Annotated in this window: 38 protein-coding genes, 2 tRNA genes and 1 riboswitch; of the genes, 28 read left to right on the plus strand and 12 right to left on the minus strand. The window is 51.8% G+C overall.

The features are described from left to right. The 7 genes from KOO63_09645 to KOO63_09675 all read left to right on the plus strand — a co-directional run. A partial coding sequence (locus KOO63_09645) for a tail fiber domain-containing protein (protein ID MBU8922068.1) occupies positions 1 to 1,641 on the plus strand: 1,641 nt, incomplete at its 5' end. Between the two features lie 172 nt (positions 1,642 to 1,813). Then, positions 1,814 to 2,080, plus strand: a complete 267-nt coding sequence (locus KOO63_09650) for a hypothetical protein (protein ID MBU8922069.1) — start codon at positions 1,814 to 1,816, stop codon at positions 2,078 to 2,080. 31 nt (positions 2,081 to 2,111) lie between these two features. Then, entirely contained in the window at positions 2,112 to 2,411 is a 300-nt protein-coding gene (locus KOO63_09655; GenBank protein ID MBU8922070.1) for a hypothetical protein, read from the plus strand. Next, the gene (locus tag KOO63_09660; protein MBU8922071.1) at positions 2,412 to 2,783 is read left to right on the plus strand and encodes a cupin domain-containing protein; all 372 of its coding nucleotides are present in this window, start codon (positions 2,412 to 2,414) and stop codon (positions 2,781 to 2,783) included. 210 nt (positions 2,784 to 2,993) lie between these two features. After that, complete coding sequence (locus KOO63_09665; GenBank protein ID MBU8922072.1) at positions 2,994 to 4,286, plus strand: DUF2079 domain-containing protein; 1,293 nt, start codon at positions 2,994 to 2,996, stop codon at positions 4,284 to 4,286. Positions 4,287 to 4,448: 162 nt separating this feature from the next. After that, on the plus strand, positions 4,449 to 4,817 hold the full coding sequence (locus KOO63_09670) for a hypothetical protein (GenBank protein ID MBU8922073.1): 369 nt from the start codon (positions 4,449 to 4,451) through the stop codon (positions 4,815 to 4,817). Position 4,818: 1 nt separating this feature from the next. Next, complete coding sequence (locus tag KOO63_09675; protein MBU8922074.1) at positions 4,819 to 7,974, plus strand: PAS domain S-box protein; 3,156 nt, start codon at positions 4,819 to 4,821, stop codon at positions 7,972 to 7,974. Positions 7,975 to 8,047: 73 nt separating this feature from the next. Here the strand turns inward: KOO63_09675 and KOO63_09680 are convergent, their stop codons facing one another. Genes KOO63_09680 through KOO63_09690 form a run of 3 tightly spaced genes read right to left on the minus strand, consistent with a single transcriptional unit; the run spans position 8,048 to position 13,692 of the window. Further along, positions 8,048 to 9,217 (minus strand): DegT/DnrJ/EryC1/StrS aminotransferase family protein, encoded by a 1,170-nt coding sequence (locus KOO63_09680; GenBank protein MBU8922075.1) that lies wholly within the window; start codon positions 9,215 to 9,217, stop codon positions 8,048 to 8,050. Between the two features lie 16 nt (positions 9,218 to 9,233). Continuing rightward, positions 9,234 to 10,196 (minus strand): cation diffusion facilitator family transporter, encoded by a 963-nt coding sequence (locus tag KOO63_09685; protein MBU8922076.1) that lies wholly within the window; start codon positions 10,194 to 10,196, stop codon positions 9,234 to 9,236. Position 10,197: 1 nt separating this feature from the next. After that, the gene (locus KOO63_09690; GenBank protein MBU8922077.1) at positions 10,198 to 13,692 is read right to left on the minus strand and encodes a T9SS type A sorting domain-containing protein; all 3,495 of its coding nucleotides are present in this window, start codon (positions 13,690 to 13,692) and stop codon (positions 10,198 to 10,200) included. 294 nt (positions 13,693 to 13,986) lie between these two features. Here KOO63_09690 and KOO63_09695 point away from each other — a divergent pair, with 294 nt between their 5' ends. The 3 genes from KOO63_09695 (at position 13,987) to KOO63_09705 (ending at position 16,116) form a co-directional block, all read left to right on the plus strand. Continuing rightward, the gene (locus KOO63_09695) at positions 13,987 to 14,316 is read left to right on the plus strand and encodes a NifU family protein (GenBank protein ID MBU8922078.1); all 330 of its coding nucleotides are present in this window, start codon (positions 13,987 to 13,989) and stop codon (positions 14,314 to 14,316) included. Positions 14,317 to 14,352: 36 nt separating this feature from the next. After that, positions 14,353 to 14,862, plus strand: coding sequence for a hypothetical protein (locus KOO63_09700; protein MBU8922079.1), 510 nt, complete (start codon positions 14,353 to 14,355; stop codon positions 14,860 to 14,862). 156 nt (positions 14,863 to 15,018) lie between these two features. Further along, the gene (locus tag KOO63_09705) at positions 15,019 to 16,116 is read left to right on the plus strand and encodes a dipeptidase (protein ID MBU8922080.1); all 1,098 of its coding nucleotides are present in this window, start codon (positions 15,019 to 15,021) and stop codon (positions 16,114 to 16,116) included. 108 nt (positions 16,117 to 16,224) lie between these two features. Here KOO63_09705 and KOO63_09710 read toward each other — a convergent pair whose 3' ends face one another. Next, positions 16,225 to 18,609 (minus strand): hypothetical protein, encoded by a 2,385-nt coding sequence (locus KOO63_09710; protein ID MBU8922081.1) that lies wholly within the window; start codon positions 18,607 to 18,609, stop codon positions 16,225 to 16,227. Between the two features lie 279 nt (positions 18,610 to 18,888). Between KOO63_09710 and KOO63_09715 the strand changes: the two genes are divergently transcribed. Further along, entirely contained in the window at positions 18,889 to 19,710 is an 822-nt protein-coding gene (locus KOO63_09715) for an arylamine N-acetyltransferase (protein MBU8922082.1), read from the plus strand. 16 nt (positions 19,711 to 19,726) lie between these two features. Here KOO63_09715 and KOO63_09720 read toward each other — a convergent pair whose 3' ends face one another. Continuing rightward, positions 19,727 to 20,605: an HDOD domain-containing protein gene (locus KOO63_09720; GenBank protein MBU8922083.1), complete on the minus strand. Its 879-nt coding sequence runs from the start codon at positions 20,603 to 20,605 to the stop codon at positions 19,727 to 19,729. Between the two features lie 293 nt (positions 20,606 to 20,898). On the opposite strand from KOO63_09720, the gene KOO63_09725 reads away from it, so the two are divergent. Next, a complete protein-coding gene (locus tag KOO63_09725; protein MBU8922084.1) occupies positions 20,899 to 24,060 on the plus strand; it encodes a hypothetical protein in 3,162 nt (1,053 codons plus the stop codon). Then, entirely contained in the window at positions 23,955 to 25,229 is a 1,275-nt protein-coding gene (locus tag KOO63_09730; protein MBU8922085.1) for a hypothetical protein, read from the plus strand. The genes KOO63_09725 and KOO63_09730 overlap by 106 nt, the downstream gene beginning before the upstream one ends. 18 nt (positions 25,230 to 25,247) lie before the next feature. Here KOO63_09730 and KOO63_09735 read toward each other — a convergent pair whose 3' ends face one another. The 3 genes from KOO63_09735 to KOO63_09745 all read right to left on the minus strand — a co-directional run bounded on the left by KOO63_09735 (position 25,248) and on the right by KOO63_09745 (position 27,765). Then, positions 25,248 to 27,095 (minus strand): methyl-accepting chemotaxis protein, encoded by a 1,848-nt coding sequence (locus KOO63_09735; GenBank protein MBU8922086.1) that lies wholly within the window; start codon positions 27,093 to 27,095, stop codon positions 25,248 to 25,250. A 142-nt stretch (positions 27,096 to 27,237) separates the two neighbouring features. Beyond that, entirely contained in the window at positions 27,238 to 27,639 is a 402-nt protein-coding gene (locus tag KOO63_09740; protein ID MBU8922087.1) for an OsmC family protein, read from the minus strand. Between the two features lie 42 nt (positions 27,640 to 27,681). Then, a tRNA-Leu gene (locus tag KOO63_09745) sits at positions 27,682 to 27,765 on the minus strand. Positions 27,766 to 28,018: 253 nt separating this feature from the next. Here KOO63_09745 and KOO63_09750 point away from each other — a divergent pair. The 13 genes from KOO63_09750 to prmC all read left to right on the plus strand — a co-directional run bounded on the left by KOO63_09750 (position 28,019) and on the right by prmC (position 40,466). Then, entirely contained in the window at positions 28,019 to 28,621 is a 603-nt protein-coding gene (locus KOO63_09750) for a penicillin-binding protein activator LpoB (protein ID MBU8922088.1), read from the plus strand. Between the two features lie 74 nt (positions 28,622 to 28,695). Further along, positions 28,696 to 29,964, plus strand: coding sequence for a hypothetical protein (locus tag KOO63_09755; protein ID MBU8922089.1), 1,269 nt, complete (start codon positions 28,696 to 28,698; stop codon positions 29,962 to 29,964). A 249-nt stretch (positions 29,965 to 30,213) separates the two neighbouring features. Next, positions 30,214 to 30,672, plus strand: a complete 459-nt coding sequence (gene smpB, locus KOO63_09760; GenBank protein MBU8922090.1) for an SsrA-binding protein SmpB — start codon at positions 30,214 to 30,216, stop codon at positions 30,670 to 30,672. Continuing rightward, positions 30,662 to 32,284 (plus strand): N-acetylmuramoyl-L-alanine amidase, encoded by a 1,623-nt coding sequence (locus KOO63_09765; GenBank protein ID MBU8922091.1) that lies wholly within the window; start codon positions 30,662 to 30,664, stop codon positions 32,282 to 32,284. The genes smpB and KOO63_09765 overlap by 11 nt, the downstream gene beginning before the upstream one ends. Beyond that, on the plus strand, positions 32,281 to 32,841 hold the full coding sequence (locus KOO63_09770) for a GerMN domain-containing protein (protein ID MBU8922092.1): 561 nt from the start codon (positions 32,281 to 32,283) through the stop codon (positions 32,839 to 32,841). Before KOO63_09765 ends, KOO63_09770 begins: the two co-directional genes overlap by 4 nt. A gap of 16 nt (positions 32,842 to 32,857) precedes the next feature. Further along, positions 32,858 to 33,667: a glutamate racemase gene (gene murI / locus KOO63_09775; GenBank protein ID MBU8922093.1), complete on the plus strand. Its 810-nt coding sequence runs from the start codon at positions 32,858 to 32,860 to the stop codon at positions 33,665 to 33,667. A gap of 62 nt (positions 33,668 to 33,729) precedes the next feature. Continuing rightward, positions 33,730 to 34,437: a ribonuclease PH gene (gene rph / locus KOO63_09780; protein MBU8922094.1), complete on the plus strand. Its 708-nt coding sequence runs from the start codon at positions 33,730 to 33,732 to the stop codon at positions 34,435 to 34,437. Next, positions 34,428 to 35,060: an RdgB/HAM1 family non-canonical purine NTP pyrophosphatase gene (rdgB, locus tag KOO63_09785; GenBank protein ID MBU8922095.1), complete on the plus strand. Its 633-nt coding sequence runs from the start codon at positions 34,428 to 34,430 to the stop codon at positions 35,058 to 35,060. The genes rph and rdgB overlap by 10 nt, the downstream gene beginning before the upstream one ends. Before the next feature lie 112 nt (positions 35,061 to 35,172). After that, positions 35,173 to 36,090 carry an ATP-binding cassette domain-containing protein gene (locus tag KOO63_09790; GenBank protein ID MBU8922096.1) on the plus strand — a complete coding sequence of 306 codons (918 nt, stop codon included), beginning with the start codon at positions 35,173 to 35,175 and terminating at the stop codon, positions 36,088 to 36,090. After that, the gene (locus KOO63_09795) at positions 36,074 to 37,345 is read left to right on the plus strand and encodes an ABC transporter permease (protein MBU8922097.1); all 1,272 of its coding nucleotides are present in this window, start codon (positions 36,074 to 36,076) and stop codon (positions 37,343 to 37,345) included. The genes KOO63_09790 and KOO63_09795 overlap by 17 nt, the downstream gene beginning before the upstream one ends. Before the next feature lie 145 nt (positions 37,346 to 37,490). Further along, the gene (locus KOO63_09800; protein ID MBU8922098.1) at positions 37,491 to 38,498 is read left to right on the plus strand and encodes a radical SAM protein; all 1,008 of its coding nucleotides are present in this window, start codon (positions 37,491 to 37,493) and stop codon (positions 38,496 to 38,498) included. A 4-nt stretch (positions 38,499 to 38,502) separates the two neighbouring features. Continuing rightward, positions 38,503 to 39,603: a glycosyltransferase family 4 protein gene (locus KOO63_09805; protein ID MBU8922099.1), complete on the plus strand. Its 1,101-nt coding sequence runs from the start codon at positions 38,503 to 38,505 to the stop codon at positions 39,601 to 39,603. Between the two features lie 20 nt (positions 39,604 to 39,623). Next, entirely contained in the window at positions 39,624 to 40,466 is an 843-nt protein-coding gene (gene prmC, locus KOO63_09810; GenBank protein ID MBU8922100.1) for a peptide chain release factor N(5)-glutamine methyltransferase, read from the plus strand. An 18-nt stretch (positions 40,467 to 40,484) separates the two neighbouring features. Here the strand turns inward: prmC and KOO63_09815 are convergent, their stop codons facing one another. Continuing rightward, positions 40,485 to 41,096, minus strand: coding sequence for a porin family protein (locus KOO63_09815; protein ID MBU8922101.1), 612 nt, complete (start codon positions 41,094 to 41,096; stop codon positions 40,485 to 40,487). A 202-nt stretch (positions 41,097 to 41,298) separates the two neighbouring features. On the opposite strand from KOO63_09815, the gene KOO63_09820 reads away from it, so the two are divergent. After that, a complete protein-coding gene (locus KOO63_09820) occupies positions 41,299 to 42,522 on the plus strand; it encodes a glycosyltransferase family 4 protein (protein ID MBU8922102.1) in 1,224 nt (407 codons plus the stop codon). Between the two features lie 79 nt (positions 42,523 to 42,601). Continuing rightward, positions 42,602 to 42,679: transfer RNA gene (locus KOO63_09825), tRNA-Pro, on the plus strand. 23 nt (positions 42,680 to 42,702) lie between these two features. Here KOO63_09825 and KOO63_09830 read toward each other — a convergent pair. From KOO63_09830 to KOO63_09840, 3 genes are all read right to left on the minus strand, one after another. After that, entirely contained in the window at positions 42,703 to 44,112 is a 1,410-nt protein-coding gene (locus KOO63_09830; protein ID MBU8922103.1) for a T9SS type A sorting domain-containing protein, read from the minus strand. A gap of 39 nt (positions 44,113 to 44,151) precedes the next feature. Then, positions 44,152 to 46,245 (minus strand): TonB-dependent receptor, encoded by a 2,094-nt coding sequence (locus KOO63_09835; GenBank protein ID MBU8922104.1) that lies wholly within the window; start codon positions 46,243 to 46,245, stop codon positions 44,152 to 44,154. Between the two features lie 184 nt (positions 46,246 to 46,429). Continuing rightward, positions 46,430 to 46,612: riboswitch (cobalamin riboswitch) on the minus strand. A 64-nt stretch (positions 46,613 to 46,676) separates the two neighbouring features. Continuing rightward, the coding region (locus KOO63_09840) for a hypothetical protein (GenBank protein MBU8922105.1) at positions 46,677 to 47,583 on the minus strand (907 nt) is incomplete at its 5' end.

Genomic DNA, 47,583 nt, shown 5'->3' on the forward strand with positions numbered 1-47,583 from the left:
GGAACAGCTGAGATGACGGGATTCAAATTGCCGACAGGTGCAAGTAACGGTTACGTACTTACTTCCGATGCCAGTGGTATCGGTACTTGGCAAGCAGGGGGTAGCGGCAGTGGAGACATCACAGCGGTCAACGCCGGAAACGGACTGGTAGGAGGAGGAACTTCGGGGGAAGTATCATTGAATATACTTGTTGGAACAGGCATCGCTGCCTCAGCGGATATGCTAAGTCTTACCTCTGATTACAGCTCCGGCAGTGCATATGATAGCCGATTTGTGAATGATAGTGATCTCGATCACCTGGATTCAGCTGACGGCAGCGTGCCCAACGCTTTATATGTAAACAACAACGGAAAAGTGGGAATTGGTACTACCAGCCAAACGCACACACTGGAAATATATTCTCCGACCAATGCAGACATATATTTAAAAAGTGGTTCCGCACCGACATTACTTCTGGATAACTCAACCTATGCAAATCCGTGGCGAGTGTTGGTTGAAGATACCAGTGGTAAGTTTATCATCTCAGATGGCCTGACAGCGCAGAGGTTTTTCATAGATTCTGCGGGCAATATAGGAATCGGCGAAAACAACCCGGCTTCTCGCCTGGATGTGGCAGGAACAGCTGAGATGACGGGATTCAAATTGCCGACAGGTGCAAGTAACGGTTACGTACTTACTTCCGATGCCAGTGGTATCGGTACTTGGCAAGCAGGGGGTAGCGGCAGTGGAGACATCACAGCGGTCAACGCCGGAAACGGACTGGTAGGAGGAGGAACTTCGGGGGAAGTATCATTGAATATACTTGTTGGAACAGGCATCGCTGCCTCAGCGGATATGCTAAGTCTTACCTCTGATTACAGCTCCGGCAGTGCATATGATAGCCGATTTGTGAATGATAGTGATCTTGATCACCTGGATTCAGCTGACGGCAGCGTTGCAGGTGCCGTGTTTGTGGATAATGACGGTAAAGTCGGTATCGGCACCACCAGCCCGGACTGCCTGCTTCATGTCATGAAAGCTGGTGATACCGAGATCTGTGTAGAGCATCCCGGCCCTACGTATGATAAGAATGTCGGGTTTCGAATAAAAGCGAACACAGTTAGCGGGAGTCCATACGCGAACTGGTTCCTTCAATCAGACTGGAGTGGTAATTTTGCTTTAAGAGATGAGACTGCCGGCACCAGACCATTCTTTGTCGAGGCAGCCGCGCCGAATTATTCATTGTGCATCAAGCAATCCGGCAGCATCGGATTGGGTACGAATACTCCCTCCTATAAGCTGGATGTTACCGGTGATATCCAATGCGTCGCGCTCCACGAGACATCCGACGAACGGTTGAAGACCAACATCAAGCCGCTCGAAAATGCTCTGGAAGCGGTAATGAATCTGCAGGGTATATCATTCGAGTGGAACGAAGCAGCTGAATCAAAAGGGGCTCAAGCGGGTAAGGAGCAAATCGGTTTGATCGCACAGGAAGTAGAGCGGGTCCTTCCAGAGCTGGTAGCCACGGCTGAAGATGGGTATAAATCAGTCGATTACAGCAAATTGACAGCTGTCCTTATCGAGGCTGTAAAGGACCTAAAATCAGAAAACGAAATATTGATGAAAAAAATCAAAGCACTCGAAAAAGCCATGGAGTAGATCCTGTTGGGAATCACTTATAACTTTAGTCTTTAGATTCCATCGATTGACGCTGTGCGGGGACAAATAATTGAAATAAAATCTATTTTGATGTGTAATGGCAATGTCACCGGAATTAACATAAATCTGCTTGTCACCTGTATGGCTCGCAATATTGATCAAGGATGTCTGAATGTCAAAATTAATAGAATCGATCAAATCCCCTCATATCCAGATTGCGCTGGTAACGGGGCTCAGCATATTATTCCTGGCGTATGCATCCAAGCGAGTGTCGGCGGAACCGATAGGATACCTGCAGATGGCGATACCGCCATTTCTGGCGACGATCTATAGTGCTGTATTAAAGAAGCATAAAGGCAAAAAGATCTGCACGACCTGGTATTGGATCGTGGCAATAATAATAGCCACTGCTCTGGTTATCGTGTTAAATATGATCTGATTCCTCCCTTCCTTCATGAAAGGAAACTGACATGAGCCTCGCCTGTCCACAATGCGGCAAACGGCTTGGCCGTGGGGAAGTGATCAAGTTCATCCGTCTGGCAACTATCTACTGCGTTCAATGCAATTCTCCACTGTCAATTGATAAAACCGGGCGGCTGGCGATATGGCATCCGGTGATCCTGGCATTTCTTCTCAGCATATTATTCATGAAAGTGACTCCCTACCAACCCATTATGTTAATTCTGCTGCTTGCAGGTTTTGTGGTTGGTGCGTTCAACGGGGATAAATACGGCACATTGCACCTGTCTTCAGAAGATAAAGAGGAATAAATGGCAAAAGCAGTAAATATTGAAGAATGTTTTGAGATGTTTAATGATACATTTTCCCCCAAGATCGTTGGAAAGTTAAATGGACAGCATGTCATGCTTGTCCGTTGTGAAGGCGACAAGGTTCCCTGGCACACGCACGATGATGAAGATGAAATGTTTCTGGTGGTAGAAGGAACACTTGAGGTAATGTTAAAAGATGAAAACATAACTTTACAGGCTGGCGAATTCTATATAGTCCCAAAAGGTGTTGAGCATCGTGTTGTTCCGCGAGGCCACGTCAAGCTTGTATTGTTTGAACCCGAAGGTATTGCTCATACTGGAAAAGTGGAGACGGAGATCACTAAAAAGGTCTTTGATCGACTCGAATTATAGAAATTGTTGATGAATACAAAAAACACGAGACTTGGTATCCTCTTTATTTTTTTTGTTGGGGTTATTGTATCATCAACATTTTCTTTTTATAAAATTCAGTCATTGAGTTTTCATACGAGAGATTATGCCCTGTATATGCAATTTTCCTCAAAACTGCTGGATCCGGACCTTGCGGACCGATATTCCCTGAATCCAAATGGTTATAATATTTTGAGATTTTCCGGAACAGAGGGCGAGGATAGCTTTCATAAAGCAATTCACCTGGAGCCGGTGAAATATGTATACGCGATCATATATAGATTCTTCAAGAGTCCGTTATTACTCTTTTTGTTTATCGCAATAATCTATTTCTCTCCACTTTTATACCTTGCACGATTTCATCCAATGGACACCGGGCTGGACAGGTATTTCATGGTGATACTTTCTGGCTTATACGTTGTTTTTCCTTCCACGGTCGAGGTGGTAGCATATGACCTGAGACCCTATGTCTTGTTGGCGCCATTGTTCCTGCTTTCAATGCTGTCCGTATACCTGAGACGTCCATTATGGGAAAAGCTGGTATTTTTTAATCTCATGTTCATTGCGCGGGAAGAAGGACTGGTCTTTGGACTCATCGTGATATTGTTTGCTATCGCTGGCTGCAAGGATAGACAAAGCAGGAGATCCCATGCTACAGGGTTGATATCATCGTGGTTTATATGGCTTGTTCTCTCGCTTATGTATTTTATCTGGACAGGATATTCGTTTAATGCAGTTCTGAACCTGCGAGTTACTCTATTTGTCCTGGCTGTTGCTGCTTTTTCTCTCCTCGCGTTGCTCCTGTTATGGCGAAAAGCCATAGAAGAGAAAGTCTCTCGAGGTTTTCTTCAGCTCATCACTTATGTCCTGGTATTTGCCCCACTAGGGTTTCAATACTTTAAGCCCAATTTACATAGATTTACAGGCAACCCTCTGGACGGCATAAAATATGCGACCTTATCACTTGTCACCTACCCAAAATATAACCTTTATTTTATCTGTGCCTTATTGCTCACATTTCTGGTATGGGAGCTGATGAGGAAGCGAAGAATTAAACAAATTATAATTGGCTGTCTGGTCATCGCTACAATTATGTTCGTATCTGTAAACGCGATATTTCTTCGGCGTGACATAACTATTGAAAAATATACTGCAAGCGAAGTCATTCATGATTTGCGAGAGTCGACTGATAAATACAGTACTTTTATTCTCACTGATTATGCTACACACCAGGCGTTCTATGATTATGAAAATGTCTATGTCTATAATCGGCTGCCCTGGTATTTAGTGGCAGGTCAAGAGCGATATTACCCGGACCCTGAAAACATATCAGCATTAAAGAAGCTCTTAAAAAGCGATATCGAATATATTGTCGTATCCCGGGAAAGCACAGAAGAAATCGAGAGGTTATTAAGATCCTCTTCGATCGAAGTGCCACAAGCCGACGCAGGAAATGGGACATATAAGATAATCAGGTTGCGATAAAGCAGTGTCGCAGGAATCCGGAACACAGATTATTCATTCTGCTGTCATCCGCGTCCGGCATGAATTAAAGTAAGTATTTGTAACAAAGCACTTTTTTGTATTACAATTGTGACTCATGCTGACGTGTGCTGAGGCTGATCATTCGGCTCAAGAGGGCTTGCTATGGCAGAGAAAGTCACGATTCGTGAAGACCTCCAGATCATTCAGGTTGACTCGTATGGTGATGTGAACGCCGAGGACCTGAAAAAATCACTTGAGACGGTATTCAAGATTCGACAGGAACAGGGTCTGACCAGGGTGCTTGTCGATGCTACCAGAGAAACTTCACTCCCTTCTACCCCTCGCGTCTTCGAATTTGGATCACAACTGGCCGAATTGCTTCGAGGGATGAAGTTTGCACTTGCCACTTCACCTGAGACGGATCGAGACCTGAGATTTCTTGTGACCGTGGCAATCAATCGGGGAGCTCAAGTCAGTGTTTTCGATTCGGTGGATGACGCGCTTGTGTGGTTGATGGAAGATCCAGGGTAATATGAAAGACCAGAAAAAAACAAAAGATCAGCTTAGTGTAGAATTAAAGGAGATGCATCAGCGCGTTGCTGAGTTGGAAGAGAATGAGACCAGAGGTATAAAGGTACAGGAGGCGCTGAGGGAAAGCGAAGAGCGGTTTCGGGCAACCTTTGAGCAGGCAGCAGTCGGAATCACTCATGTGTCACCTGAAGGGCGATTTTTGCGCATCAACCAGAAATTCTGCGATATTGTGGGATACTCACGAGATGAGATACTCCAACTGAAATATCAGAATATTACCCATCCGGACGATCTCGATGTCGACGTCGACCGGGCGGGTGATCTGTTGTCCGGAAAAAGCAAAACAGATGTTTTGGAAAAACGATACATCCACAAAAACGGTGAACCAGTGTGGGTTCATCTGACAGTCTCTCTGGTGCGAGACGAAGCAGGCCAGCCAAAATGGTTTATCGCAGTCATTCAGGATATCACTGAGCGCAAAGAAGCAGAGGAAAAGCTTCGAGAGAGTAAAGAGCGTTTCGAGAAAATCACTTCACAATCCCCTATTCCTATGGTTATCACTGATTCCATAGGCAATGTTGAATATTTCAACGATAAATTTATCAAGACCTATGGCCACACTATGGATGATATATCGACCGCCGAGCAATGGTGGATCGCTGCCTACCCCGACGAAGATTATCGTCTGCTTGTACGACGATCATGGGAAAAAGCAATCGCTGAGGCAGCTGAAAAAGGGACTCAGATCGAAACTCAGGAATGGGATATCACATGCAAAGATAGTTCGGTGCGCCATGTTGAGTTTAATATGATGCCCCTGGGTGAGATCTCTGTCATTGCGATGAACGATATTACCGAGCGCAAACAGGTAGCGGACGCGTTGCGGGAGAGCGAGATGAAATATCGACTCCTGTCCACCAACACGCTGGATACGATCTGGACCACAGACCTTGAATTCAATATAACCTTTATCAGCAATGCTGTATTCGACTTCCTGGGATACACACCCCAGGAATTCTTAGGCAGGAATCCCACGGATTTTACAGTGTCGGAGGATATGCCAGCGCTTGAGAGAGCGGCTAATGAATTAATTGTCATATATAAAGAAGGAGAGATCCGACAAAGCATGGTCGAGGTCCGGCAGATCCGAAAGGATGGCACAATAATAGATGTCGAGCTTACCGCTAACTTGCTGCAGGATAGAACGGGACAGGTCATAGGTTTTCAGGGCAGAAGCATTAACATCACAGAGCGAAAACAGAAAGAAAAGGCGTTACGACTCACGCAGGCCTCCGTTGATAATTTAATGGATGCAGTTTACTGGATGGGAGCAGATGCAAAATTCATCTATGTGAATTCTGCGGCGGTCGAGGCTTTGGGGTACTCAAAAGAAGAATTGCTCACAATGACCGTACATGATATAGGTCCCGAATTTCCGAAAGAAGTATGGCCGGAACATTGGGCTGATCTGAAAGAACGCAAATCGTTCGTTCTCCACACCAATCATCGAAGAAAAGATGGGAGCATCTTCCCGGTCGATATATCGGTTAACTTAATCGAATTCGGGGGGACGGAGATCAATTGCGCGATTGCCAGGGATGTCAGTGAGCGCAAGAAGGCTGAAGCAGAATTGTCCGAGGCGTACAATATAATAAATCGTAGTCCGGTGGTTGCGTTTCTATGGAAGAATGTGTCAGGCTGGCCAGTTGTGTTTGCGTCGGAAAATGTGGATAAATTGACTGGCTATTCAGCGCGGGAGTTCACGGAAGGAAAAGCTTCTTACGGGGAAATGATCCATATGGATGATCGTGAAAGAGTTGCCAGCGAAGTCATGAGCAACGAGGCAAATGTGGAGGTGCAGACATTCGTTCATGAACCGTACAGGATCATTACGAAAAATGGAGAAACTAAATGGGTTTCGGATGCGACATATATCCGCAGAGATTCCGGAGGAGTGATCACACATTTCGAGGGAATCGTTATCGATCTCACCGAAAGATTGAAGTTGGAAGATCAATTGCGCCAGGCTCAGAAAATGGAATCCGTCGGACGGCTGGCTGGTGGTGTAGCCCATGACTTCAACAACATGCTGAGTGTGATTCTCGGCCATGTGGAGTTGGTCCTGGAACAGATGGACTCACAACAGCCGCTCTTTGAGGACATGCAGGCAATACGTTCGGCTGCCCGGCGCTCCGCGGACCTTACCCGAAAACTGCTGGCCTTTGCCCGCAAGGAGACTATCACTCCAAGTGTCCTGGATATTAACGAGACTGTGGAAGGGATGCTCAAGATGTTGAGGCGGTTGATCGGTGAGGATATCGATCTTGCCTGGCTGCCGGGGAAGGATGTGTGGCCGGTCAAAGTGGATCCATCGCAGATCGATCATCTACTTGCCAACCTGTGCGTCAACGCGAGAGATGCCATCGAAGGTGTGGGCAAGGTCACCATCGAAACAAATAATAGTACAATAGATAAGTCCTATTGCGCCGAGCATCCGGGTTTTGTTCCAGGCGAGTATGTCATGCTTGCAGTAAGCGATAATGGGTGCGGCATAGACAAGGAAATAATGGACAATATTTTCGAGCCATTTTTCACCTTAAAAGATATGGAAAAAGGCACCGGACTGGGGCTGGCGATGGTCTACGGCATCGTCAAGCAGAACAACGGGTTCATTAATGTGTACAGCGAGCCTGACCTGGGCGCGGTTTTCAAGATCTACTTGCCCCGGAACAGGGTCGAGGACGTAAAGATAGAGGATGAAATTCTTTCGGACCAGGTTGCCCTGGGTAACGAGACCATCCTGCTGGTCGAGGATGAGGCGGCGATACTGAAAATGACCACAGGAATGCTGGAGCGATACGGGTACTCCGTACTGGCCACCTCCGTCCCGAGCGAGGCCATCCGCCTGGCCGGAAAGCGTGCCGACAAAGTCCATCTGCTCTTAACCGACGTGATTATGCCCGAGATGAACGGGCAGGACCTTGCCAGGACCCTACTGTCCCTTAACCCTGGATTAAAGTGTCTGTTCATGTCCGGCTATACGGCCAATGTGATCGCTCGCCACGGAGTCCTGGATGATGGGGTACATTTCCTGCAGAAGCCGTATACACCGCAGGATCTGGCCAGGAAGGTTCGGGAGACACTTGATGGCGAATAGGGGAAAAATAAGTTGGGATGACCGGTTCTGCGAGTATTGAGACTGATGGCATCTCCCCCCCCGCGAGACCTGTTTATCGACCGTTGATCACATCGTCCAGTGTCTCGATGACATACCCGATCTCGTCGTCAGTCAGCTTCGGGTAGAATGGGATAGTGATCGTGCGCGACCCGATGCTCTCTGCAACGGGGAACATTCCCTCCCGGTAACCGAATCGTTCGCGATAGTATGTCATAAGGTGAAGGGGGTGGAAGTTTATCGACATCCCGACGCCCCGTTTCTGCATCTCTGTCATGATCTCGCCGCGCCTTGTCGCATCGACAAGGAGGGTGATAATGTGGCATGCATGTGTCGCTTCGGGCCTGATCGAGTGAAGTTCGACTCCGTCCATCTTTGTAAAAGCTTCCTCATATATCCGGTAGATCTCCCTGCGGCGTTCGAGAAATGATTCTACCTTTTTCATCTGCTCGACGAGTATGGCCGCGTGGATATTGTCCATGTTGTATTTCCAGCCGAGCATCTTCACATCGTATTGTTCGAAATGGTCGGTATAACGTTCCATCGCCGTACGGTCGAATCCGTGGAGCCTCAATTGACGGAGATGTTCGTTCCTTTCGGGGTCTTTCACCGAAATGGCGCCACCTTCTCCTGATGTGATGTTTTTTGTGGCGTAGAAACTGAAGCAGGCGTAATCGCTGTAATGGCCAGGTTTCTTTTCCATCCATTCCGCTTCGAGAGAGTGTGCCGCGTCCTCGACGATGACCAGGCCGTGCATGTCCGCTATATCGCGCAGGGAGGACATGTCGCACATCTGGCCATAGAGGTGAACTGGCAATATACCGCGGGTCTTCGCGGTGACCGCTTCTTCAACGGTATCAGGGGCGATATTGCCGGTTGCCGGGTCAACATCGACAAGCACCGGTGTGCCGCCGGCCATCAGGATTGCGTTTGCCGAGCCTATGAATGTCAGTGGGGTCGTGATCACTTCGTCGCCGGGGCCGATCCCACCGGCAAGAAGGGCAAGCTGCATCGCTCCAGTGCAACTCGTGACAGCTACCGTAAATGGAAGATCCAGGTATGAAGCGAGAGATTCCTCGAACTCGGCGACTTCCGACCCCGTAGTTATGAACAGGGTCCTCAGCACCGAGCCGACTCTCTCTATCTCTTCTTCGCCAATACTGTGTCTGAAGAATTCGACCTTACGCACATTTTCCTTTCGTCTATCGAGGCTCAGCCTGTCCATCAGCACAGTCGGAATACTAATCTATTTTGTCCTGGATTTCAATATCATCACCGGGAAAATCGTTCTTACCCGAATTCTCTCCAGGCCTGTGCGGGTCGACATGCACGAGGATCTTTTCAACCTTCGGGTATTGAGAAGTGATCCGGGCAACGACGTTGTCGATGATGAGATGTGAACGGCTGACAGTCATTTCCGGATCTACCTCGATATGAATCTCCATCCTTATCTTGTCAGCGTAATATCTTGCCATGACATCATGGCACTCCTCGACACCTTCCACGGCGGAAGTGGTTTCGACCACTCCGTCGATGAATTCCCTCGATGGTGAGGTGTCGACGATCTTCCTGACGCTGCCTTTCAAAATGTCGAAGGCTACTTTTGCAATGAAGAACGATACGAGAAGAGCCGCGAAAGAATCAAGTATGGCAAATTTTGGCACGTAGACAGCCAGGGAGATACCCACGAGAGTCACGATGGATGAAAGTGCGTCGGATCGGTGATGCCATGCATTGGCAATCATCGTTTCGCTACCTATCTTCCGGCCCGTTCTGATGGTCGCCTGATAGAGGATCTCCTTGGAGATGACAGAGAGCGCGGCGATGATGATTGTGAATCCACCGGGGATGTTCGTTTCATGGCGATATATCGATATGGTCGCTCCATATCCGATTTTGTAAGCGGCGAAAAGAAGAAGAAGCCCGACACCGATCGAGGTAAGTGTCTCGATCTTTCCATGGCCGTAGGGATGGGACTCGTCTTTTTCCTTTCCGAAGAAGTGAAGTCCGATAAGCACTACTATGTCGGAAATAAAATCTGATATCGAATGGACGCCGTCGGCGAGGAGCGCTCGACTTCGACCGATAGTTCCTCCGCCGAGCTTCAGGATGATGAGTGCCGCGTTCACACCCATCCCGTACCAGGTGATCTTCCTTGCTTCACCCAGGTCGTGGCTGTGATTATTATGGGACTGTCCGCTCATATTATCTCAGATAGATGATCTTCCTCGTCTGCCTGAATTTACCAGCCTTTATCCTGCAAAAGTACACGCCGGAGGTGACAGGCCTGCCGGCATCGTCCTTTCCGTTCCATGTAACGATGTGTCTGCCGGGAGCGCGATCCCTGTTTTCGAGCGTGCGGATCTGTCTTCCTGCCGTATCGAAGATCCGCATTTCCACAGCGCATTTCTCGGCGACTGTATATGCGAGCGTCGTATGTCCGTTGAACGGGTTCGGATAGTTCTGTTCGAGCGAGGTTGCCAATACCGGGATATCCGGCTGATCTTCGTCGTCCTCGACATCGGTCAGATCCTTGACGCTGAATAAGTCGTTACTCGAGTCTTCACCTTCGTTCAGCGCCGCGTCGTAAGCAACGATCTTTATAAGGCAGGAATCAGAGGTCGCCACCGGGGCTATCCACATAAAGGTCGAATCGTTCGCCTCTCCACCGGATAACAGAGAATAATCGGTGCCGGCGTTTACCGAGAACCAGATACTCAGCGAATCTATACCGACATTGTCAGTCGCGATCCATGAGACGTACACGGTATCGCCTGTTTCGATGAATTCTCCGCCGTTCGGATAGACGACGGTCACCTCGGGAGAGATACCGTCGGCGCCGATACAGGCCCCTGCCTGGTTCGAAAAACCACCAGAGTAACCGGAGCTGTTGACTGCCGCTACGCGGAAGAAGTGACAGCCGGAGTAAGGCATGTATATATAAGACTCTGTCGTCGGGTTCGGTAAGTAGCTGCAGGAATCTGCCGGGAGGAATCCATCATGCCACGAAGCGTATATCACGTACTGGTCAAATTCTGAAGTACATGCATCCCAGTCCAGCCTGATAGAATCGGGCGTTGTGGTTGATGGGATCACGGTAGCCGTCAGCCCCGTGATGTAGTCCGGAGCGGTGAAATGTGCCGTTGCGCCGCCGAAGGCTCCCTGGTCGGCTCGCGAACCGTCCGGGTCCGCAGGTCCGGTCGGGTCTCCCGTGTCGATCGCTCCTGAATGCATGCCAGGATGGTAGTCCAAAGTCACCGCGTCGGCATAATGCGGGGCACGGCTGCTATTGGTCGAGTCCGGAGTTACGATCAGGTACTCGGCAGGTGTGTTCCCGTAAACATTATTATATGAAAAACTGATGTTATCGAGGCTGCTTGCCTGGAATCCGTATCCCTGTCCGAATGTCACGAGGTTGTTGATAAATTCTGTAGCTTCCATCGAATTGAGGAACACATTCCCGCCGGCGAATGTCGCCGAGTTGTCGTCGACCGTGTTGTTAACGATACTGCCCCAGCAACTGTCCGCGTAGATGCCGCCGCCGATAGAGCTCGATTCGTTGAGTGCTATGATCGTGTTCTGGATATCCAGATGCCCCCACCTGACAAAGAGTCCGCCGGCCTGGCTTGTCGAAATGTTTTCGACTATCACACCGTGCGCGATGTCCAGTCCCGATCGTTCCGTGTATATCCCGGCGCCGCCGAAAGATGCCGTGTTTGCGGAGACCGTGTCTCCTGACATTACGATCGTGCTGAACCTGCCGTAGATCCCTCCGCCGGACCTGAAGCCGGTATTGGTCCCGATCATATTGTCGGAAAGGGTAGCGGTCGAATAGAGAACATAGATCCCCCCACCGTCCTTTGTGCCTGTATATTCGGCGTGACAGGTAGAGCCGGTGATCGTGTTTCCAGTGATCGTGGCGGTAACGTCGTAGAGGTAGATGCCTCCGCCACACTGTGCGCGGTTGTCCTCGATGATGTTGTTTTCTATGGTCACCGTTCCATCGTGGCAGGCTATTGCTCCTCCGCCACTGAATGCGGACACGCTCGTGTAGCCACAGTTCCGGATTATGTTATTCCTGATAACGGGAGAGGCCCTGTAGGAGAATATCCCTCCGCCGTAAGCTCCAGTTTCCGGCAGCTGAGCCGAGCGCCCTGTGCCGTTTATGAGGATGAATCCGTCGACTCCGCAGTTGACGAACAGGGTGTTCATGAACGAGATGGGAGAACCTACAGATGAGATCGTAGTAGAGTTTGTCTCCGGGTCCCTGACGGAATAATCGGAATCCCATCCTCCGAGAAGCCATAGAGGTGTCGTTACCGTCACTCCGGCAGTGTAGGTATGATTGCCCTCTACCATGATCGTGTCGCCCGGGTCCGCCACATCGGCTGCTACCTGTATAGAGGTGGCGGCCCATCTGGGAAGAGTGTATGGATAGACATTTCCGCCAGTCGGAGAGACGTATCTGTATGGAGGGCCGATAATTCTGAAGTCGGCGTCACTGAAGTCGTAGCCGCCTGTGGTATTCTCGTAGTAGGCGATCACCTTTATCCTGGCGGTCGTTACTGGAAGCTCGGGAACCGTCCAGAGGTAATTCTCGGAAGTTCCGGAAAGTCCATTTACGATTATGGAGTCGTAGCTCATGCCGCTGTTCAGGCTGAGAAGGACCGATATGGAATCTGGAGTCTGCCGGGATATCGACCATGTAATATCGAATTCTTCACCGATCGAAAGCTCTTCTCCACCATCGGGTGTGTCGACGTGGACCAGGACAGTGCTTTCATGATAGTCGATGTAGTAAGGAAAAACACCGATGCTGCAGACATTGTACTGGATGTACCCGATGCCGTCGTAGCCCCAGCCCTCGCCCCAGCTGTTTTTCATTATCCAGGCGCCATCGCCGCCACAGGCGCTGTCATCCCAGCCTATGAGAAGCACTCCGTGGTTGGGACCGTCAGGATAATCCGCGCTGTAGCAACCTGAGATATAGTTGCTGAGATTGTCGTGGGCGAACATCCCGCAGGCGACCGGGCCGTAATCGTAGATCGCCTGTTTGATCTGGTCCACGGTCGGACTTACCGAGTAGTAGCCGTCTATCGTTGCCAGGACCTCGCAGGAATACATATCGCAAGTTACGCCGTCTCTCGCCTCGTAAGGCATGCATGATTCATCGACCGCGCCGTAGTTGTAAAAGACATCGTAGGCTGTTGAGAGAAATCCCCCGTTACATCCCTGATCGGCGCCGTTACAAGCCATGATGGCCTGTTCCGACAGGTCCAGAAGGCGCTGGTCGTAGATCAGGGCAAATGATTCAAGCTGCCCGATCGTCGCGAAAGCCCAGCAGGAACCGCAGCTTCCCTGGTTCTTGGCAGGCGACACGCCGTTCAGCCCGCGCCAGTCGTACGATTCAGGTAAAGCAGCGCTGACAGTCAGCTCGACCCTTGGGAGACTCGACCATTCCGCATCGGACATGGGGCGAAGCCCCATCATCGCACGTCTTTCATCGTAAGAAAGGCTGCCGATCCCGGTTTTTCCCGCAGTCCAGTGCTGGCCTTTCTCGGCTATCTCTTTGTTGATCCGGGCAATCCTGTCTTCCTGGCTTTCCTCCCTGACCTCGCCGACAACACTCGTCGAGAGAAGGGTCAAGGCGGCCAGGGCAAGAATTATTATCTTCCGTGAGTCAACTGGCGAATTTTTCATTGTATGAGTATCTCCTCAGGTGTTGCTCCTCCCACTTCTTCCAGGAGGAATTATGAGCAAAAGTCAAGCCATCGTCAGTGGATCATGCTGGCTCACTTCAGTATCAAAAATAGGGAAAGACGCGAAGACTGACAAGCCATTTCGGAGTCCGATCGGCCTGACCTGCGATGAAAGTACTTGAAAACCGGATAATTGAATTATAAGTTGGAATAACAGGGGGCAATATCGGTTCCATGGATCGGCTCGGAGATGTAAGCTCCGGGCTGAAAAAGAGACCTGAAACATGAACGGAGGATGGAAATGCTGGATATCGAAAAGGTAAAGGAAGTACTTGAGGAAGTAAGGCCTAATCTCCAGGCTGACGGTGGCGACATCGAATTGGTCGGTCTTGAGGGAGGCGTTGTAAAGGTAAGATTGAAGGGTAGTTGCGCGGGATGCCCGATGTCCCAGATGACTCTTACATTCGGCGTCGAAAAGGTCCTCAAGGAGAGGATCCCCGAGGTCGAGAGAGTGGAAGCGGTGCCGTTCTGGTATCTGCCCTTTTATGATTCGAACCACCTGGAGGGGGGGAGTGATGCTTCCCTCCTCTTTTTTGTCATATTTCTTGCAGAAAATGCTTCCTGAACCTGGACTTTGAGTCTTTCAGCGTTGAAGGAGTGCATGTTGCGATATTTACGCGAACTGATATACGGTATTGCAACGTGGCGAAGGAGCGGTAAAAGAACGTTCTGGCGCCGACTGGGGATTGCCGGCTTTACTCTTCTGGAGCTTTTCATCGTAGTGGAGATCATCGGCTTTCTTACGACCATAGTCGTCTCGAATTATTTCCGGTCCAAGAAGGCAGCAGAAGTAGCAGTCACCCTGGCAAATATAAAGAATATACAGATAGCCCTGACGTCATATATGGCAGTGGAGGGGGACTATCCCGCGACGCTTAACACGGTATGGTTGCAGTTCTACGGTGGCAGAGTCATCGAGGATCTCGATTATATCGGAGGGACCACAGCCGCAAACCAGGGGGGATGGTCCTTTAATCCGAGTAACAGCGTGGACATCAAGTTCAATGGGCCGACGGTAATGGATTATGCGGTCAGAAGCAAAGAGAACCTGCTTCCATACGCACTCTACATATACGGTGACGCGGCGACCTCCGCGAAGATCGTCCAGTAGAGATCCGTGGCTCCGTGTGTCTTCCCGTTGCGCATGAGTCCGGGAGACAGGCGAGCTTTCGTCGCGGCAGAGAATAACACCAAATAATCAGCTGAAATATTGCACCTCCTGTATTACTATCTCATCAGATAAACCATAATTGCAGGGGGCGTTCTCATGTTTGAGGAAAAGACACCCGTCTTTGACGGGCATTGCGATACGGCGACGAAATTGATGGCTGACGACACCATTGACCTGGGAAAAGAGCTGGAAAAAGGCCATGTCGATATTCCAAGGATGATAGAAGGCGGGGTCGGAGCACAGGTATTCGCCTGTTGGGTCGATCCCGATATCCCCGCCGAAAAATGGAATATCACAACGATAAAGATGATAAAGAGACTTCGTGCGGCTGTAGAAGCGAACAGCGACAGCATCGGGACAGCCCTTTCCGGACTCGAGATCGAAGAGCTTATCGGGGAGGGAAGGATCGCCGCGGTAACAGGTGTGGAGGGGGGGCACGCGATCGGCTCTGAAATGAAGGCACTGCAGAGCCTGTATTCTGAAGGGGTCAGATGTATGACGCTGACCTGGAACAACCATAACGAGATCGCCGATGCCTGTGATGGAGAGCCCCGTCACGGTGGCCTGAGTGATTTCGGGCGGGAGGTTACAGGCGAGATGGACTCGATGGGGATGGTCATCGATCTTTCACACTCTTCTGACCGTACTTTCTTTGATGTGCTGGAAACGAGCGCCAACCCGGTACTCGTCTCCCATTCATGTATGAGGGCGATATGCGATCATCCGAGAAACATGACCGACGATATGTTGCGGGCTCTCGCCGGGAATGGTGGCGTCGTGGGGATCAACTTCTTTCCCGGTTTTCTCGAGACTGAATGCAGCAGGGAGACATTCGCCCTGTGGGACGAGTACAAAAGGGAACGCAGCGTTCTGGCAGTGAAGTACGAGGGGGATGTCATCAGGGCTGATAAGGAACTTCAGATTAAATACATGCCTGAAATAAATGCGATAGAGGTGCCCGGTGTGGATGTGGTCGTCGACCATATCGAGCACGCGATAGAGCTGGCAGGGGTCGGCCACGTGGGGATAGGGTCCGATTACGATGGTACGCCGATGATGCCTCAGGGCCTCGAAGATATTTCGAAGATGCAGTCGATAGCCCGGGTGATGCGTACCCGTGGGTATTCTGCTGGAGAGACGGAAAAGGTGATGAGTGGCAACCTGCTCACCCTGTTCAAGAGTGTGTGTACCTGATCATCAGCCAGGGGTCAAAGTGGGCAGAGAGGGTTATCGAAATATTGAAGGGGCCGGAAACGATTCCGGCCCCTTTTGCTGTCTATCGGTTGATGGCTGCTTCTTTTATCAGCAGCAACAACCACCTTTTTTCTTCTCCATGTAATCGGCGTATTTTTTGACGGATTCCCACTGTCCGGCGCCATGAAGCCCGGCTTCCTCAAGGACCTTGTGAGCCTGTCCACTGCCCAGGAAATGTCCCTTGCCGAACGCGTCCACCGAATGTTCCCTGCCCGCCTTCGATGTGACCCAGTGGTAGAGAGTCGGCATCGTCAGGCCGGTCAGCCCCATCGCCTCGCAGGCCAGCTTCTCCGGGTAGATCGCTTCCTGTTCCTTTTCCGGAAGCATGGAGAAGAGCTCCGCGCTGGCCACGTAGAAGATGTTCATGTTCAGCCCCGCTTCATCCATCTTCGGAAGGACTTCCTCGACGAAGGTGTTTGTTATGCCTGATCCCTGCAGGACAAGCGTGCCGTGATAAGGTTTCTTGTCAGGGTCGGCTTTGCGCATCGCGTAGACGCCTTTCGCGGCGGCTGTCGCGGGCGGCATTCCAAGTGCCTCGCGGTCGAAGATCTTCTCGTTCGGCCTTGTGACGAACGGGGCGATGACCGCCGGACGCTGCTTGAGAGCGGCTATTACCAGGGGATACAGTTCCTGTGGATCCCATGGGGTCAGGGTGACCATTATCCCCTTCGGGAAGTTCTCCTCGAGAAGCTGAAGAGCCTGTGGATCGGCATGTGTGGGGCCGTCTTCACCTGTCTTCAATCCTGCGTGAGCGCAGACGATGAAGAACGGGTTGTATGGATCGCCACAATACTCTTTCTTTGCCTGCTGCCCGATTCCGTGGAGGCGCGCGGTGATGTGCTGAAGCGCGGCGATGAATGCTCCGTAAGAGGAGCCTGCGCCGATCTGCTGCCCATAGGTGGAGATACCTGCCATCACTCCGCCCATACAGTCTTCGCAGATCCCGCCGGTCAGCAGTATTCTCGAACCTGGATTCGATATGGCGTTGTAGAAGCCTTCGGCGAAGCCGTTGCCCACTTTACTGATCGAAGTCGATCCGAGAAGGTCTGCCGAGGCAGCCAGGATCGCGCCATTCGATTTCTTGTTAAGATAGTTGAGCGTGTCGCCAAGCGCGGCTCGCAGCGTCTGAGATCCGCCTACCTCGTAGGTACATTCGGCCGGGATCTCTTCGGCTTTGATCGAAGCATCGTAAATTGCCTCGATGTTTCCCGCGCCATCGCGCTTTTTCCTGCCCAGGTCGGTCAGGCGCTTCTCGCTGCCGGCCAGGGTGTCCGCGAAAAAGGCGGCCAGTTCTTTGTTGTCCTCGAATACGTTTCTGATAGTCATCAACGCATCGTAGAAAGCCTTTTCGATAGAATCCGGCGATTTATCCGCGCAATCGAAGGCGGGGAATTTCACGCCGAAGCGTTCTTCCAGAGGTTTCAGGGTATCGAAATACTCCAGTGAGCAGAAATCGTGGCCAGCGCCGTGGGATTTTCTACCCTCGATACCGTACTGCCATCCCTTGATCGTTCTGTAGACAATCGCCGTGGGCTGCTCGTTGAGGTTCTTCATGGCGAATTCCTGGGCGGCGAGGACCTGGCTGATATCTTTTCCGTTCTCTACGAGGATGACGTTCCAGTCGTGCAGGTAGCAGAATTCGGCGGGGGTCCACTGCACGTAATCACCAGGAGTCTCACCATCGCGGCAGACCTTGTCCGAGTCGATCGACGACTGGTTCCAGTCTATGTGCAGCATGACGTTCCAGAGTTGTGCCGACCCTGCCGTGGCCAGACCCTCCGAGACGCGTCCAGGGGTCATTCCACCTTCGCCCTCGATAAGATGAACGAAAGGTGCGTTCTTGCCGAAAGTATCCATCGCGCCGAATCCCAGGCCGAGACTGGTCGTCACGCCCACTCCCGATGCCCCCGTGGACAGCTTGACGAACGGAGTATGAGGCGAGGGATGTCCGTCGAGAGATTTTGCCTTGAATTTATTGAAAAGCGGAGTTTCCTGTGTGGGATTTCTGCGGAAGCCGAGAAGGTCTTCCAGGCGCAACTGTCTGTCTTCGCCAGGAAGCAGTTCCGGGTTGCTTACCTTTGCCGCTTCGTTCCTGAGCGCCCACATGGCGTAGAGGCCCATCGCCTTGTGGCCGGCAGCGTACGAAAGAATATCGGCCTCGATGCATTCGGGGTCCGATATCCTGTAGTCCATCGTATGAAAGAGGAGGCTTTCGACGATCTTGCCGGAGGATATCGATCCGCCTGGATGCCCCGATTTGGGCACGAAGTTGTACAGGATCCCGCAAAGGGTCCTGTAGATAAGATCGTAATCGTCGAACATCTTGATTGTCTCTTCCGGAGCCTCGTAAAAGAGGTTTTCCGGTCCGATCTCCGCGTAATAGCCACGCCTCGGGCCGAAATCAAGATTCTTGAAGGTCACATTTTCTGACAAGACGAGCCTCCTGGTTTGGTGCCGTGGTACAACCGATCGATTTGTATCTTTCTCTCCTGCCCGGCCAGTAACACATGATTTCCCTACTCTGAGCCGGACGATAAATATAAACGAAACGAGGTCAAATTGTCAACCCGACTCGGCGCCGGACACAGATGAACTCAGCAGGCCGGCAATGGATGTGAAAGGTGGTCCGGTCTCTGAATAATTCCCGGGGGAAAAGTCTCGGGTTGCGTGGATAGAGGAGTTCCTGTTATTTATTGATGTCGCGGAAAGAAAATGTGGAACAGGGAGCTGAAGGAAAAGGGATTGCGGAAAGAAAACGGCAACGCGAAGACACAGTTCTTTGAAAGATTTTCCATTTCCCCGGGAGATCCGGATCGGGAGATGCTGCGGGTCATCGTGTCTGATTTCACGAGGTTACCGTACGAGAATCTGACGAAGATCATATCGAAATTCTCGATCGACGATCCTTCCCGGAGGATGAGGTCCCCGGAGCAGGTCATCGATGGCTTTATAGAGAATAGTACCGGCGGCACCTGTTTTTCGCTCACATGGTGTCTTGGGTCGATACTGGACGACTCCGGTTTCAGGTGTTATCCGGTCATGGCCGATATGAAAAGAGCCAATGTTCACTGTGCCCTGATCGTCCATATCGACGAGCAGAGATTCATCGCAGATCCAGGGTACCTGCTTGGCGAGCCTTTGGAACTTACAGGTTCTCCCTTACTTATCGATACGAGCTTCGGGAAGGTAGAGCTCAGGCCCGGGGGAAGTGCCTCCTGCGATCTCTATACCGTTACCGGAAGCGAGAGAAAATGGAGATACAGGGTCAGGACCAGTCCAGTCAGCATTCAACTCTTCCTGAAGTACTGGCAGGAGTCGTTCTCTCTTTCCATGATGAATTCCCTCCAGTTGACCAAACTGACGGATAAGGGCCATCTATACGTAAAGGACCATCATCTCAGGTACAGGCAGGGCGACAGGAAGATCAGTGAGAATATCGGGCAGGAACTTTATTCGAGGATCGAAAGGGAGTTCGGGATCCCGCCGGAGATAACAACGAGAGCTCATGAGTACATCGACAGGCACAGGGTCTGACGAGTCCCTGTTTTTTTCAGGCGGGTGTTCCCTGGACAGCTCCAAGGACCTCCAGTGAAATAGCTACTTCTTCGCGGATGCGGGGCGTGTCCAGATTGACGTCTGCGAATGATATTCCAAAGAACTTCCTGAAGTTCTCCTCGTCAAGCACGATGTTCGTATCGCCGCTTGCTCCCAGATTCAGATGGTGGGCTACCTGGTTGGCAAAGAATACGATCCCGGTTAGAGCATCGGGTGAGACCGGTGATATCATCTCTATTCTTGCTGAATGATGGTTTTTTACTGCTCTTCTCGAATCGCGGGGAAAGTTCCATTTTCTGAAAAGCCAGTTTCCTATCTCGGCGTGATCGACACCGAAGATCTCGACTTCTATCTGTTCGAGGGGTTTGCTTTCACGTTTGGCCCTCAGTATGGCATCCATGAATTTGTCGGTATGATGCTCGACCAGGAGAAGTTTTCCTATATCATGGATAAGCCCCAGCGTGTAGCAGATGTCCCCCTCTATCTTGACGGCATTCTTGCATATCTCTTTCGCTATTACGGCAGCGCCGATCGAATGTTCCCAGAAGCCGGGGCCTGAGAAATCGGTAGTCCCTTTTACATGCTGGAACTTGCCGCAGATCGAAGCTCCGAGACAGATCTGCCTGATCGTTGAGAATCCGAGCATCGTTACAGCGTGATGTATGTTCTGGACCTTGCCTCTCAGACCGAAAAACGACGAATTTACCAGCTTCAGTACTCTGGCCGTAAGGGTCTGGTCGCTCGTGATGATCTGCGCGAGCTGCCTTGCGCCTATCTTGGGGTCGTTGATAGATGCGAATATCTTCTGAACTACTATTGGGAGTGTGGGAAGCGATTTTACATTCCGGAAAAGTTCATCTACCTTGTTAGTCATGCTGACTTAAACCCCCCACTGGGCACGATACCCGTGCGTCCTGAATGTATGGTTACAACTATTACTATGACAATCGACCATGTGCCCGATTCATTATATAATTCGGATGAAAACAACGGTTCCTTTAGAGAAAATCTTGAGAATATTGAAGTTTGAGGTTATAATTCTCATCCGCAGGTGTGACGTTATCCAGATACGAGGGAGGAGCGTTTGCTCCTGCTGGATAGTTCGACCTGCTTCTCCGGTGAGCCGGGCTGCCGTGGAGTGATCAACATAAACCGGAGTGAGTGAATGTGAGACTATTTCTTGGAATCGACGCGGGCACGGTCAGTCTGAAATGGGTCCTGACCGGGCCGTCGGAAAAAATAGAGGAACTGGCCGGGATCAGCGGTGGGCAGATCGATGAGATAAGGACTCTCGACGATGGCCGTTCCATAGCTTATTCCAGATACTCCCGTATCAAGGGCAGCCCCGTTGACACTATCGTAAGAGGGTTGAGAGATCTGGCCTCCTTTCTCGATCCTTCAGATATCTCCCGCGCGTCCATAACCGGTGCTTCTTCCGCTCTGGTCTCGGAGCTTGTCGGGATCAGGGAAGAGAATGAATTCAAGGCCCTGGCGGCCGGGGTGACAATGCTATACCCCGGAGTGCTGAATATCTTCGAGATGGGCGGAGAGAATTCAAGATATATAAAACTGTCTGGCAGCGACGATTTCTCAGGCATTACGGATTTTGAGACGAACGGGGAATGTGCCGCCGGCACGGGAGCATTCATAGACCAGCAGGCTTCGCGCCTCTGTTTCCGCGTTGAGGATACCGGCGAGGCGGCCATGTCGGCGCAGCGCAGCCCAAGGATCGCCGGGCGGTGCAGTGTGTTCGCAAAATCAGACATGATACATGCCCAGCAGAAGGGTTTCGGGCCGGATGAGGTCATGAGGGGCCTCTGCGAAGCGGTAGCGAGAAACTTCAAGAGCAATATCACAAAAGGACGGAAGATCGAGGGCCGAAGTGTATTCACCGGCGGGCTGGCGATGAATATCGGGGTCGCGACAGCTATGCGCGAGGTCTTCGGGCTCGGGGCAGGAGAGTTTATTGTACCAGACAAGCCCGCATGGACCGGAGCGGTCGGTGCTGCTGTGCTTGCGGACGAGAAAAATCACCTGGTAGACCATGATCGCCTGAAATCGATTATCGAAGGGAAAATCGAGGCTGATAATATAGAATTTTCTTCCTGGAAACCGCTTTCTCGAGAGAAAGTCAGTTTCCTGAGGTCGAAAGTGAGAGAGTGGGACGCCGGGGATGCCGAACTTCCCGTGAACGCCTGGCTCGGTATCGATGTCGGTTCGGTGAGTACGAACCTTGCCCTTATCGATGATGATGGAGCGGTCATAGACGAGATCTATCTCCGTACGAAAGCGAGGCCCATAGAGGCCGTCGCCAGGGGGCTGTCTCTCCTCGAGAAACGTGTCGGTGATACGGTCAGAATCTGTGGGGCGGGAACGACAGGTTCCGGACGGGAACTGATAGGTGAGCTGGTAGGGGCCGATACTATCAACGACGAGATCACCGCTCACAAGACGGGAGCTCTTTTTATCGGCCATGACCTGCTCGGGAAAAAAGTGGATACAATATTCGAGATAGGTGGGCAGGACTCGAAATATATCAGGATAGACGATGGGGTCGTGGTCGATTTTGCCATGAACGAGGCTTGTGCCGCGGGTACGGGGTCGTTCCTGGAGGAACAGGCTGAAAGGCTGAACATAGATATCGTCGGGGAATTCTCCGAAATGGCATTTTCTTCTTCCGACCCTATCCGGCTGGGGGAGAGGTGCACTGTATATATGGAACAGGACGTGATCTCCTGCATGCGCAAGGGGGCAAGCAGGGAAGACCTGGTAGGAGGGCTTGCCTACTCGATCGTTCAGAACTACCTCAACCGGGTCGTACGGGGAAGAAAGATCGGGGAGACCATATTCTTTCAGGGTGGCACGGCGTACAACGATTCTGTTGCCGCCGCTTTCAGCGCCGTTCTGGACAGGGAGATCGTAGTTCCCCCCCATAATGGAGTGATCGGGGCAATAGGGTCCGCACTGCTGGCCAGGGAGAAGATGCATGCTCTGGGCAAGTCTACGACATTCAGGGGCTACGACATTGCCGGCATCGATTACAAAATAAGAGAGTTTACCTGCAAGGGCTGCTCGAATTACTGCGAGATACAGGAATTTACGGTGGAGAAAGAACGGACATTCTGGGGCGACAAATGTAGCGACAGGTATAGAAAACGAAGGAAGCTGCCGGTCAGTCCGGCCGTGGCCGACCTGGCTTCGATCTACAGGGATCTTATCGACGCGGATCACGGCGTAACGGAGATCGTCGGGACCGATATGGCACGGATAGGCATGCCACGCGCCATGTCATACTTCGACAGGGCTCCGTTCTGGCGCTCCTACTTTCAGGCTCTTGGTTTCGAAGTCGTGGCGAGCGAGCCTACCAGGAGGGAAACGATAAATTCGGGCATAGAGCAGGCGGTAGCCGAACCCTGTGCCCCGATCCAGGTGGCGCATGGGCACATAGCATTTCTGCTTGAAAAGGGTGTAGACCATATTTTTGTACCGAATGTCATAGATGAAGAATCGGAAAGAGACTCGGCGGGGTCTTACGTCTGCCCGTGGGGACAGACGCTTCCCTTCGTCGCCAGGCAGATGACGGCTCTGGATGGCAGGGAAGATGCGATACTCTGCCCCACAGTGCATTTCCGGGAAGGGGAGAAAGTAGTAGAAAAAGAATTGTACGATTATATGAAAAAATCCCTGTTCACGGGCCGGCGTACCGCGCCCGGAAGAAAACTTCACCGGCAGGCCGTGAGAGCGGCGTATTCCGCGCAGAGCGCATTTCGGGATAAGTTGTCGTCGATCGGACGGGAAGCGCTTCGTGAGATTGAAAAAGCCGGGAAACACTGTGTCGTGATCGTAGGTAGGCCCTACAATATTTTCGACAGCGAACTGAACCTCGATATCCCATCGAAGCTGAGGGACTATTATGGAGTGGATGTCATCCCGATGTCATTTCTCCCGCTGGATGGGATCGATATAGATAAAGTCGCAGGTAACATGTTCTGGAATTACGGGCGGAGGATACTCCAGGCCGCGCGGTTTACGGCGGACAGGGAGAACATGCACCTCATATATCTGACCAATTTCAAGTGCGGCCCGGATTCGTATATCAAACATTATTGTAATGTCGCGGCTGGCAGGCCGTGGCTGACCCTTCAATTCGACGCGCATGGTAACGATGCCGGCATATTGACAAGATGCGAGGCGTATCTTGAAAGCAAGGGAGTGCTGAGCTGGTGGAAAAAGAACAAAATAGTCTCGGGAAAAAGACTCTCTATATCCCCAGAATGTCAACGGGAGGAGCGAAAGCCTTCGCTGCGGCGTTCAGGAACCTCGGGATAGACGCAAGGGTAGTCCCTGAAGGCGACGAGATCACATATGAACTGGCCGGGAAATATATGTCCGGTGACGAATGTCTTCCTGCCAGAGTGACCGTGGGGAATTTTCTCAAGGTGCTTCAGGCTGCGGGAAGCGACACTTCGTCGATAGCTGTCTTTATGCCTACGGCCTCGGGCCCGTGCAGGTTCGGCCAGTACGCTCCGGTCATGCGGCACATTCTTGACGACATGGGCCACAGCGAAGTCGAAGTAGTCTCTCCATCGAGCGCGAACGGATATTCAGGGATCGGAGACCTGGCGGGGCCCGTTATGAAACTGGGCTGGCTGGCGCTTGCCGGCAGTGACGCGCTCAGGAAGATGCTTCATATTTATCGTCCCATGGAGACAGAAAAGGGAGCGGCGGACGAGGCATATGAGAGGGCCATGGACATCTTCTGCCAGGAGATGGAGGGGGCCGGTGCTTCAGGCACGAGGGCGGCCCGTCTCCTCAGTGGAGCCCTGGAGGAAGCGCGGAGTATATTCAGAGATGTCCCTGTCGACCGATCGAGGGAGTTGACTCTTATAGGGGTAGTAGGTGAGATCTTCTGCAGGCTTAACGTATTCAGTAACGAGGACCTCATCAGGCAGATCGAAAGTTTTGGAGGCCGGGCGTGGCTGTCAGATATAAGCGAGTGGGTATGGTATACAGACGCGGAGAGGATCAAGAACCTGCAGCGAAAGAACAAGACTCTATCGAAAGAGATGGCTGGCGCTGTCATCAAGAGATACTTTCAGAAAAAGTACGAGAAGATCCTTCTGGCCCCTCTTACCGGGGAGCTGTCGATGATGCCGGAACCGCATGATATCATGGAGATCCTTGAACCCGGCGAGCCATATCTTCCGTGGTACGGATCTCTCGGAGAGATGGCCCTGAGTACCGGCAAGTCGGTCTACCTCTATGAAAAGGGAGTCGATGGGATCGTCGATATCAGCCCTTTCACATGTATGAACGGCATAGTATCCGAGGCGGTCTATCCCCGGATCAGCAGGGATCACGAGGACATTCCTATCCGTTCCTTCTATTTCGACGGAACGAGATCAGAGGTGGGAAACGACCTCGCCGTTTTCATGGAACTCGCAAAGAATTATAATCGCAAAAAGACAAAAAAAAGTCCGACCGGAAGAGTCGCCTGATTCTGACGGACAGGATGATCAGTCGACCCTGAACGTATTCATTGCGTTCTTGAGCGAACCGATCATATCGTTCAGTTCATGGTTTCTCGAATCGATAAGTTCCGACTTTTCGTTGAGCCGGGTAAGCGAGACATCCAGTTCGGAGAGCGCGTCATGGATCTCGCCGCCCATCCTTGCTTCATCCGAAGCGGCTTTGAAGATCGTCAAGACGATACGGAGGACTTCTCTGATATTGTTTTTTGTCTCGCCGAAGCTATTTTCCAGGGATGAGGCCATAACAGAGCCTTTCTCGACCATTTCCCGCGTCTCGACGAATGATTTGGATATCTCTTTCGAGAGGCTTGTCGAGCGTTCGGCCAGTTTTCTTACTTCCGATGCAACGACAGAGAATCCTTTTCCGTGCTGTCCCGCCCTTGAGGCCTCGATGCTGGCATTCAGTGATAGCAGGTTGGTCTGGTCGGCGATTGCTTGTATTGTCGCGAGATAATCCATTACATTGCGGCTGCTTTTTTCGATATTGTCCATCGCGAACACTACCTTGGTCACTATGTCACTTCCGTCTTCGACGGCATCCTCCATGTTTTCGAGCGACGATTTCCCCTCGTCCGCCGCCCTGGCAACTGAATCGATAGAATGGATGAGTTCATCTGTCGAACTTCTTATCTGCTGGAACATCGACATCTGGAAATCTGTATGTTGTCGGAGAGACGAGATCTCTTTCGAGTGGGAACTGGAATGGTTCCCGAGGCTGACAAGCGTTTCACGAACCGTGGTTATTATATTCTTTATGCTTTCGATCATGTTTCGAAAGTTCTGTCTTATGAACAGGAATTCTTTCGACTCGAACAGGTCGGTAATGCCGGGGTTTTTGTGTATGTCACTGTGAACAAAGGAGAGGTTGCCCGTGGAGATCTCCTGTAGAGTCGATGACAGGCGATCCGCACCTTTCTTTGTCCTTGATGAGACCAATTGGGCAAAGAGGAAGATATATATCAGAAAGAAGAGGATAGATGGAATGATGAGTGAAACAAGACCATGGCGGACACCAGCGGTGTGAATATCATAAGGCAGATAGATCAATACTATTCCCATGTCCGAAAAAACACCGCTGACACTGAGCAGGTCTTTATGCCTGGTGATGACGGGAGGACCCTCGGTTTTTGTCGCCAGCGCGGATTCCACCAGGAGAAGGTCGGGGCCTGAAAGACTTTCTTTGTCTTTGACGGATGGATAGACCAGGTTTCCTTCGTAATCGGTCATTATCAATCTGCCATGTGAGCCTGATTCGAGTTTCGCTATATAGGAGGACATCGTACTCAGGGATATGTCTATTCCGGTAACGCCGATTAAATTGTGTTCATCGTCGTATACAGGGCGAGAAATGGTGACCATGATCTCGTCCCTCATTCCCCTGTACATACCCGACCACGCGGATTCCCCGCTCTCCCTTGCGATTCTGTACCATGGCCGTTTTCTGTGATCGTAATTACGGAGGCGTTTCATGTTTTTTAATTCAGGAGCGAAGAGGCTCTTGCCGTTCTCGTCTCCGTAAAAGGCTGTTGTGATATCTTTATTTATGAAGAGAGCCGTAAGACTTTCCTGGAGATGCTCATACTCTTCTTCGTCGCCAGACGAATATTCCAGGCATAGCCCCCGGGGTATCCCGATCTCGACGAGAGTGACAAAGGAATCGAAATAGTTTTTCAGGCTGAATGTCACACTCTGGTAGTGTTCCACGGCTCCGTGCTCGAAAGACTCCATAAGTATCTCGTCCATTTTGACGAGAGCGAACGGGAGCGCCAGCATGATCGGTACGAGCATCAGCACGAAGGCGAAGATGATATATGTCCTGACCCCGATTTTCACATATCCCTTTCGCGGCGAGAATGCGTCCGGTTCGAATTGCTGCAGGTAGCTGCACGGGGCCAGGGTTTCGTGTTGGCCCTCGTTTCTGCGGATTGCTAAAGCCTGACTGACATGATTGGTTATCGGTCGGAGAGGCGAAAAGTTAAGAGGAAATTCGAGTTACAGTAACCGCTACTTCGGGGGGATCGACCAGAAGTTTTTTGACCGCGCACATATCAATCGACTTGAGCATCGGTTTGATATATTTATCGGGGAAATCTGCCGGCAGCTCGACTTCGACTGTGATCCTGGTCAGCATGTGGCTCACGGGGTCCCGCTCCATCTTCTGGATGATCCTTATATCGTCGATCGGGATATCCCTGGTCTCGCAGAAATATGAGGCATATGTCGCGCTGCAGCTTGCGATAGAGATGAGGAACAGGTCGAAAGGTGTAGGAGCCGAACCATCGCCGTTGCTCGATGCCGGCTGGGCGGTTTTTACTGTGAATCCGTTGTATTCAGAGATAGTCGATAGTCTGCCCGGCAGCGTGGTGATGATCTCCATTTTCTTTCCTTACCCGCGAGACTCCATCTGAAATAGAAAAAATGCCTGAGGGGGGAGTCGAACCCCCACGGAGTTACCCCCACTGCGCCCTGAACGCAGCGCGTCTACCAGTTCCACCACTCAGGCATCGAAATTTCAGATAATTACAATAAATAACCAGAGGTTAATTGTCAAGAACGGTGTTTCTGACTGTCCGGGCGCTCAAGTGGAAAACAGGGATCGAAAAGAATAAATGCTTGTAATGCTGGAGTGTTGAATTTACGATGCGGTCTCGGGGGGAAAACGGAAAAACGGGAAACAGGAAAGAACCACAATTTCATGTTTAAGGTGACAGGAAGCTGAAAGAATACAGTTTCGGAAACCGCGAAAAGGAGGAGCCATGAAGAGAGTCCTGTTATTAGTGCTCGTGCTGGTCATTGCTGTAGCCGGGTGTGGCAAGAAGGCTACGAGAGAGATCGATCTCACTACAGACAAGGCTGAGGACGCCGATTTCTCCAGTGCCGACCTGTTCACGATCACAGACGGTATGATCAATTCCATGCAGGCTAACGGGTTTTCCCAGGTATATGCCTCAAAGCACATGGGTGAAAAACCTGTCATGATACTTGCCAAAAGCCTTCTGAACAAGACTGACGAACATGTAGATACGAGATTGATCCTGGAGAAGATACGTACGGGGATGATCAAGTCGAATCTGGCCGAGTTCATAGACGATCAGGCTTTCGATCTGGCTCTCGAGCAGCTCAATATGCAGGCGACCGACCTGTACGATAATTCGAAGGCCGCAAAAATCGGGAATTTCGTCGGCGCGAAGTATCTTCTCAGGGGCACTATCACGAACCTGCGCAAGCAGGATGGCCGGGAGACTCTGAATTATATGAACATAACGCTGGTCATCTTCGAGGTCGAGACTCTCATGATCAAATGGACCGACGAGGTAGAATACAAGAGAGGCAGCACCAAGGGCAAGATCCGGGGTTGATCCGCCTTGATGGGAATTTTGTGCCGGCCAGGCACCGTGCCTGGCCGGTGTAACACCCGAATCCGGGGAGATTGATGAAGAAGACCTTGATCCTGGTGGTCCTGCTGATGACTTCCGGGTGTTCCACCTATACGGCAAAGATGGAACTGTCCCGCGATTTCTACTACGATGGCGAGTACGAGAATGCGATAACCGGTGTCGACGAACTTGTCGGAAAAGCTTCGAACAACGATATCCACCTGTTTCTTGCCGAGCGTGGCAAGATGCGGCTCGCGGCGGGGCAGTATGATTCGGCCATCGTCGATCTTCAGAGAGCGGAAAAACGTTTTCACGAGATTGAAGGGACCATCTCTATCAGCGAGATGGTAAAGACATCTGTGAAAAGCGCCGGGTCGATGGAATATCAGCCGGAATCTCACGAAAAGATCATGATCAACACCTATCTGTTGCTTGCCTACTGGCTCAAGGGTGATGCCGAGGGTGCTTTCGTCGAGAGAAACAGGGTCGCCGGAAGACTGAAAAAATATACCGACCAGCTTTCTCAGGAAGATTGGGAAAAGCTGGATGTGCCTTTCGCCAGGTACCTCGTCGCCCTGCTTTACGAGATGGAGGGTCTCGCAGACGATGCCAGGATCGAGTACGATGAAGTGAACAAGATCTATCCCGAGGCGAGGCCAGCTGGCGAGAATACTTTTCTGACAGAGATAGTCGTTTTCGCGGAGATGGGGCGAGGGCCCGTAAAGGTGTCACGGGAGATCAAAGGATATTTCAACAAGGATGCCGGCAACCTTCTTGGATTCTTCGAATTACCAGGAGCCTCCGGCCCCTTGATGGTCAATGCCGGCAGCCTCGGGTCGTTCTCTCCGACTGACGGTGTCGTTTTCAGTTTCGCGTTTCCCCAGTATATCCGGCAGCCTCGTATAGCGGCAAGATGCTCTGTGGTCTTCGACAGTATCGAAGCCGCCGACGCCGTTCTCCTCGATAACATAGAGGAGACGGCGATGACAGCTTTCGGTAAGGATATCGGCAAGATACTTCTCAAGGCGGCTGTCAGGACCTGCCTCCAGACTCTGGCTCAGGAGAAGATCTCCGACAAGAAGGGCGGCATGGTCTTCGATCTTCTGGGAAAGGCTTTTTCAGCGATCGACAAGGCGGACACTCGTTCGTGGCAGACATTACCCGCCGAGGTGCGGGTCTTCCGCATGGAATGCGATCCCGGCGATCATGAAGTGTTGCTGAACTATTATGACGGATCGGGGGCCATTCTCGGTTCTTCACGCACGGTGAGATTTTCGGTCGAAAAAGGAAAAAAACAGATCATCTATCTGCCAGGGCCCTCCTGACCAGCTGGAGTCCCGGTTCTGGCCGGTATCACGCCGATATCGACATACGACGGAACCTGTCAGGAAAGCCATTTTACCTTGCAAACTCACCTACCCTTTGCTACTTTTCGCCTGACCCTTGTCTGTTTTTCATTTCGAGAGCAGTCATGGGTGGTCGTGTGTTTAATGTGATATCCGGTGGGTGGGACAATTCCCGTCCTGGCCATATGATTATTCCCTGAGTGGCCTGTTTCAGGTCGAGGATGATGCATGAAGGTAATTTGCACGAATAGAAAGGCGAGGTATGATTTCTTTATCCTCGAGACCATCGAGGCGGGAATGGTCCTGAGAGGTACTGAAGTCAAATCTCTCAGGGACGGTGGCGCACACCTCAAGGATTCGTACGCATCAATAGAGAATGGCGAGCTTTTTCTGTTCAGTGCCCATATCGGTCCCTACAAGCATGCGAATCGTTTTAATCACGAGCCTGAAAGAACGAGGAAACTGCTCGTTCACGCGAAGGAAATAAAACGCCTCACCGGCAAGATCAAGGAAAAGGGGCTCACTCTTGTCCCCCTCAAAATGTATTTCAATGATGCGGGGAAAGTGAAAATAGAACTGGGTCTTGCGAAAGGCAAGAGAGCGTACGACAAGAGAAAGACGATAGCAGACCGGGACGCGAAAAGAGATATGGAACGGGCCATGAAGGACAAGATCCGTGAAAGGTGATGGGATGGTGGAAGTAAAGAGAAGCAAAGGGTGGACTGTCATATCGGCCTTAATGGTCGCTGCCGTTTTCATGGCGGTCCTGCCGCGAGAAGCGGATGCACAGGGAACTCTCGAACCTGAAAGCACTTTGGGTGTCGTATATGCGGATGGCAGACAGACGGAGGAAGTCTCTCTCTACAGGCTGGACAGACCCAGTGAAGAACTGTTCATGTCGGCCTACGATCTGGCCAGGATATTTCGGGCGTCGAGGTACTGGAATCCAGGCGCAAGAAAGCTGATACTCCGGATCGATGACGAGAGATACATGTTCACTCTCGATACGAGGGTAGTCCTGGTCGATAACGAACCGATCCTGATGAGGGTCCCGGTAAAATATACCGAGGGACTTGTAATGATCCCCCTCGAGTTCATTTCAAACATCCTTACTTCGAACGCATCGGAGATGATCGAGATCGATGAGAAGAGGCTGGTCCTCACTATCGGGTCTCCCGAATACAATGTGACCGGCCTCGAATTCGCCGATGATGATTCAGGTACAAAGGTGATCCTGTCCCTGTCCGAAGAGCTTCTCTACCATGTGGACAGTGATACGCCGGGGCTTCTCAGGTTGAAGATATACGGTGGACGGCTCAATTCTCTCAAGATGTCAGCATCGGAAGGTCTGGGACTTGTGAACAGGGTGAGGGCCGAGCAGACAGATCACGATTCATATATATTCCTGGACGTCAACAGGACCGTTTCGAGATTCCAGGTCGAATTTCTCGAAGATTCACAGGAGGACGAGCGTGATTTCCGAACGCCCGGGAGGAAACTTGTTATTTTCCTGGAGAAGGGTGACCTTCCCGAGATACCGGAGGCCGATTATGCCGGACGGAGGATGACGGAGATCCTGGACGAGGGGGCCGGTCAGGGCGGATTTGTCCTGAAGAAGATCGCGATAGATGCCGGGCATGGCGGCGTTGACAAGGGGAAAATAAGCTCCTCCGGGGTCCGTGAAAAGGATATCAACCTCGATGTCGCAAGATTGCTCGAGGAGCAGCTGAAAAATGAATTCGGTGTCGAAGTCGTTATGACGAGGTCGGAAGATGTCCTCGTGCCACTTGGAAGAAGAGCAGAGATAGCCAACTCAGAGGGGGCGGATCTCTTTATCAGTATCCATTGCAACGGTTGGTTTCATGAGGATGCCAGCGGTTTCGAGACATTCTTCCTTTCGCCCGCGCGGACAGAGGCCGACGAACGGCTGGCCCGCGAGGAGAACGCATCCCTGAGGTTCGAAACTACGGACCTGAGGCCGGATGAGCTGGAGGATCTGGATTTTATCCTCTGGGACATGGTCCAGAACGAATTTATAAATGAGAGCAGCGAGCTGGCTGAACTTGTACAGCGGGAACTGGCGGAGGTCCTGGATATACGGAATCGCGGCGTCAAGCAGGCGGGCCTGCTCGTGTTGAGGGGGCTGCATATGCCGGCAGTGCTGGTCGAGCTGGCCTTTCTATCCAACCCGGAAGAGGAAGAATTACTGCAGGACCCACTTTTCAGGGCCAGAACGGTTCAGGGGATAGTCGAGGCGATCAGGAGATACAGGGATAAGAGGTCTGGTGGCGGATTATGAGTTCCTCGACAGGCAACAGGATATTTCAGGTACTGCTCATTCTTGCGATCGTGATCGTTTCATTCGCCCTGATAACGAAGTATTCGAATTTGAAAAAGGCTCAGTCTTCCGGTGGCATCAGCCCCGTACCGGAAGAGACGAGGAGTGTCACACTATTCTTTGCGAGTCGCCAGGCTGACGGCCTGCTGTCCGAGGCGAGGGAGATAGCGGTCGCCGAGGGGCTGGAGGATCAGGTCAAACAGGTTCTGAAAGCCCTTGTGCTGGGACCTGAAGACGACAAGATGATCTCCGCGGTGCCGGCCGGTACCGAGATCCTGCAGGTTTTCTGGGTAGAAGATACACAGACCATTTTCCTTGATTTCAACAGGGCGCTCCTTTCGGCACATACAGGTGGAAGTGCCGGGGAGTATTATACTATAAGCACGATCCTGAAGACCGTGTCCTCAAATTTCCCCCAGGTAAGAAATCTGCAGTTTCTCGTGGACGGATATCCTGTCGAGACGATTGCGGGGCATTACGCTATAGCAAAACCACTTGATATCATGCGCTGGAGATAGTACCTGGAGGCGGGAGATGAAAGAAAAAGATAAATCTATAGGTGTTTTTGATTCGGGTGTCGGAGGACTGACTGTCGCTGCCGAGCTTATCAGGAGTATGCCCGGCGAGGATATCGTCTACTTCGGGGATACGGCCAGAGTCCCCTATGGTACTAAAAGCCCCGAGACAGTATTACGCTTTGCCAGGGAAAATCTCGATTTTCTCAAAAAAAAAGATGTCAAGATCATAGTGATTGCCTGCAATACGGCATCTTCAGTCGCCCTGCCCCTTCTTCTTGATGAGGAGGATATCCCGGTGACCGGAGTGCTTCTTCCGGGGGCAAAGGCGGCCGCCGCGGCTACAGATAACGGACGTATCACAGTCATAGGTACTTCCGCTACGATTCGGTCCAGGGCTTACGAAAAGGAATTGTACAGACTCAACGGCGACCTTGAAATAAGGTCCCTGCCATGCCCTCTCTTCGTATCGCTGGCCGAGGAAGGATGGCTGGACGGCGAGATAACGGAGATGGTGGTCCACAGATATCTCGATCGGCTCACGGAGTTCGGGGCGGACACCCTGGTACTCGGATGTACCCATTACCCGCTGCTGAAGGGAGTGATCTCGAAAGTAGTAGGTGAGGAGGTCAGGCTGGTAGATTCGGCGACGGAGACGGCGCTGGAAGTGCAGCGGATACTCGAACGGAACAGCCTTCTCAGGGGTGGGGATGATGGGGGCCGGTTCGAGTGTTATGTGAGCGATACGCCATATCTGTTCAAGGAAGTGGGAGAGAGATTCCTGGGCCGGCCCATCGACAGAGTGGAACATCAGAATATGGGAGATTGACTGGCCGAATGTGGCCGGTAGCAGTACGTAGTATCGATGATCTGAAAGGTGGATCCGATTTTATGACGGAGAAAAAGAGAAAAAGAAATGAGCTGCGCCCGATCAGGATGAATGTCGGCTATCTGAAAGGAGAGCCAGGTTCGGTGCTGTTCGAGATGGGCAATACGCGGGTGCTGTGCGTAGCGACGGTGGAAGATACCGTTCCTCCATTTCTCCGGGGCAGCGGTAAGGGTTGGATAACGGCGGAATACGGCATGTTGCCGAGGTCGAGTCCGAAGAGGATACCGAGGGAATCGGTGAAGGGGAAGATCAAGGGACGGACACAGGAGATACAGCGACTGATCGGCCGTTCTCTGCGTGCTGCGGTCGACCTCGAGAAGACAGGAGAGAGGACATTCATCATAGATTGCGATGTGATCGAGGCCGATGGCGGGACAAGGACAGCATCCATCAACGGTGGATTCATGGCCCTTGCGGCCGTGCTTCGTGACCTGGGACTGGAAAAGGAAGCGCTGAAGGGATTCGTCGCGGCAATCAGTGTCGGGATGAAAGAGGGGAAAACGATCCTCGACCTGGATTACGTTCTTGATTCGAGCGCCGATGTCGATATGAATGTCGTGATGAACGACAGTGGGGAATTCATAGAGGTTCAGGGAACTGCCGAGGGAAACACGTTCTCCCGGGAGCAGCTGGACGGAATGCTCAAGAGCGCGGGCAGCGGCATAAGAAAGATCTTCAAGGCTCAGAAAAAAGGATTGAAATGGGCCTGAAAATAGTCCTGGCCACAAGGAACCAAGGCAAGATCAGGGAGATCAGGGAGATCCTGGCGGGGACCGGGATAGAGACTGTCACACTTGATGATTATGACTCGTTCGATGAACCGGAGGAGACCGGCAGCACATTCACCGAGAACGCCATGATAAAGGCAAAGGCGACCTTTGAAGTGACCGGGCTGCCTTCCCTGGCCGACGATTCCGGGCTTGAAGTGGACGCTCTCGATGGAGGCCCCGGTATTCGTTCGGCGCGCTACGGCGGCGAAGGACTGAATGACATCGACAGGTGCCGCAGACTTCTGTCGGAGCTCGAAGGTGTCGCTGCCGAGGGCCGGAAGGCGAGATTCAGATGCGCGATGGTGTTGTATCCCGTACCCTCCACGGGTGAAGGTGCCTTCGTCACTGAGGGAGTCCTTGATGGCATTATCGCGCGGGAGCCTGCGGGAGAGAATGGATTCGGATACGACCCCGTTTTTTATATTGAGGAGATGAAAGGGACCGCCGCTGAGATCGGCCCCGAAAAGAAGAACAGTATCAGCCATCGGTACAGGGCGTTGATCGAGATGAAGAGCCTGCTGACGGGCGGTTCTGGTATTGTGAAGAGTGAAAATATCGAATAACTCCGGTGTGTCGGGGGTATTGAAATTAACGTGTAGTTTTTGAATGATTCAATATTTCGCCTGGGGGAAAGCTGACGGTCCCATGGCGATCCAGCATCAAGGAGGATCAGGATTGCTTGCAATTGAAAATGTGATCAAGAGGTACGACGGGCACACCGCTGTCGATGATCTCTCTCTGACAATCGAACCGGGGGGAGTATTCGGGCTTCTTGGCCCGAACGGAGCTGGAAAGACGACTACGATCAGGATGGTGATGAACATCCTCGAACCAGATGAGGGGAGCATCCGACTGTTCGATGAGCCGATCAACGAAAAGGTGAAGGAAAAAATCGGTTATCTTCCGGAAGAACGTGGGATGTACAGGAAGATGAAGGTGCTCGACCAACTGATCTTCCTGGGTGAGATCAAGGGGATATCTTCTTCGGTCGCCGAACAGAGGGCGAAGGAATGGCTCGAAAGGGTCGAACTGGGCGACTGGGCGGACAAGACTGTGGAGACTCTATCGAAAGGGATGCAGCAGAAGGTGCAATTCATCTCTACAGTACTTCACGATCCACAGCTCGTCATACTCGATGAACCGTTTTCCGGACTTGATCCGATCAACACACAGATCCTCAAGGATATTATTATCGAGATGAAGGATGAAGGCCGTACGGTAGTCCTGTCGACGCACCTGATGGACCAGGTAGAGAAACTCTGCCAGAGGATCTGTCTCATCGACAAAGGGAAAAAGGTACTCGAGGGAAAACTGGCCGACATCAAGATGGAGTTCAGCAAGAACGTCATTTCGATCAGATTTGAAGGGGACAGAAAGATACTCGAGAATCACCCGAGGGTCGAGAAGATAGCCGACTTCGGGCAGGAACTATCCGTGACCCTTTCCGAAGGCACGGATCCCAACGAGATCCTTCGCTACGCACTTGACAATGGCCGGGTCGACCGGTTCGAGCTGGGAGAGATGTCGCTGCATGATATTTTCATAACCCAGGTAAGGGAGAAGGGGGGCGTTATCGATGAAAAAGATGTTTAAAGTCGTGAAAAGAGAATATCTCGATCGTGTAAAGAAAAAGAGTTTTCTGATCGGTACTCTTCTCGGTCCCATTATCATGGGGGCGCTTATCTTTGCGCCGATGCTCTTTATGAAATTTGCTCCAGAGACTCAGACGAATATCGCTGTCATCGACAGGACCGGAGGAATGATATTTGACAGGCTGACGGAGGCTCTTACTGATACACTGGATGACGGATCTCTGAAATTCGTTCTGAAGGAGATCGATGCTTCCATGCCAGACCTCGAAGAGACCAGAGAGAGGCTCAACCTGGAAGTGGAGAGCGATGTTCTCGATGGATATTTTGACTTTCCAGAAGATATCGTCCAGACAGGCAAGGCTCATTTTGTCAGCAAGAGACTGGGCAATATCAAGATGATGGGGAGACTGGACAGCGCCGTTGACCTGGCGGTCATCGGATTGAAACTAGAGGCCGAGGGAATTGATGTGGCCGAAGTAGGAGAGCTGATCAAGGGAGTGAGTATCAAGATAGTCCAGCTGAAGGATGGGCAGGAGGAGGAGGGAAAGGGCTTCGATAAGATCTTTATCTCCAGCTTCATGTTTGTCATGATGCTTTACGGGACGATCCTGATGTGGGGGATCGCTGTGCAACGATCGATCATCGAGGAGAAGAACAACAGGGTGATAGAAGTGATGCTTTCGTCGCTCCGTCCGATCGACTTGCTGTTTGGCAAGATCCTCGGTGTCGGCGCGGTCGGGTTGACCCAGTATTTGATATGGGCAATTGGTGGGGGCATGCTCGCGCTTTACGGGATGAGTATGGGAGGCCCCGTGGCTCAGGTTGCGAGCAACCTGTCGCCGGCCATTCTGACATTTTTCGTTGCATACTATGTGCTTGGATTCCTGTTCTACTCGACATTGTTCGCGGGCATAGGATCGGTATGCAATACTGACCAGGAAGCCCAGCAGATGCAGCAACCGATCGTGCTCTGCCTGGTGTTTACCATAATGGTCCCGATGTTTATCATCCAGAACCCTGACAGCCTTTTCGCGACCGTTATCAGCCTCATACCGTTCTTCACGCCGATCGTGATGTTCATGAGAATAAATATCCTTACTCCTCCGGCGTGGCAGATAATCTTGAGCTTTGTAATAATGGCAGCAAGCCTATTTATCGCCGCCAAAATATCAGCCAAGATATTCAGGATAGGTATCCTGATGTACGGGAAGAAACCGGATATACGCGAAATTATAAAATGGATGAAAAGGGCGTAAGCCTTCGTGGCTGATGGCGTGGGTATTGTGCCCGCGCCAAAGCCGCGTGTTAAATGGGTTTGTCATGAAAATTGCTGGATTCCGGTCGGACAGGTCTGTTTATTTCAGCTGTATGGCTAACTCTCGATAGAGAAGGATCGATTCCATGGAATGCGCGATAATCACTACTTACAGGTGCAACGCCAGATGCCAGATGTGCAATGCATGGCAGAATCCGAGTAACCCTTCCGAGGAGTTCGATCCGGAGATCCTGAACAAGATCCCCGCCGGGATGCAGCGACTGAACATCACCGGTGGAGAACCGATGCTGAGGAAGGATATTCACAGGATAATAGAGATCCTCGATACGAAGTCTGACAGACTCGAGATAAGCACCAACGGGTTTTTCCATGACAGGATCATAAAAATAGCTGAAGATTTTTCCGATATCACGATCAGGGTCAGTGTCGAAGGCCTGCCCGAGTTGAACGACAAGCTCAGAGGCATCGATAATGGTTTCGATCACGCACTCAGGACTATTCTGCGTCTGAAAAAGATGGGGATAAAGGATGTCGGGTTTGCCATGACGATATCAGGTGATAACTGCCGCGACCTTCTTGACATTTACACTCTGGTCGCGTCGATGGGTGTCGAATTTGCAAACGCGGTCGTACACAATTCGTTCTATTTTTTCAAGGAAGACAACAAAATAGAAAATGTCAGCGAAGTCGAAAAGGTCATGACAGAGTTCATAGAGGCACTGTTGTCGTCACCGAGAGCGAGTATTAAAAAGAGGATGAAGGACTGGTTCAGGGCCTATCTGAACGTGGGGCTGCTCCGCCATGTGCAGGGCAGACAAAGGCCCATTCCCTGCAACGCGGCTACCGACACATTTTTTGTAGATCCCTGGGGACGGGTACTGGCGTGCAACGGCTCACCGGCGCCGATGGTAATGGGAGACCTGAATACTCAGTCGTTCGACGAGATCTGGAACGGTGAACAGGCCAGAAAGATAAGGGAGATGGTCAGGACCTGCAAGCAGGGCTGCTGGATGACAGGGACGGCCGTACCAGCGATGAGAAGGAATCCAATCGGACCTGTCAAATGGGTCCTCAGCAATAAACTTCGAGTGATGCGTGGAAAACACGTTCATCTGGACAATAGTCAGGACTGATGAGATGAGAATCGCTATCCTGGGAATCAAGGGGCTCCCTGGACATCACGGTGTCGAAGTCGTGGTCGATTCACTGTTGCCCCATCTTGTCGAACTCGGGCACGAGATCACCGTGTACGGGTACAAGTCGTATACAGAAGTGGAGGGCGAGTATCAGGGGGCCAGAGTCGTTGCCGTAAAAGGGAGCGGCGCAAAGCCTCTCGAGATGATATCCCACATGTGGAACGCAGCGCTCGTGTCCAGGAAAGAAGACTACGATATCATTCATATTCATTCCACCGATCCATGCCTTCTTGCCGGGATGGTCCGTGCACGGTACGGTGTGATCGCCACATCACATGGTCAGGCCTATGTCAGGAAGAAGTGGAATATTGTAGCGCGCAACATGTCTAAGATCGCCGAGCATTTTTTCATAAGGATCCCGGACATGAAGACATCTGTCTCAAAGCCGCTGGCCGACTATTACAATGCCCGGTATCGCAAGGGCGTTCTCCATATACCTAACGGGATCACTATGAGAGTCAAGCCCGATGCCGCACTGCTGGATAAATGGGGGCTCAAGCCTTCGGATTTTTTCTTCTGTTCGGCGGGAAGGATAGAGAAGACGAAGGGACTCTCTACCCTCGTGGAGGCTTACAGGAGGATGGATACGGATATCCCCCTGGTGATAGCGGGAGGCGGAGTCGCCACCGATGAGGAATATTTCAGGCAGCTCAAAGCGGAAAGTCCCGAAGGAGTAAGATTCATGGGATTTCTGACCGGCGATGAATTTTTCGCGCTGTACGCGCACGCGTCCGTCTTTGTCTTTCCATCGGAGTACGAAGCAATGTCGATGGCTCTTCTTGAGGGGCTGTCGTTCGGAACACCGACTGTGTACAGCGATATTCCTGAGAACGAGGCGGTTGCCGCCGGAATCGGATTTCCATTCCGGGTATCTGATCCTGTAGACCTTGAGGCGAAACTTCGCCATGTCCTTTTGAATCCGCACGAGGCCAGGGAGAAAGGGAACCTGGCGATGGATAAGGTGAGGGCGAATCACAGCTGGGGAGCGATTGCCCGACAGTATGACGCGGTATATAAAATGATGGCGGGACGATCCAGTTGATGGAGGATTTCATGTATTCAATGTTCAAAGAAATATACGAGGAGTTCAGGAAGACCGAATGCGAAGATCCTTTCGAAGAGACTGTTCACCTGCTGGATATAATGACAGGCGGATCTGTCAGGGGCTGTGACCTTTCGTTTCTCGACAACAAGGGACTAACGGTCGCTGAGTTGGTTCGGATCAGAAACACGGGAAAGCCGATGGAATATATTGTGGGCGAGGCTCCGTTTATGGGCAGGTCGCTTGTGGTGGATGGCGGCGCGTTGATTCCCAGGCAGGAGACAGAACTTCTTGCCGGGATCTGTATCGAGTCACTTAAAGAGATGCTGGATGATAACGATGAACTGGATGTGATAGAGCTCGGGACGGGAAGCGGAAATATCGCCGTTTCCATAGCGATAGCTCTGGAACAGGCCAGGGTCTGGGCATCCGATGTCAGCGAGGAGGCGGTTGAGATCGCGCGCCTCAATGTGGAGAGATTCGATATCGCTGACCGGGTCAGGCTTTTTTCGGGAGACCTGTTTGAACCTCTGGCGGGGGAAGGGCTTGAGAACGACGCGGATCTCGTTGTATGCAACCCCCCCTACATTCCGACAAGCTCGCTCGAGAAACTCGCGTCGGAGATCATAGACCATGAGCCCGTCGTCGCGCTGGACGCAGGAGCATACGGAATCAATATTTTCAGAAGACTCATAGCTGAATCACCAGGCTTTCTCAGGCAGGGCGGCATGCTCGCCTTCGAGATAGGCGCGGGCCAGGACAAGCTCGTCGAACGACTCTTCAGGAAGGTCGGAGACTGGGTGGACGTGAATACCCGGGACGACGGGGAGGCCGTACGCGTGTTTACAGCGCGTAAAGTATAGATGTGCCGGGTGGAGGCCCTAGAACTTGATTATCCCGTAATCCACACGGATCTGGTAATAGCTGTACATATCACCATCTGGCACACTGAACATGTGGTACTCGAACTCGAACCCAACACCGGCCGTCAGCAGAAACCAGTAATCCAGGCCAATGCTGATCGCACCGCCCGGACAGTTCGCCGCAGTCTTGATAGTGCCGACCTCATTACCACCAAGTGACGGAACAGCGCGATAGACTCCAGCGCCCGCGCCGACGTAAACCTGGACCATCGGGCTGAGAGTAAAGTAGTACTTGGCCTTCGCGAGGAAGGGTACCACTCCGAGGCGCTCCCTGAAAGAGACAGAGTCGTTCACCGAGGGGTCGAAATGATTTGTCGAATGGTTGTGGACGATATCATATCCGATGTGGAATCCCAGGCAGAGTTCGTTGGAAATCATTTTGCCGGCGAATAGATCGACACCGAAGAAACCGGCTTCGGCGTCATCCACGAGGGACTGAGAGTATGACGCCCCGAGATGGATCACAGCTTTGCCGCTGTTAGCCTGGGCGAATGCCGCCCCGGTCATTGAAAGGACTATGAAAATAGTCAATAAGGCACCGCTCAGCAGGCTTCTCGTTTTCAACATCATCCTCCGGAATTTGGCGTGATAAAAAGCGTTATCATATACATTTCTATAATAAACCAGGGACCTTTAGTCAAGCTGTTTTGACGTGTCGGGAGGGTGCCTGCACCGTCATTTCCTTTGAAATATTATCTATTATTGTGTAAATTCATTGACCAAAGAGGTATTTCAATCTCCCGCCCGGAGCGGGTTGAAAAAGGCGGCCGTGTTGCGAATCCTGATGGTTCAGACATACCATTACTACAGGGGGGGAGACTCTACCTGCATGTTCAACCTGACGAGTCTTCTCGAGCAGGAGGGTCATGAGGTGGTGCCTTTTGCCATGCAGCACCCGCAGAATCTTGAGTCGCCATATTCGGAACACTTCTCCAGCGAGATCGATTTCCCGAAGATGTTGGAGGAATTCTCTGTCGGAACGGCACTAAGCGTAGTATCTAAAAGCATTTACAACAGAGAGGCGAAAGCCCGGATCTCCAGGTTGATCGACGAGGTGAAGCCCGATATCGCCCATTTTCATAATATTCATGGCCACCTGACCACTTCCATAATGGGGCCGCTTCGCAGGAAAAAGATCCCGATCGTCTGGACTCTTCATGACTACAGGCTGGTCTGCCCGAACACTACATTCCTTCGCGGTGGCGAGATATGTGAAAAATGTCTCCCGCGGAAGTATCACCACGTTCTACTGGGGAAATGTAAAAAGGGCAGCCGGGCGGCGAGCCTTGTGGCGATGATGACGACGGTCTTCGACCGTGTTTCCAGGGTCCCTGCCAGGACCAGCCGATTCATCACGCCGAGCGCTTTTTTGAAAGGGAAGCTGGTGGAGGGCAGGATCGATCCGGCGAAGATCAGTGTCATACCGAATTTTGTGGATGTCCAGTCGTTCAATACGGGCAGGGAAGAGGATTATTTTCTGTACTTCGGGCGGATCTCGCATGAGAAGGGGATAGATCTTCTTATCGAGGCCGTATCGGAGATGAAGGTGGGCCGACTCAAGGTCGTCGGTGAGGGGCCCTCATCGGAAGAGTTGAAAAAACTGGTCAAGCAGACCGGCGCGCCGGTCGAGTTCCTTGGCTTCAGGAGCGGCGATGAGCTTCGTTCCCTGCTCGAAGGGGCCATGTTCGTCGTGGTGCCGTCGACCTGGTATGAGAACCTGCCGTTCTCCGTGATGGAGGCCCTGGCTGCCGGCAAGCCTGTGATCGCGACCGATATCGGGGGAATCCCCGAGATGGTCGAGGACGAGGGGAACGGCCTGCTCTTTCCGCTGGGTGATGTTGCTGCGTTGAAGGGTTGTCTGGCGAGGCTGATCGAGGACGGCGAGCTGAGGCGGGCGATGTCGGTGGCGTGCAGGAAAAAGGCCGAGTTGCTATACAACAGGGACTGGCATTACGACCAGATAATGAAAGTCTATACAGAATTGACAGGGAAATGATTGTGGTTTCGCTTGACTTGGGCTGTTCACAAGCTAATAATTCAGCGAGTTTATCCTGCCGCAGGAAAATATTTAGTGTCGGGGTGTAGCGCAGCCCGGTTAGCGCGCCTGCTTTGGGAGCAGGAAGTCGATGGTTCGAATCCATTCACCCCGACCATATTATCGCTTCAGTAAATTTTGTCATCGCACAAGGACCAGTTTCTTCGATTCGGCAACATCGCCGCTCGTGAATCTCAGAAAATATACTCCACTGGCCACCGTCAGGCCATTTTCGTTTCTTCCGTCCCAGAAGGCCTTGTATGCACCCTTTTCATGAATTTCGTCCACCAGTGTACTAATCATCCTGCCCGTGATATCGAAGATCTCAAGGCGTACTCTCGACGTGGAATTTGTAAAATATGGAATCGTCGTCGAGGGATTGAACGGGTTGGGGTAACTGCTTCCGAGCCGGGCGACCGGCGGGATCTCGGTCCCGGTGAATTCGCTGGCACTGAAGGATATGTTAAAGGGTGGAAGGCCCGTACTGATCGGTGAAGATGTGATCATTACTTCCGCCAGGGCATCGTAGATGTGGATACCCGGAGATGTCGCGGTCTGATCCGCGATGAAAAGTTCGCTGTTCGGTGAGATCTCGATGTCGTTCAGGACATAAGCTCCTGGAGAATAGATTGTGGAAACGGCCAGGCCTGTAGACGGGTTGAAGCTGATTACATCGGTCTGAAATGATGAATTTGTAACTATCGCAAAGCCTTTCGATGCGTCGAGCACCGCTATGTCATTTATATCGCCTCCAGCCGCAGATTCAGTGAGCAGGTATCCAGCGGTAGAGAGACTCGAAGGATCGATCAGCTCGACGCCTGCGTCCTGGACACCCCACCATCCGACACAAGAGACTGCCAGGTTGCCGCTGGATGGGTCGAGAACTATCGCGGAAAAGGGATTGGTCCCGGCGAGCTGGATTGCCTGGATTCCGGGGGTGGAGTCGTCGCAGTCGATCAGTGTGTCGGAAGCACAATCGACAACAGCGATATAGCTGTCGCCTACAGGGCCCCAGTAGTTATTCCTGTCAAGACGCTGAATCGTCGCGAACAGGATGTCGTGCTTTATGAAGACTCTGCTGACCTCGCAGAGGCCGTCCGCGTCTGCGAATGCCGACAGGTCGATGCTTCCCTCATTCGCACCGGTCGTCGGGTTCATTATCAGGATGTCGTTGCTCTCATACAGCGGGATATATGCCTTAGATGGACTTCTGAAGGCAATGTCCTGGGGGTTGGTCCCGTTGCCTGTGGAGAACTGTCTGATGGTCGAGAAGCCCGCCTCTGGATCGAGAACCTGGATATTGTCTGCCGGGGAGCGGTTTACGATATAGACGAGGCCATCATACCAGCGGGCGATGGCATCGCTGTGGATCGCTGTGACATCGACATCAGTCGTGTAGGAGCCGTCGAGCCAGATCACGGAAGAACTCCCTGTTTCGTAGTCTGTAGTGGTGATGAATGCGGATTCATCAGCAATGCACTCAGCGAAGGGGAATAGGGATATTATTACTGCTGCGAATACGATTGTTGTGAAACGGTGTGATCTGTTCAATGTTTTTCCTTTCTGAACTCCTGTTTCTGCCCGGTTCGATCATAGTTTGAAATTAAGGGATGCATAGAAACTTCTGCCCGGAAGTGGAAATCCGCTGACATCAGCGGTCCTTCGGTCAGTAAGATTGTATGCTTCTATAGTCAGTGACAGCCCCTCTAGGAAAGGCTTTGTCACCAGAATCATGTTGTGCAGGTCACGGCTTCCAGTTTCTCTGGTGTTGTAACGGTTCAGATAGTTTGATCCCATATGGTCAAATTGCCATGCAAGACTCCATTTTGACCTGAAGTATTCGATTGTCAGTGAAGCTTTGTGGACCGGCCGGCCCGGGAGCTCATTGCCATTGTAATATGGAATGGGACTGACATCCCTGCTGTCCAGCCATGCGTAGTTGCCTGAGACCACGAATCCCGCCGGGAATTTTCCCGATGATGAGAGTTCGATGCCTCTAACTCGGGCCTTTCCGATATTTTGTGGCCTCACTGTCGACTGGGAATTCGGAAAGAACAGTATCAGGTCGTCTGTCTCATTGTAGAGATAGGTTGCTTCAAAGAAGAATTCATTTATGAATCCTGCTTTTCCCGGTGTGAATATCACCCCGATGTCTCTGTTGATACCTGATTCAGGGGAAAGGTCGCTTTCTCCAGTAACTGTTCCCAGATTGCCGAACAATTCGAAAAATGTGGGGATCCTGTAATACGATCCATAATTGCCCTTGAAAGTGATCGAAGGTGTGGGTCTGAACCTGAATCCGAAGGCAGGTGTATGTTTGTCGCCACGTATTTTCCCGACAGGTGTCGGTGGGATCCATGGAAAGGGAGGTTCTGCATGGAATTCATTTTCGTACCACTCGGACCTCTGCGAGAAAGAGAGGTCGAGAATCTCATGTAAAAGAAACAGGTTGCCGGTAAAGGTCAGCGAAGTAGTTTTTCTGTTTCTGTCCGGTCCTGATGTGGCGACCGGCAGGTAGCTGGCAGGGCGGTACTTCTCCATTCTGTTCTCGACGAACAGGTCGAAAGACACAGGGAATGAACGGGGATATATTTTTGTCCTGAGGTTTCCTCCCCAGGAGAGGATCCTGTTATCGGTGCTGCTTGAGGAAAGGTCGATGTCTCCAGCTGGATCATTGAATCTTTCGGCTGTCCACGAATAGAATGCCGTAGCTTCAGGATGTATTCTTCCCGACAGAAATGAAGAGGGAGCAGCCTTGATGTATGTCATGCGGCGCTGGCGTTCGAGCCGGGCCGATGATTCCTGGTCGGCCCCGGGACCAGGCAGGCCGCCTTTTCTGATGAAGGAGTTATGGTGGAGGGAGAGAGAGCCGATTACGGGAAGGTCGGTCCGTATCCTGCCGGTCAGATTCCACCTTTGAAAATCGTTGTTTGTCCTTGTAGAAGTTTCGTCGTCGAGGATATTCTCCGGTGTCGCGTTGTCGTCGAGGAAGCTGAAATCGCCTGAGCTTTCAGTGTATCCTCCGAAGGCTCTCAGGTCGAAACGTCCCATGACAGATCCTGCCGAGAGTGAATATCTTCTGGAACCGAAAGAGCCGCCTGCTGCCCGGCCAGAAATGCCGATGCCAGCATCGGTCGGCCCGTTACTGTCTGCTGAAACGAGATTGACCGTTCCACCGATCGACGAGGCACCGAACCCTGCCGGGCTGAATCCCCTGTAGATCTCTATCGACGAAATATCTCCAAGGGAAAAATCTGCCAGGTTAGTCATCCCGGAATAGGCATCGCTGAGTGGGACGCCGTCGAGATAGAATCCGACCTGCGCGGATGAAGAACCCCTTATCGACATCGTCGCGAAGCTCCCGAGGCCGCCGTATTGCCTGATATTGACCCCCGTGCATCTGGCGAGGACCATCACGGGATCCGCCATCGAGTTTTCCTTTTTATCGATTTCCACAAGGCCTACGAACCCTGACTTGTTCATGATTTCCCGGGAAGGCTCGGTCCTGATTCCTTCTACTACTATTTCCGGGGTCCAGAACAGAGTGTCGAGCAACTCAGGCTGGTGTTCTGGCCTTGCCTTCGAAGATTTCTCCTCGCCGGACTTTTCCCCGGCCGCATGCGGAGAAGAGATCCCCGCGTTCAGGAAAATGAGAAATAGAAAGGAATAAACGACAGATCGCAAGCTGATGGCTCCACGTGTTCGCAGGACGGTCTAAGCACCGGACCAGGCGCCCGTCCGAAACAGGTCTTCGAGATGGAGACAAAACAGGACTCTGGAGGGAAAAAGAAACCCTCCGGTCCTTTCGGGAAAAAGGTGGAGGGGACGCAATGCCTCTCCCTATCCTCTCATTCCTCGAAGAGGTCCAGGGACTATTTATTTTTCAGGCAGGTATCCTGACTTATGGCTCCAGCGCCTCCGCCCCCCTTCCCGGCCATTTCGGCCAGTGGTCACGGGCGGCAGGCTCGCCAATTACAGTGGCGGGTCCGTGAGGGAATCTCACCCTCTTCCCTTTACGCCGACATGCGGCGCCTGAAATATTTTCAGAGAGATTGTAACCTGTGAGGACGGGGAAGTCAAAATGATTTTATTGTCTTTTAAAAATTTCCGCCTGGCTATGGAATGTCTTCTTCCTCATCAGCATACAGGATTCCCCACCTGTCGAATATAGCGGATGCGATCGAGTCCACCTGGGACCTGTTGAAGAACCAGAGAGGCATCCCGAAATGAACGCTGGGGGCCGGTATTGTCGTGCCACCGGGAGCGACGGCTTCGGCATACCGGGTGTGCCAGAAAGCGACAGGCTGTCCCTCGAGGACCGACCGGTTTATCCTGCACCGGGCCCTGTATATAGGATGGAAACAGGACTGCTGTGGGATTCCCATGTACGACATCCAGTATTGTGGATCGTAGACTTCGGCGTAATGGAAACCTCTGACAGCGGGATCGAAGAACATTCCCGGCTGGGTGACCATATCCCACAACTCAAGCCTCTCAGGGAACCCGGGGATATCCAGAGTGACGGGATCGCGCATGTCGAGGAATGCGTGCGTCATTGCGTCAAGATCCTTGCTTCTGTTGAAAGGTATCCATGTCTTCAAGACGCCCTCGATCTTGTCGATGACAGTGACGCAGAGGTCCTTGTAGGCAAGGGTCATCATTCCCGCCCGACTGTTGCAGGTCGGGGCGGAATCATAAAGATCGCACCTCAGGTTGCAGGGGTATTTTCTGTAACCCACGGGGATTACCGCTCCAAGTCCGCCGGTCCTTTCAGAAGATCCGCAGGTCCAGAGATGCCCCCCGAACGCCATGTAGTAGGGCAGGAAGTTGATGAACTCGAAGTGGTTGTAACGGATCAACCTCGTCCACACACTTCCCTGTTCGGCATCGATCGCGGGGCTGTACGTCCAGATTATATTCCTGTATTGAAACACCAGGCTCAGGGGTGGCGGCATGAAAGTATTCTTGCTCACATCGAAAATATCTCTGTCCGAGTTGAAAGTCGGGCAGAGCATGCACAGG

This window comes from Candidatus Latescibacterota bacterium, assembly GCA_019038625.1.
In the GTDB taxonomy this organism is placed as follows: domain Bacteria; phylum Krumholzibacteriota; class Krumholzibacteriia; order Krumholzibacteriales; family Krumholzibacteriaceae; genus JAGLYV01.

Bases quoted from the DNA above. Each gene is read 5' to 3' on its own strand.
- KOO63_09650 (MBU8922069.1), top strand. From the start codon at position 1,814: ATGTCAAAATTAATAGAATCGATCAAATCCCCTCATATCCAGATTGCG.
- KOO63_09655 (MBU8922070.1), top strand. From the start codon at position 2,112: ATGAGCCTCGCCTGTCCACAATGCGGCAAACGGCTTGGCCGTGGGGAA.
- KOO63_09660 (MBU8922071.1), top strand. From the start codon at position 2,412: ATGGCAAAAGCAGTAAATATTGAAGAATGTTTTGAGATGTTTAATGAT.
- KOO63_09670 (MBU8922073.1), top strand. From the start codon at position 4,449: ATGGCAGAGAAAGTCACGATTCGTGAAGACCTCCAGATCATTCAGGTT.
- KOO63_09675 (MBU8922074.1), top strand. From the start codon at position 4,819: ATGAAAGACCAGAAAAAAACAAAAGATCAGCTTAGTGTAGAATTAAAG.
- KOO63_09680 (MBU8922075.1), bottom strand. From the start codon at position 9,217: ATGGACAGGCTGAGCCTCGATAGACGAAAGGAAAATGTGCGTAAGGTC.
- KOO63_09685 (MBU8922076.1), bottom strand. From the start codon at position 10,196: ATGAGCGGACAGTCCCATAATAATCACAGCCACGACCTGGGTGAAGCA.
- KOO63_09690 (MBU8922077.1), bottom strand. From the start codon at position 13,692: ATGAAAAATTCGCCAGTTGACTCACGGAAGATAATAATTCTTGCCCTG.
- KOO63_09695 (MBU8922078.1), top strand. From the start codon at position 13,987: ATGGAAATGCTGGATATCGAAAAGGTAAAGGAAGTACTTGAGGAAGTA.
- KOO63_09700 (MBU8922079.1), top strand. From the start codon at position 14,353: ATGTTGCGATATTTACGCGAACTGATATACGGTATTGCAACGTGGCGA.
- KOO63_09705 (MBU8922080.1), top strand. From the start codon at position 15,019: ATGTTTGAGGAAAAGACACCCGTCTTTGACGGGCATTGCGATACGGCG.
- KOO63_09715 (MBU8922082.1), top strand. From the start codon at position 18,889: ATGTGGAACAGGGAGCTGAAGGAAAAGGGATTGCGGAAAGAAAACGGC.
- KOO63_09720 (MBU8922083.1), bottom strand. From the start codon at position 20,605: ATGACTAACAAGGTAGATGAACTTTTCCGGAATGTAAAATCGCTTCCC.
- KOO63_09740 (MBU8922087.1), bottom strand. From the start codon at position 27,639: ATGGAGATCATCACCACGCTGCCGGGCAGACTATCGACTATCTCTGAA.
- KOO63_09750 (MBU8922088.1), top strand. From the start codon at position 28,019: ATGAAGAGAGTCCTGTTATTAGTGCTCGTGCTGGTCATTGCTGTAGCC.
- KOO63_09755 (MBU8922089.1), top strand. From the start codon at position 28,696: ATGAAGAAGACCTTGATCCTGGTGGTCCTGCTGATGACTTCCGGGTGT.
- smpB (MBU8922090.1), top strand. From the start codon at position 30,214: ATGAAGGTAATTTGCACGAATAGAAAGGCGAGGTATGATTTCTTTATC.
- KOO63_09770 (MBU8922092.1), top strand. From the start codon at position 32,281: ATGAGTTCCTCGACAGGCAACAGGATATTTCAGGTACTGCTCATTCTT.
- murI (MBU8922093.1), top strand. From the start codon at position 32,858: ATGAAAGAAAAAGATAAATCTATAGGTGTTTTTGATTCGGGTGTCGGA.
- rph (MBU8922094.1), top strand. From the start codon at position 33,730: ATGACGGAGAAAAAGAGAAAAAGAAATGAGCTGCGCCCGATCAGGATG.
- rdgB (MBU8922095.1), top strand. From the start codon at position 34,428: ATGGGCCTGAAAATAGTCCTGGCCACAAGGAACCAAGGCAAGATCAGG.
- KOO63_09795 (MBU8922097.1), top strand. From the start codon at position 36,074: ATGAAAAAGATGTTTAAAGTCGTGAAAAGAGAATATCTCGATCGTGTA.
- KOO63_09800 (MBU8922098.1), top strand. From the start codon at position 37,491: ATGGAATGCGCGATAATCACTACTTACAGGTGCAACGCCAGATGCCAG.
- KOO63_09805 (MBU8922099.1), top strand. From the start codon at position 38,503: ATGAGAATCGCTATCCTGGGAATCAAGGGGCTCCCTGGACATCACGGT.
- prmC (MBU8922100.1), top strand. From the start codon at position 39,624: ATGTTCAAAGAAATATACGAGGAGTTCAGGAAGACCGAATGCGAAGAT.
- KOO63_09815 (MBU8922101.1), bottom strand. From the start codon at position 41,096: ATGATGTTGAAAACGAGAAGCCTGCTGAGCGGTGCCTTATTGACTATT.